Source organism: Pseudochrobactrum asaccharolyticum, from assembly GCF_003314995.1.
GTDB classification, from domain to species: Bacteria; Pseudomonadota; Alphaproteobacteria; order Rhizobiales; family Rhizobiaceae; genus Pseudochrobactrum; species Pseudochrobactrum asaccharolyticum.
In genome coordinates, this window is record NZ_QNRH01000005.1 from 183,975 (window position 1) to 241,645 (window position 57,671).

The following is a 57,671-nucleotide window of genomic DNA, read 5'->3' on the forward strand; positions in this document are numbered from 1 at the left end:
TTGGACTGACACTGCACGGAGCGGAAAGTCGTGAAGTCATGCAGGCCGACCAGCAATTGCGCGGCCTCCTGCATTGCATCTGTATCCAGCTTCTTCGCCACCCACCATGCGCGGTTGGCTTCCAGCGCCAGAGGTGTACGACGATTGATGATCCGATAGATATAATGCCGTCCCAACGCGCTGAAACGCGCATCAAAATGATCCGGCACTTTTTCAACATTCAGCAGAAAGACACCGTCTTTAGCCAGTGCCAGATAGGCATTCACCGCATCACGGACTTTGGAAGCCGCCCAGTCTTTTGTCAGATCAACATGCGCGGTCTGCTGAAAAGCATGAACACCGGCATCGGTGCGCCCCGCCGCGCCGAGAGAATTGCTGTCACCGCAAAACTTGAAAATAGCAGACTCAATCGCGCCTTGCACACTCGGCGCATTATCCTGCCGCTGCCATCCGGCATAGGATGAACCATCATATTCAACTGTCAGACGATAACGCGGCACTCAACTCTCTCCGAATGCAGAAGCATAAATCAATTTGCCCTGTATGGTCGTACAAGGCTTGCGCTCTGTGAGATATTTCAATTGCAGATATTGTGCAGGATAAGGACTTTCAAGCTGTGCAGCATCCGCAACAGCATAGCCAAAGCGGCCATAATAGGCGGGCTCGCCCAAAACAATGCTCAGGCTCTCGCCCTGCTGCACCAGCAAACGATGTGCCTCTTCCATCATCGCATGGCCAATCCCTGCCCGCTGGTGCGCAGGTAAAACTGCCAGCGGCGCCAATGCCACAGCGGCAAGACGATCGTAATCCTGCTCAATCCGTAAACGGGAAAACAGAATATGCCCGATGATTGTGCCTTCCACTTCCGCAACCACTTCCAGCACAATATCCTTGTCTGAAACCAGCTTGCGCACCAAGGCAACCTCATCATTCCCGTTGAAAGCGGCAGCAATCACACCATCAATCTGAGAGCGGTCTTGCTCACGGACAGGACGGATATCAAACCGCTTTACGGGAGAGTGGCTCATGGCAGAATTGCACCAAGGGTCAGCTTAACGCCATTGCAGAATTCTGCAGCACTCACCGGCTTACCACCGGCTTTCTGCACCAGTGTCAGTGCAACCGCACCGTCACCGCAGGCAATCACCAGCTGGCCGTCCAGCACTTCACCGGCCTGTGTTTCTCTGGCTGCACCTGCACCATCAGCGATCACCGAGCGCAGTACTTTTACGCGCTCGAGCTGACCATTGATTTCCATCTCGCACCAGGCACCCGGAAACGGGCTCAGACCACGGATACGGTTATGTACGGCCTGCGCCGGTTGCGACCAGTCGATACGCGCTTCAGACTTCTCAATCTTGGAGGCATAAGTCACGCCATCTTCCGATTGCGGATTGAGCTTCAGACTGTCACGCTCCAGTGCAGCCATGGCACGCACCATCAGATCAGCACCGGTAATGCTCAAACGGTCGTGCAACTCGCCGCAAGTCATATTCGGAGTAATAGTGATTTTCTCGACCATGGCGACAGGGCCGGTATCCAGCCCCTCATCCATTTTCATAATCATCATGCCGCTCTCGGCATCACCAGCCATAATCGCGCGCTGAATTGGTGCCGCACCACGCCAGCGTGGCAGCAGGGACGCATGCCCATTATAGCAGCCCAAAGCAGGCGCATCGAGAATGGCCTTTGGCAGCAACATGCCATAGGCAACAACAACCGCGACATCCGCATTGAGATCACGGAAAATCTGCTGCTCTTCTTCACCTTTCAGGCTTTTCGGCGTGAAAACAGGAATACCGAATTCTTCGGCCTTTTCATGAACCGGAGATTTGGTCAACTCTAAGCCACGGCGTCCGGCAGGACGCGGCGGCTGGGTGTAGACAGCAACAATCTCATAGCCCTGTCCGATCAGCGCTGTCATCACCGGCACAGAAAATTCCGGTGTGCCCATAAACACAATACGTAATGACATAGACTATCCTAACGAAAATACTGGCCTAACTAGAATACGGCCTAAATAACTTCTCTGATCTGACCGGAATTCAATCCGTGCTTCAGAGTTTCGGAGCCGATGCAGGCACATGGGTTTTGGCCAGCTTTTTGAACTTCTTGATCACCATATCCCGCTTCAGCTTGGAAATATGATCAATGAACAGCACGCCGTCCAGATGATCAATCTCATGCTGCAGACACGTGGCCATCAGACCTTCCGCTTTGATTTCCTGCGGTTTGCCTTCAATATCCTGATAGGTCACACGAACAGTCGCAGGGCGTTCCACTTCCGCATAATAATCAGGGATCGACAAACAACCCTCTTCATAAGAGCTCGGCTCATCAGAACGCTCAACAATCACCGGATTGATAAAGACATGCGGTGCAGGCACTTCGCCTTCTTTTGCCAGATCAATCACAACCATGCGGATTGGCTCTGCCACCTGAATTGCAGCCAGACCAATACCCGGCGCATCATACATTGTGGCAAACATATCATCGGAAAATTTGCGCAGATCCGCATCAAAGCGTTCAACCGGTTTTGAAACCTGACGTAAAACCGGATCAGGAAGAAAAATAATCGGCTTAATGGTCATAAGATTTATCCGCTGTTGCAATTGCCGGTGTCGCAATTCATTGAAAATATCGAACACCCGCAAGGCAGGCCTGATCTGAATGATGTCCGATCTAATCTCTCAGCACTCCGCCGTCAATAAATTACATGATCACATCAAAATTCTGTTCACGTTTTATTCTTATATTTACCGCGAATCATGTAATCTTTGTCCATGGAAACATTTTCTGCCTCTGAAACACCGCCATCGCTAATGGATGCGCTCAATGCAATTCCCGCACAGACGCTTCTGATTGCAGGCGGTTTTGTGCTGCTTGTGCTCGTTCTGCTGATCTGGCTTTCCGGCCGCAACAGCAGGGCGATGATCCATGCACAATTCCAGTCGGAAGAGCGTGCGCGGGAGGCCGAAATGCAGATGCATTCAATCCTGAAAAGTCAGGCGGAAATGCAGGGGCGCATGCAGACAATGGCTGAACTCTTCGGCTCGCGGCAGGCAGAACTCAACAAATCCATCCGTGACCGGCTGGACGGGATGACCAGTCATCTTGGCCGCAGTATCAATGAGCAAACCCGCTCGACCCATGAAAACCTGAGCAAGCTGCAAGAGCGGCTGGCGGTGATTGATACCGCGCAGAATAATATTCAGTCGCTTGCCGGTCAGGTCGTGCAATTACAGGCTATTCTCGCCAATAAACAGACGCGCGGGGCTTTCGGTCAGTCGCGAATGGAAGCGATTATTGCTGACGGTTTGCCAATGGGCGCCTATGAGTTTCAAGCCACGCTTTCTAACGGCATGCGGCCTGATTGTCTTGTGCGGATGCCCAATGGCACAGCCTCACTGGTGATCGATGCCAAATTCCCGCTGGAAAGCTGGAATGCGCTAAAAGCCTCAGAAACGCCGGAGGCCAAACGTCATTATGAACAGTTGTTTCGCCGCGATATGGAAGTGCATATCCGTGATATTGCCGCTAAATATTTTATCAGCGGTGAAACACAGGACACAGCTTTTCTGTTTGTGCCATCAGAATCGATCTTTGCGGAAATTCATGAGAATTTTGAGGTTATCATCCAGCGGGCGCACCGCTCACGGGTGGTTATTGTCTCACCTTCCCTGCTGATGCTTTCCATTCAGGTGATCCAGTCGGTACTCAAAGATGCACGAATGCGGGAACAGGCCCATCTTATTCAGGGGGAAGTCGTGCGCCTGATGGATGATGTTGCGCGCCTTGATGAACGGGTACGCAAGTTACAAACCCACTTCTCCCAAGCCAACCGCGATATTGACGATATCCTGATCTCATCCTCTAAAGTCACACGCCGTGGCGCAAAGATCGAAGCGCTGGAACTGGGGGATAATCCGGATAATCACGAGCAGAAGAAGGCTGCCGAACAACAGACACTGCAGCAAAATGGCAGCACACCTGCGCCACGTTTTCTATAATCAGCGGCATTTTAAACCTTTGTAATTCTCCGTTTAAAGCGGGACGCAACACTCAAAAAACTTATTTTACTCAATAAAATTAACCAATTAGCCTATATTCGCCACGGCAATTAAATACGAAACAGGGCAAGTGCAACCGGCTATGTCTTTATCATGCAGTATCCAGCTCAGATATAATTGCAGAATCTCCGTGTTAAATGATGCCCGCAACACCTTGCCCGACAAATAAAAAAGCCGGATACACTCTGCATCCGGCTTTAAATTTACAATAAAAATCAGCACCTTATGTCTTTATATATGACATAAAGGCCAGAGCCTGATCAGCCCTTCATTGCCTCGCGAATACGCGCAACCAGCGCATCGGTTTCCGGAAAGCCGTTTTCGGCTTTACGATCCCAAACAATCTGATCATTCAGACGGATGATATAATTACCGTCACCACCCGGAATAAGTGCGATCTCACCGACTTCATCACCGAATGCCTGCAACAGTTCCTGTGCTGCCCAGGCAGCGCGAAGCATCCAGTTACACTGGATGCAATATTCAATGGTAATACGTGGTTTAGTGGTCATATTGCAAATCCTGTATTCAGGTAGAATGATCCCCGTTAATACTGAATGTTGGAACCATTCTACCTTCTATTTGACCGCATTATCCTACGCATCGAAGCGGGTAAGAAATCAGTCCGGTGAACTGATTTCCCGCGCAGGCGGTTCCCACTTTTGCTGGAAATGCTCTACAACAAACCCGCCAAAAGGCGGGTCTGTAAAAACTGTCATTTTAAAGTGATTATTCATCACCCATTTTAAGCGCCTGAATGAAAGCTTCCTGAGGAATTTCCACCTTACCGAACTGACGCATGCGCTTTTTACCTTCCTTCTGTTTATCCAGAAGTTTGCGCTTACGCGAAATATCGCCGCCGTAACATTTTGCGGTCACGTCTTTACGCAGAGCAGAAATGGTCTCACGCGCTACGATACGTCCGCCGATTGCCGCCTGAATCGGAATTTTAAACATATGCTGCGGGATCAGGTCTTTCAACTTTTCACACATCACACGGCCGCGCTTTTCAGCGGCAGAGCGGTGCACCAGCATCGAAAGCGCATCAACCGGCTCGTCATTGACGAGGATCGACATTTTCACCAGATCGCCTTCTTTATATTCCGACAAATTATAGTCGAAAGAAGCATAACCTTTAGAAATCGACTTCAGACGATCGTAGAAATCGAACACCACTTCATTGAGCGGCAGTTCATAAGTCACCATCGCACGCGGGCCGACATAGGACAGATCTACCTGAATACCACGGCGCTCCTGACAAAGTTTCAGGATCGAGCCCAGATATTCATCCGGCGTCAGAATGGTCGCTTTAATCCATGGCTCTTCAATCGAAGTGATTTTCACCACATCCGGCATATCCGCCGGATTGTGTAGTTCTTTCACTGAACCATCGAGCATGTTCATGCGATAGACAACCGATGGTGCGGTTGCAATCAGATCAAGATTGAATTCGCGCTCAAGGCGTTCCTGAATGATTTCAAGATGCAGCAGCCCCAGGAAGCCACAACGGAAACCAAAGCCCAGCGCTGCCGATGTTTCCATCTCAAAGGAGAAGCTGGCATCATTGAGACGCAGCTTGCCCATAGCAGCACGCAGATCTTCAAAATCAGCCGCATCAACAGGGAACAGACCACAGAACACAACCGGTTGCGCCGGTTTAAAGCCTGTCAGCATATTCGCTGTCGGACGTTTATCCTCAGTGATCGTATCACCAACGCGGGTATCCGCGACTTCTTTAATCGAAGCGGTGATAAAACCAAGTTCGCCCGGACCCAGATCTTCAACAGCCACCATTTTCGGTGTGAAAACGCCGACGCGCTCTACCGGATATTTGGCACCGGTACCCATCATGCGGATGGTCTGGCCTTTTTTCAGCACACCATCAATGATGCGCACCAGAACGATCACGCCGAGATAGGTATCATACCAGCTGTCCACCAGCATGGCTTTGAGCGGCGCATTACGGTCACCCTCTTTCGGTGCCGGCAGACGCGTAACAATCGCTTCCAGCACATCAGGAATGCCCAGACCGCTTTTCGCGGAAATTTCCACAGCGTCTGATGCATCGATACCGATCACATCTTCAACCTGTTCTTTCACGCGCTCAGGATCCGCCGCAGGAAGGTCAATCTTGTTCAGCACAACAACCAGTTCGTGATTGTTGTCGATTGCCTGATAAACATTGGCCAGTGTCTGTGCTTCCACGCCCTGTGAGGCATCCACAACCAGCAGCGAGCCTTCACAGGCCGCCAGCGAGCGGGAGACTTCATAGGCAAAGTCAACGTGCCCCGGTGTGTCGATCAGGTTGAGAACATAGTCCTCACCATTTTTCGCACGGTAATTCAGACGCACGGTCTGCGCCTTGATCGTGATGCCGCGCTCGCGCTCGATTTCCATCGAGTCGAGCACCTGCTCTTTCATCTCACGATTATCAAGGCCACCGGTCTGCTGAATCAGACGGTCGGCAAGGGTCGACTTCCCATGATCAATATGGGCGACGATGGAAAAATTCCGGATATGGTCAAGTGGTGTGCTCATGCGCGCGATTTAGCAGCAGATTTGCGCAAAGGCAAAGGGGTTTCATGCAAATCGGGGCAAATCAGTGCTGAAAGTTCAATCTTTCGGGGTATGGAGCATTATGTCCCCTTTGCGAAACGGCAAAAAACCATTAAAGCGATGCCAAAAGCTGGTAATGCGCCTCTGCGCGCCATAGCAGCATTGAGTAATTTACAGCTCTCAAAGCACAAGCTGATGAGCCGTATTATGCCGCAATAGGACCGGCGCAGGAGACAGGTCATGGAAACGCTTAATCACCGCACAACACCAAAGCTGGTTACAGTCTTCGGCGGATCGGGTTTTGTCGGGCGTCATGTGGTTGATGCGCTGGCGCGTCGCGGCTATCGCGTCCGTGTTGCCGTGCGCAAACCGGAAGTTGCCTATTACATGCAGCCGCTTGGCAATATCGGTCAGATCCAGCTGGTACAGGCCAACATCCGCCATCGCTGGTCGATTGAACGCGCTGTCAAAGGTGCGGACTATGTGGTCAATCTGGTTGGTATTCTGTCAGAAAGCGGCAAACAGCGCTTCAACACCGTGCATGCGATTGGCGCGAAACACGTCGCTGAAGTTGTAGCCGCTGCCGGTCTGCCATTGCTGCATATGTCTGCACTCGGCGCTGATCTAAAAAGTGCATCGGAATATGCCCGTACCAAAGCCGAAGCTGAACGTCAGGTTCTGAGCATTAAACCGGATGCGGTTATCCTGCGTCCAAGCGTTATTTTCGGCCCTGAAGATCAGTTCTTCAATAAATTCTCCAGCATGTCCCGCTTCTCACCGTTTATGCCATTAATCGGCGGCGGCAAAACACAGTTCCAGCCGGTCTATGTCGGCGATGTGGCTGAAGTGGTTGCCCGCGCTGTTGAAGGCAAATTGCAGGCAGGTAAAGCCTATGAACTCGGTGGTGCAGAAGTGCTAACACTGCGTCGTTGCATGGAGCTGTCGCTGGAAGTGATCAACCGCAAACGCATCTTTATCAATCTGCCTTGGTGGGTTGCGAGCTTGCAGGGTAAAATTCTCGGCCTGCTGCCAAATCCGCCACTGACCAGCGATCATGTTAAACTGCTGAAAAGCAATAATGTGGTTTCACAGGAAGCAGCTGATGCTGATCTGACACTGGAAGGTCTGGGCATCAAACCTCAGGCTGTGGATGCAATCCTGCCGTCTTACCTCTGGCGCTTCCGTGTGCTGGGTCAATATGACAAGGCAAGTCTGGCACGCTAATCAGTGCCAACATCTTTAAAAGTTCAAGGGGCCTCACGGCCCCTTTTCTGTTTATGCTTTTACCACGGTTCCAGACCGAGCAGTTTTTCGCCCAAAGGGGTCAGTTGCGCTGTTTTCGCATGATGTTTTTCCCATTCACGCGGATCACCGGGAAATGCATCACGTTTGGGATGATCACGCTCGCGCCACAAGCGGATTCTTTCCTCGCGCTCATCAGAATTATCAAATTCCGTCGGATGCATTGAAATATATTGCGCCATGCGTACACGATCATCCGAATGGTTAGGGCGCACACCATGTGCGAGCAGGGAATTGAAAATCAGCATATCCCCCGCTTCCATTTCAATATTCACCACACGCTGTCCGGTCATATCCGGATGCATCGGATCACGGTCAGCGGGCTGGGTTTTCTCCCATTGCTCAAAATCGCGAAACAAATCCGGCACGCACTGAAAACCGCCGACATCGCCATCCTGCTTTTTCAGGCTCAGCACACCCTGCACACCTACCGGCAGCGGTCGAACGGATGTATCAACATCCCAATGGATAAAGCCGTGCGCATTGCCTTTGACTTTTTTCGGCGGGTTGAGATTGGCACGGTCAATTGTGACCCAGAGATCCTCCCGGTCCCAAATATCGACAAATGCATTATAAACGCGCGGCTCCATGCGGTTGTCCCACAGCGCCTGATGATTATAAATCTCGAGCATACCGGTATTGTTCAGTTCTTTCATGATATGGTCACGGCGCTGCGGTGCATACCATGTCGATGCATCCGCCGGATCTTTCTCATCAAAGCGCCACAAAACATCCACCAACTGCTCGACATTGTCATGCGGGACAGCCTGACGCACAATTACATAACCATTAGTGATCCAATGCTGCCAGTCGTCCGCAGACAAGACACGCAAAGGCAGGGTTTTCTGAATATCTTTAAGCGGCACAGCCGCAGCCACAGTCGGATGTGCATCTCTTTTGAGTACTGGTTGCATGATCTGTCTCCTCCCGAATTGATCAATCATGCATCCAGCCTAACAAGCACTATTATAGCATGTTGTCGGCATGTGGCCTTTTCTGATACTATTTTGGCGTATTATTCAAACCGAGCGCCATATGAAGCCTTATTTAGAAAGACGAGTGCCGGAGCCCGCCTCATCACTCAGCCTGCTGGATCGGCGGCTGGATGATGCTATTCCGTTTCAATGGCATCACCATCCCGAATATGAGCTGACACTCACCCTCAACTCGCGCGGGCAGCGCTTTATCGGCGATCATATCGGCGATTATGCTGATGGCGATCTGGTGCTGATCGGCCCGAACCTGCCGCATAGCTGGTCATCGCGCAGTAAATATAATTCGGATCAGCCACACAGGGCTTTGGTGATCTGGTTCACGCCGGAGCAGATACAAGCGCTGTCAAAAACTTTTGTCGAATTTCACGCTATAGAATCCATGCTCACCCGCGCTGCGCATGGCCTGCAATTTTCTTCCGCCTGCGCTATTGCATTGCGCCCCGTAATCAAAACACTGTTCACCCTGCCGCCGACCGCACGTTTATTATCACTGCTCGGCATATTGAACAGATTGGCAGAAGATGATGACAAGCAGATTCTGAGCAGCAAGCCGGCTCAAGGCCACGATCAGCCGGAAGGCCGCGAACGCATGGGCTGGGAGCGGATTGATCGTGTGCTATCACATAACCATCAGCATTATATGCATCGGCTGACATTGGATGATCTTGCAGGCATTGCGGCACTCAGCATATCCGGCCTGCACCGTTTGTTCCGCAAACAAACCGGTACAACCATTTCCGCTTATATCATCCGGTTGCGTATTGGCGATGCCAGCGCGAGACTGGTCGCGACACAACAACCTGTCGCCTATATCGCAGCGGCAACAGGTTATGAATCACTGGCCAATTTCAACCGCCAGTTCAGGCGGTCAAGAGGCATGCCGCCGCGCGCCTATCGCGACCTGTTTCAGGCACATTGATTCTTAAGTAATTATCAGCCCCAGACCAGCAATGCTGCCATACCGGCAGAGCCGACGATCAGGCGCCACCATGCAAAAAGTGCAAAACCATGGCGGGATACATAATCCAGCAGATAACGAACAACGATTACACCCGAGATAAAGGCCGCAACAAAACCAATACCGATCTGCGCCATATCATTGCTGGAGAGCAGTGCATGGTTTTTATAAAGATCATAGGCAAAAGCACCGGCCATTGTCGGCATGGCCAGAAAGAACGAGAATTCCGCAGCAGAACGCTTATCCGACCCCATCAGCAAAGCGCCGACAATTGTCGAGCCGGAGCGCGATACGCCCGGAATCATCGCCAGACACTGAACGGCACCAATGGCAAAGCACATTTTCAGCGGATATTGCGTTACATCATTATAACGCGGACGCAGTGGCAGACGATCCACCCACAGCAGAATGAACCCACCAACTATCAGCATGGAGCAAACCAGCATCGGCGTCTCAAACAAAACTTCCTTGATATAGCTATGGGCAAAGGCACCGATCACCGCTGCCGGCAAAAACGCCAGCAGAATACCGGCGGCAAAACGTCTGGCACCGGCATCCCTTGGCAAATCCGTAAGCAATTTCCATAAACGTCCGAAATAAACGCTCAAGATTGCCAGAATAGCACCCAATTGAATCAGCACTTCAAAAGTACGTCCGGTAGATTCGAAACCTAAAAAATGCCCTGCCAGCAAAAGGTGGCCTGTAGACGAGACCGGCAGGAACTCTGTCAGACCTTCCAGAAGACCGAGAATCGCAGCCTCGAATATTGCCCATGCGTCCATAATGCCGAATACCTTTGTCTGCCGTCTGCGTTCGTTTCATATTTATTGTCAAAACTGACAAGTCCTAAATATCTGATTTATACAGACAACCTGTCAGCAAGCTGAAAATGAGCAGAAAAACAATCTCACTGCCTTAAATTCAGCCTGTTGAAATGTTTTTACTCACAATGCAATGCATAATTATGTAACGCAGCCGTCCTAACCAATTATTTATAAGAAGCACGTATAATTGCCGAAAATGCTTTGCAGCCGTATTTTTATTGCGCCTGCGACCAAAGCCTACTATCGCCTGCTGCTCAGATTTAAGCCTCTGCGAATTGAGCCCCGTTCACTTTGCTCTTTCACAGATCAGCTGCAAACTGGCAGATCATTCAGTCTGCTTACTCCCGACTATGGCCGGGCGGGTAACAGCCACATCTGAAAGTACTATCGAACCACATGCTCACGCTGTTTCACCACCCGATGTCCACAACCTCCCGCTATGTCCGCCTTATTCTCAATGAATATGACGTGGAAGCGGAAATGATTGAGGAACGTCCGTGGTCACGCAGAAAAGAGTTTCTGGCGCTGAATCCGGCTGGCACTTTGCCGGTTCTGCTGGCTGAAAATGACTGGCCGGTTGTCGGTGCAACCGTAATTGCCGAATATATGGACGAAACACGCGGCGCATTGAAACGCAACCGTCGTCTGCTGCCGGAAACCCCGATGGAGCGCGCCGAAGTGCGCCGCCTTGTCGACTGGTTTCTGATCAAATTTGAAAATGAAGTTACCCGTCACCTTGCCCGTGAGCGCGTATTCAAATTGCAAATGTCACAGGAAATGGGCTCATCAGCACCGGATTCCACCGCAATCCGTGCCGCACGCGCCAATATCCGCCAGCATCTGCGCTATACAGACTGGCTGGCAGCAACCCGCAACTGGCTGGCCGGTGATACACCAAGCTATGCCGATATGGCGGCGGCTGCCGGTATTTCCATTCTCGATTATCTAGGTGAAATTGAATGGGCTGAACATCGTGCTACCCGCGAGTGGTATGCACGTATGAAATCCCGTCCTTCTTTCCGTCCGCTTCTCGCTGATCGTGTACGCGGCATATTCCCGGCATCTCATTATGGCGACCTCGATTTCTGATCGTACACCAAAGAAACCACTGCCGAAAAGCGATGAGCCGCCTGCTGTCCGTCTGAAACGCTTCCTAACAGAAGAAGCGGCTGCGGTCGGTTTTGATGTGGTAGCCATTACCACACCGGATGCTATTCCCGAGGCACCGCAGCGGCTGCGCTATTTTCTGGATCACGGCCGCCATGGCTCAATGGAATGGCTGGAGGAGACGGCTGACCGTCGCTCCAATCCTTCCGAATTGTGGCATGAAGTGCGCTCTATCGTCATGCTGGCGATGAATTACGGCCCCGACCATGACCCGCGCACGCTGCAAGATAAAAAAGACTGCGGCGCGATCTCGGTTTATGCACAGAACCGCGACTATCACGACATTATCAAAGGCAAACTCAAACATATGGCCAGCCGCTTTGCAGCGCGTACCGGCCATGAGGTAAAAGTCTTTGTCGATACGGCGCCGGTGATGGAAAAGCCGCTGGCGGTCTCTGCCGGTATGGGATGGCAGGGTAAGCACACCAATATGGTCAGCCGTGAATATGGCTCATGGCTGTTTCTCGGCTCCATCTTTACCACCGCTGATCTGGAACCGGATCATGCCGGTAAAGACAGTTGCGGCAGATGCCGTGCATGCCTCGATGCCTGCCCGACCAATGCTTTCCCTGCTCCCTATCAGATTGATGCACGACGTTGCATTTCTTATCTCACTATTGAGAATAAAGGGCCGATCCCGCACGAGTTCCGCAGCATGATGGGCAACCGTATCTATGGTTGTGACGATTGCCTGTCTGCCTGTCCGTGGAATAAATTCGCTCAGGTGTCCCGCGAAGCTAAATTACAGGCACGTGAAGAGCTGAAAGAACCATCGCTGGAACAGCTCTTGCAGCTGGATGATCCGGCTTTCAGGACACTCTTCAGCGGTTCGCCGGTCAAACGCATTGGTCGCGACCGCTTCATCCGTAATGTACTGATTGCCGCCGGCAATTCGGATAATCCTGCTTATATTCCGATCATTGAGCAATTACTAGACGATCCGGTGCCGGTCACGCGCGGTGCGGCCGTCTGGGCATTATCGCGTCTTGCATCGGAAGCGGAGTTTTTACGCCATAAAAATCAGCATCTTCCCCTTGAACAAGAGGCGGAAGTGATTGAAGAATGGCTGCATGCTGCAACGCAGAGCGAGAAAGACCAATAATGCATATTTTTCTGTTTGGTACCGGCTATTCCGCGCACTATTTTGTGGAAGCACTGCGACAAAATCCGGCTGCAAATATCCGCTCAGTCACAGGCACAATCCGCCGTCCGGAACAGGCGGAAGCTTTACGCAATATCGGTATCAATCCGGTGTTTTTTGATGCCGAACAGGGCTTGAATGCACAATTGCTCGACGAGCTAAGTCAGGCAACGCACATCGTCTCCTCGGTTGCACCATTGACAGGCAGCGCTGAGGACACAGATCCGATTTTGCGCCTTATGCCGGAAGGCTTACTGCATTACGCGCCGCAAGCGCGCTTTATCAGCTATCTTTCAACCATCGGTGTTTATGGCGACTATCGGGGCGCATGGGTCGATGAAAGTTCAGAACTGAAACCGCTTTCCGCACGTTCTGCTGCCCGTGTGACGGCTGAAAAAGAATGGCTGGCACAGGTTGAGAATACAGACATCGCCTGTGCTATCTTGCGGATTTCCGGTATTTACGGCCCGTCATTTCAGGGACAGGCACGCAACGCACTGGCCAGTATCAAACAAGGACGCGCGCATCGCCTGATTAAGAAAGATCATGTTTTCAACCGCATCCATGTTGAAGATATCGGTGGTGCATTGGCACATCTCAGCGTGAATAATCTCGGCGGCATCTATAATCTAGCCGATGACGAGCCGGCAGCGGCACATGAAATCATTGCCTATGCCGCAGGCTTGCTGGGGGTTACGCCACCGCCAGCGATTGATTATGAAACCGCAGAATTGTCCCCGATGGCACGCTCCTTTTATCAGGAGTGTAAACGCGCTTCCAATGCAGCACTGAAAGCAACCGGCTATCAATTGCGCTATCCGAACTATCGCGCAGGACTGCAAAAACTGCATCAAAGCGGCGAAGGCGTCTGAACGCAGACCACCTGTGATATTTTTACGCTTGCCAGCCAGAGCAACGCAGTTGATGCTATGCTTATATAAGTTGAATAACCGGAAACCTGTTCTCATGTCATTCCGTCCCCGCTCCTTCTCAGCGATGCTGTTGAGACTAACACTGGCAGCAGCCCTTTCAGCCAGTGCATTATTTTCGGCACAAGCTGATCAGCCTGCCAAACAGGCTTTCGGCTCAGTGAAACTACCCTCTGTTACCGCACCTGAATCCTATGGCTTCTATTCCAAAGGCTGCATCAGCGGTGCTGTCGCACTCCCTGTTGATGGCCCGAACTGGCAGGTGATGCGCCTTTCGCGCAACCGCAACTGGGGTCATCCGAACCTGATTGCTCTGCTGGATAAATTGTCCCGTGATGCCGCCAAGACTGGCTGGAACGGCCTGCTGGTTGGCGATATTTCGCAGCCACGCGGCGGTCCGATGCTCACCGGCCATGCTTCGCATCAGGTTGGTCTTGATGCCGATATCTGGCTGTCACCAATGCCAAACCGCCGCTACACCAATCAGGAGCGTGAGGATGTGAGCGCGATTACGATGCTCAAACCGAATTCGCTGCTTGTTGATGATAATAAATGGACACCGTCACGCACCGCGCTGCTCAAACATGCTGCGAGCTATCCGGAAGTGGAACGGCTTTTTGTTCATCCGGGCATTAAAAAGAAATTATGTGAAACCGTCACCGGTGATCGTCGCTGGCTGGCAAAAGTGCGCCCTTACTGGGGACATCATTATCACTTCCACGTCCGTCTGCGTTGTCAGGCCGGATCGCCGGATTGCAAACCACAGGAACCGACCGGCAAAGATGATGGTTGCGGCAAGCCGCTGGACTGGTGGTTTACCGATGAGCCGTGGAAACCGGCAAAACCTGCAAAGCCTGGTGAAAAACCAAAGCCACCGAAAGTCATGATGGTTTCACAACTGCCGCAGGCTTGTGCATCTTTGCTCAATGCACCTGTTCCGGCCTCTGTAAAAGAAGTGACCTATGGTCTGGCGAATGGCAGAACAGCATCTGCCGTCCAGCCCGACATTGCACCGGCTTTTGTACCACCGACACCACCTGCATCTATCCCGCTGCCTGCGGAAAAACCATAGTGTTTTGATTGGCGGAACTATGCGCTTTTCTTCCGCCAATCCATCCGATATACAATTAAAACGATTTAGTGTGGTTTCACACGGAACTGCATCAGAAAATAACCAGAGTGAGAAGCAGTATTAACAATGCCAAATATCGATCCGAACTTTGTTTTTCCTGTCCTTATCGGTGACATCGGCGGTACCAATGCCCGTTTTGCCATTCTGGTAGATTCATACGCAGAGCCAAAAGAATTTCCAATTCTCCTCACACAAGATTTTGAAACTCTGGAAGATGCCATTCAGTCAGTTGTGCTGGATCATACTTCCATTCAGCCACGTTCGGCCGTTATCGCAATTGCCGGTCCGGTAGAGGGTGATGAAATTCCTCTGACCAATTGTCATTGGGTGGTCAAACCCCGTCAGATGATGGAACGCTTCAACCTGCAAGACATCACTGTCCTCAATGATTTTGAAGCGCAGGCTCTCGCTGTTGTATCGCTTGATGAGAAGCATCTGGAAAATATCGGCGGTGAAACCAGTCACCCGAATGGCAAGCGTGTTGTGCTGGGGCCTGGCACCGGCCTTGGTGTTGCAGGTCTGATCCGCTCGCGCCAGACATGGGTGCCGGTTCCGGGTGAAGGCGGCCATGTCGATTTCGGCCCGCGCTCGGAGCGTGATCTGCAAATCTTCCCGTTTATTGAAAAGATTGACGGCCGTGTTTCTGCCGAACAACTTCTGTGCGGACGCGGCTTGCAACATATTTATCAGGCGATCTGTCAGGCAGACGCAATTAGCCCTTCCCTTGTCACACCGGCAGAAATCACCGATGCGGCTCTGGATAAAAGCAATGCACAGGCCATTGAGACATTAGAGCTTTTCGCGATTTATCTCGGCCGTCTTGCGGGTGATCTCGCTCTGATTTTCATGGCGCAGGGCGGTGTTTATCTGTCCGGCGGCATACCGCAGCGTATTCTTTCTGCCCTGCGTACCGGCAGTTTCCGCGCAGCATTTGAAGATAAAGCGCCGCATCAGTCTATTCTCAAATCCATCCCTATTTATGTCATCACCCATCCGCGGGCAGCTATTGCAGGCCTTGCAGCCTATGCCCGCACACCATCGCGCTTTGATATTCATACCGATGGCCGTCGCTGGCGTTGACTTTTTAAGGATATAGCGGAAAATCCTGAACGGAATTGACCATGCCTTCACTGAGGGCATGGTCAAATGCTTTCTACGGCTTTATAGAAAACCATGACCGGCAGGTGCAACACGTCCTGATAGTCAATTCCGATAACCAGCAGCAGGATTTTCCCTGACCGTGAGTTTATTTAAAAAGAAGAAGAAAATCGATCCCGCTGAAACCACACAGATGATCCGTCGTGTGCTTTCTGAAAATTTTTCCGCTCATAAATTTTCTTATCTTAAAGCCATTGCCGGCTCCCTGATGATTTCCGGTGCTACGGTTTTTGTCGGCTATATTATGCGCGATGTCATCAATGACATTTTCTACAAGCAACGCGCAGACCTGATTATCTATATTGCCGGTTCTATCCTGCTTGCCTTTATTTTACGCGGGTTAGGCAGTTTTATTCAGGCGGTACAGCTTGCAAAAATCGGTAACAACCTGGCAGCTATTTATCAGAAACGCGTTTTCGCCCACTTGATGAAGCTGGGACTGAATTTCTATAATGACCATCGCTCCGGTCATCTCGCCGCACAAATCAACCAGAATATCGGTGGTATGCGTGACCTGATGAACATGACGATCACATCCGTTGCCCGCGATGCGGTAATGCTGATCGGCTTGCTTGGTATTATGATTTATCAAGAGCCTTATCTGTCACTCTTTTCATTGCTGATTGCCCCTCCGCTGATTCTGACTGTGACCTATGTGTCGCGCCGTATCCGCACTGTAACCCGCGAAGTCGTGCATCTGAATTCGCATTTACTTGGCGCGATGCAGGAAACCACACAAGGTATTGCTATTGTCAAAGCCTTCACAATGGAAGATCAGCTGCGTGGTAAAATCAACAAACTGATTGAACAGGCTGAAGCCCGCTCGAATAAGATCGCCAGTGTTTCAGAACGTGTTACGCCGATTTCAGAAATTCTCGCCGGTATCGCGATTGCCTCTGTGATTGCCTATGCTGGTTATCGCGCCATTGCTGAACAGCAACCGCCGGGAACCATGTTCGCTTTCATCACCTCGATGATGCTGGCCTATGATCCTGCACGCCGTCTTGCCCGCCTGCAGGTCAGCCTGGAACGTGCATTGGTCAATGCACGGATGATTTATGAAATTCTGGATCTCAAACCAGCACAGTCCGATCGTGCTGATGCCACAGACTTGCAGGTTAAAGAAGGCACTGTACAATTTGATGATGTGCATTTTGCCTATCATCCGAAAGACAGTCCTGAATATCAGCAGGTTCTCAATGGCATCAGCTTTATCGCTAAAGCCGGTGAAACCACTGCGATTGTCGGAGCATCGGGTGCTGGCAAATCCACTCTGATTACCCTGCTCCAGCGTTTCTATGATGTTGATAGCGGACGAATCTTTATTGATGATCAGGATATTGCCGGTGTGACGGTCAATTCACTGCGCCGCTCCGTAGCTTATGTATCACAGCAGCCTTATCTGTTTGAAGGTACGATTGCGGATAATATCCGCTATGGCCGTCCAGATGCGACACAGGACGAAATTGTTGAAGCCGCGAAACTGGCCAATGCGCATGAATTTATCATTCGTCAGCCGCTCGGTTACAACAGCCCCGTCGGCGAAAACGGTGTCACCCTCTCCGGTGGTCAGCGCCAGCGTTTGTCTATTGCGCGCGCTATTGTGCGTAAAGCACCGATTTTGCTGTTAGATGAGGCGACATCCGCGCTCGACAATGATTCTGAAAAGCGTGTGCAACAGGCGCTGGAAACTATCATGAAAGATCACACAACCATTGTGATCGCTCACCGTCTTTCCACTGTGGTCAACGCCGATAAAATCATTGTCATGGAAGCCGGTAATATTGTGGAAGAAGGCCGCCATGCGGATCTCATCACAATCGAAAACGGCGTTTATGCCCGTTTTTACAAGCTGCAATCCGCCCCGCAAAGTGAAACTCTGATCGGATAAGTAATGGCTGCATCTGTCTCAAGCCCTCAGAACTCCCCTGCTCCGATGCGTCTTGTTGTTACCGGCGCCTCAGGCCGTATGGGAAAAGCACTTATTCGCGGAATTGCCGATAATCCGGCAACTGTACTGTCCGGCGCCATTGTTCGTGAAGGTTCTCCGCTGATCGGGCAAGATGCCGGTGAGATGGCAGGTACGGGTAAAAACGGCGTACTGCTTTCTGCCGATCCGCTACCGGTTTTTGCAGAAGCCGAAGGTGTGCTGGATTTCACTACGCCGGCCACGACACTGATCTATGCAGCCTTGGCCGCACAAGCACGTATCGTTCATGTCATCGGCACCACCGGATGCTCCGAAGAAGATGAAGAAAAAATCCGTGCCGCTGCCCGCCATGCAACCATTATCAAGTCCGGCAATATGAGCCTGGGTGTTAATCTGCTTTCGGCTTTGGTGGAACAGGCGGCCCGAGCTTTGCCGCCTTCTGCTTTCGACATTGAAATCCTTGAAATGCACCATAAGCATAAGGTGGACGCACCTTCCGGCACAGCACTGCTGCTTGGTGAAGCAGCCGCTGAGGGGCGCAATATCAATCTCAGCGATCACAGTGTTCGTGTCCGCGACGGCCATACCGGCGCACGCGAAGACGGCACAATCGGTTTTGCAACTTTGCGCGGCGGCTCTGTCATCGGCGAACATTCAGTGATGTTTGCAGGCGTATCCGAAAGGATCACCCTCACCCATCAGGCACAGGATCGTTCCGTATTCGCAGAAGGTGCTGTTGCAGCCGGTCTCTGGGCGCGCGGTAAAAAGCCTGGTCTTTATTCCATGCGCGATGTACTCGGCCTCTGATCCCTCTTATAGCATTTCCGGCAAAAGTGGGAACCGGTTTTGCATCGGATAATGCGTAAAAACAAATAGTTACAACGGTTTCAACGATTCAGCCTTAACTGGAACCGCTGTAAAATTTGTTTCCTGTACTGAACCACGATCTTATTCATAACCATTTCATAGTCCTTTCAGGATGTGTCTAACCGGAGATAATCTCATGTCCCGTACCCTTGTTCTTGTCCGTCACGGTCAAAGCGAATGGAATCTCAAAAACCTGTTTACCGGCTGGCGTGATCCATCGCTTACCGAACAGGGCCATGCAGAAGCCAAAGCGGCCGGTCAGCGCCTGAAAGACGCCGGCCTGCAGTTTGATATTGCCTATACATCAGACCTCTCACGCGCGCAGATTACCTGCCAGCATATTCTTGATCAGCTTGGTCAGTCTGATCTGCAGACCATCCGCAATGTAGCCTTGAATGAGCGTGACTATGGCGATCTCTCAGGGCTCAACAAAGATGATGCCCGTGCCAAATGGGGCGAAGAGCAGGTTCACATCTGGCGCCGTTCCTACGACGTGCCACCTCCGGGCGGTGAAAGCCTGCGCGATACCGGCGCACGCGTGTGGCCATACTATCTGCACACCATTCAGCCACATGTATTGCGTGGTGAAAAAGTTCTGGTTGCCGCTCACGGCAACTCGCTGCGCGCGCTGATCATGGCTCTCGAAGGTCTGACCAGCGACGAAATCATCGCTCAGGAACTGAATACCGGTGTGCCGATTGTCTATGAACTCAATGCCGACAGCACAATTGCATCGAAAAAAGTTCTGACTGCATAATATTAAGCGTTCAGCTGCACTCATTCCAAGCCGGATACATCTCTGTGTCCGGCTTTTTTCTTTGCTTCATGTGGAAAACAACACACGCGTAAGCTGTTGAAATGATTTTATTTTCCATCCTGAGACGAAAAAACAAAAAAACTTCAAAAAAATACAAATTTTCTGCAATTTTCGATGAAATGCCGTTGACATGAATCACTCTGCCCTTTAAACGGTCACTCAACGCCCAGATGGCGGAATTGGTAGACGCACCAGCTTCAGGTGCTGGCGCTCGCAAGGGCGTGGAGGTTCGAGTCCTCTTCTGGGCACCATATAAAGACTGACTACCAAGGTCTTTAACAAAAACACCCGCGCAAGCGGGTTTTTTTGTATCTTCAGTTTAACACATCATTATATCTCCCTTTTCCCCGTTTTCAGGATATGCGTATGGATACCGTCGCTATTGATAATCGCAGTGAATTTGCACTCTGGGCTATTCAGCGCGCACAGGAAATCGTCACCCAACAGGGGGCGGCACTTGCGATGGCTGCACGTGATATGAACGAAGCAGAACTGGCAAAAACCGCCTCCGAACTCGGCTCTGCTATTTCAGATGCTCTGCTCGATGTGTTTGACGGCCTGATGCTGACTGAAGAATAAGCGTATATACAAGCCATCATATTCAAGAATATGTCACTGCAACCCTGATTATTGGATTTTCTTTTAAGAAAGAGCAGTCTAATATTAGAGAATAATCTGAAAACAATCATGGAAAACGTTCTGTGCAGGAACCTGTTCCTGCGTTTTTAGGCATGCCACCTTTCTCTTTCAGCAGAAATCTGGAACATATCTTGAATATTCAGAAAACACCTCATCCGTTTGAAGTTCCTGCCAATGAAGCTGAGCGCCTCGTCTCCGTTCGCAGCCTCCTGCCATCAGATCTGACTATTTCGGATGAGCTGAATATACTGACAACACTGGTTCAGGATGTTTTTCATGCAGCCTCCTGCTCCGTCACCATTATCGATGAAGACTGGCAGCGCATTGCCGCCACTTCCGGCATCAAGGCCGCAGACTGTCCGCGTGAAAAATCCGGCTGTACCCATGTCGTCTTTTCCGGTCAGCCATTAATTGTGCCGGATATGCGGCTCCATCCGGCTTTCCGCCAGCAGGACTATGTAACGGGTGAACCGGGCTTCCGCTTCTATGCCGGTTTCCCGCTGGCGATTGATGAAGGGCTGACATTAGGTGCGCTCTGCGTCATCGACACCAAGCCACGCGATTTCGACTCTCATCAATGTGCCGAAATGCGCAGCTTTGCCCAACTGGCCAGCGCGCTGCTCAGCCTGCAGCGCAAAAATACCATGCTGCAAAGCGATAAAGTTACGCTGCGAAAAAACGCGCTCACCGATCCCTTGACGCAGCTTTATAACCGTCGCGCCCTGAAAGAGCATGTCGCGCCGTTTTTACGTCAGCATACCGAGAGCAAACAATCAGCCGGTATTCTGCTGCTCGATATGGATAATTTCAAAACCATCAACGACACTTACGGTCACCCCGCCGGTGACCGCCTGCTGAAACAAGCCGCAGACAGAATACGTTCTGTCCTTGGAGCGGATGATATTCCTGTGCGCATCGGCGGTGATGAGTTTTGTGTCATTCTCCCCGCTGTCCAGAATGATACGGATTTGCAAATCATCGCTGACCGTATGGTTGAGGCTTTCCGGATGCCTTTTAAAATCAGCGGACACGATGTTTATTCCGCTGCCAGCATCGGAACATTACTGACACCGGAAGACGGTACAACCAGCGAACAACTATCGCGTCATGCCGATAAAGCGCTGTATATGGCTAAGGCACGCGGCCGCAATTGTGCTGTCCGTTTTGACAAGTCGATGCTCTGAAAACCACGAATATCGGCCTTGATGTTGCTCCGCAGCCATCGAAACCCTATATATACGGTTACGGCCGGTATTTTTAATAACCGGCCAGGTTTCAGACCTGCATAAAGACCGCCGCAATAAGGAAACGACGCTTGCGTAAAACATTGCATGACAGGAAACTTCCCCAGACTGTTCTGAAAGCGATACGCAACCGGCGCGGCTACCGCCCTCTGGCAGATAATAATCCCAGCGGCGATACAGTCATTGCCTCCTATAATGTGCATAAATGTATCGGCATCGATAAGAAATTTGATCCCGAACGCACTGCTCAGGTCATTTCCGAGCTCAATGCGGATATCATCGCCATTCAGGAAGCTGACAAACGCTTTGGCGAGCGCAAAGGTCTGCTCAACCTGCAAAATCTTGAGCGTGACAGCGGTCTGGTACCTGTACCGATCCAAACCATGTCTCCGGATGGTCATGGCTGGCACGGTAACCTCCTGCTGTTCCGGCAGGGGCTGGTGCGCGACATTCACCAGCTGAAATTGCCCGGTGTTGAACCACGCGGCGCAGTCGTTGCCGATATCGATCTGGAAGACGGCCCATTACGCATTATCGCCGCGCATTTCGGCCTGCTGAAACATTCCCGTTCACGGCAGGCAGAAACCCTGCTCTCGATGATCCGTGAGGATAATGAGCGCCCGACGATTCTGATTGGCGACCTCAATGAATGGCGCGTTGGCAAAGGCTCTTCTCTGGCCAATTTGCAACCGGTGTTCAATCTGACAGCAGGTGCTGTACCGAGTTTTCCGTCCCGCTTCCCTGTTCTGGCACTCGACCGCATTCTCAGCCGTCCGCAGCAGCTTGTGACCTCCGTAGAGGTTCACAACACGCCGCTGGCACGCCTCGCCTCAGATCACCTGCCGATCAAAGCACATCTTGATCTCAAGGCGTTGGAAAGCCGTGAAGCCGAACAAGACGAGCCGCTCTCCGCCTACAGATAAGGAGATCCCAGCCAGACAATTCGCTCCAGTAGGCGGCGAGAAAACGGCCGCTTTTTCAACTCGGCCAGTTTGACGCTCGTGCCGGTTGCCACATATTGATCAATGCGCTTTGAAAGTGCCGCAGCCGTTTTAGCGTCATAGACTTCCAGATCAATCTCGAAATTCAGTCGCAAGGAACGCGGATCGAGATTACTGGATCCGACATAAGCCCAGACATCATCCACACTCATCAGTTTTGAATGATTGAAAGCACCTTTTGCCCGCCAGATACGACAACCGTCTTTGAGCAACTGATCAAACTGCGCCGTCATTGCCATATCAACCAGCACCAGATTATTCTGCGCTGGCACCACAATATCAACGGTCACACCACGCCGTGCTGCTGTCACCAGCGCACTGACCAGCTCGCGATCCGGCAGCAGATAAGGTGTCATAATGCGGATATGCTTTTCCGCCACGGAAAAAGCGCCCATCATGATTTTATGATTGGTTTCAAGGCTCTTATCCGGCCCTGAAGGCACAGCACGTACCAACAGCCCTTCACCCGGATGGAAGGCAGGCGGCGTTACCGCCCATGCAATACCACTCAGATGCTCATCCGTCGTGAAGCGCCAGTCTTCGGATGCAGTGTTAAAAATATCGGTGACAACCGGCCCTGTCAGGCGAAAATGCGTATCCTGCGCTGCATGGTCCTGAGCGAATTCTTTTGTAAATCCCGCACGGATATTCATGCCGCCTGTAAAGGCAATTTCACCGTCAATAATCAGGATTTTACGGTGGGTACGCAAATTTGCATAAGGCAGTCGCAAGCCCATAATCAGCTGGCCGTTAAAAACTTCCGCACGCACGGTTTTGGAACGCAGCAACCCGACAATGCTCGGCGTTGAGTAACGCGCACCAACCGCGTCGACCAGTACCCGCACTTCCACACCACGGATTACCGCCTTGCCAAGCGCATCGGCAAATTTCTTACCGATCTCGTCATTATCAAAAATATAGGTTTCCAGCAAAATACTGCGTTTGGCCTGACCAATCGCTTCCAGCATTGCGGCATAGGCAATATCGCCACTTTGCAGAACCTCGATACTGTTACCCGAGGTCAGATTACAACGACTGACGACATCACCCAGCCGTTTCATGGCGATAAAATTATTACCGCTGACATCACGCACCTGATCCGGTGAAGCATCATAATGTGACAGATGATAAAGCTCGATATCGGTCATACCATCACGCTGAACGGTCAGCGAAGACCGCCGCATGCGGTTCACACCGGCAATGGCATAGACCAGCGCCCCGATAAACGGGGAAAGCATGATAACGCCGACCCAGCCCAGTGCTGAACGCACCTCTTCTTTGGTCATGGTGGCGTGAATAGCTGCAACCGCGCCGATAATCAGCGACGATCCGAGCACGATATGCGGCCAGTAGACCGGCCAGTATGAAATCAGCGTGTCAAACATGCGCGCAAATTATCAGCAATCATGAGGCTTTGGCAAAAGAATTTCATCATGATCATGCACTCTGTGAAGAACACAATAAACACGCTCTGCACACATCGGCAACGGCCATCATTCCCGCAACACAAGCAGATTTAAAACAGCATTATTTGAATATAGAAAGCCAATATCACATTATAATCATTTGAATTTTGCAATAAATTTAATATGATCATCTTTTAATAGAAGCATATTACTTCACCAACAGGATAACAAACATGTCTTTATCATCAGGTATTAAAACCCCTGCACAAGCCATCAGCTCCCTGACCAACAAATGGGGCTGGTTCATTGTTCTGGGTATTCTCATGCTGATGCTCGGCGGCATTGCTTTCGGTAATCTGCTTTTTGCAACCGTTGCATCAGTTTATTATGTCGGCATTACCATCCTGATTGCCGGTATTGTTCAGATCATCCACGCATTCAGTGTACAGACATGGAAAAGCTTCTTCTTCTGGATGATCAGCGGTGCGCTTTACGCTGCTGCCGGTGTTCTGACCTTTCTTAACCCGTTCCTTGCTTCCAGCATTATCACAATCTTCATCGCCGCCGCCCTGCTCGGCTCCGGTGTTTTCCGCATGTGGGTCGCTTTCCAGAGCCGCAGCGTTAAAGGCTGGGGCTGGATGTTCGTTGGTGGCCTGATCACGGCTCTGGCCGGTATTGTTATTGCCATCGGCTGGCCGGTAAACAGCCTGTGGATCCTCGGCATGTTCCTTGCCATTGATCTCGTGTTCCAGGGCTGGGCAATGATTGCACTGGGCTTTGGTCTCAAGACCATGCGCGGCTGATAAAATCTTTTCTGAAAAGGGCGTTTTCTGCTTTAAACGGCAGAAAACACCCTTTTGCATTTCAGGTCGACGAAACAGCCTGAGGCTGCTAAAGCATGTCGCACCTATTCAATCAATATTATCCGAGCTCTTTATGCCTGAACAAACGACCCCCGCCTCGCATCGTCGCACATTCGCGATCATTGCGCATCCGGACGCCGGTAAAACCACGCTGACTGAAAAGCTGCTGCTTTTCGGTGGTGCTATTCAGCTTGCCGGTGAAGTTAAGGCCAAAAAAGACCGCATCCAGACCCGTTCCGACTGGATGAATATCGAGCGTGATCGCGGTATTTCCGTTGTCACCTCGGTGATGACCTTTGAATATAAAGACTGCATCTTCAACCTGCTGGATACACCGGGTCACGAAGACTTTGCCGATGACACCTATCGCACGCTGACAGCCGTTGACAGTGCCGTCATGGTTATTGATGCCGCCAAAGGTATTGAGCCACGGACGTTGAAACTGTTTGAAGTCTGCCGTATGCGTGACATTCCGATTGTCACTTTCATCAATAAGATGGACCGTGAAGCCCGCGACCCGTTTGAAATTCTCGACGAGATCGAAGAAAAGCTGGCGCTGGATACAGCACCGATTACATGGCCGATCGGCTCCGGCAAGAGCTTTGCCGGCACTTATGATCTGCACAACAACACCATCCGCCGTCAGGATGCGGAAGAGCAGCCGACACCGGTCAGCGGCCCTGATGATGCGCTGGCTGCCGGTCTGTTGCCGGAAAATGAACGTGAAAACTTCATTGAAAGCGTGGAAATGGCGCGCGGCGTCTGCCGTGAGTTTGACCTGCAATCTTTCCGTGAAGGTCATCTGACACCGGTCTATTTCGGCTCTGCGCTGAAGAAATTCGGTGTGCGCGACCTGATTGAAGCATTCTGTGATTTCGGCCCGAGCCCGCGTGCACAGGAAGCCGATACCCGCCGCGTCGAAGCTGATGAAGAAAAAATGACCGGCTTCGTGTTCAAAATTCAGGCGAATATGGACCCGAACCATCGTGACCGTATTGCCTTCCTGCGTGTTTGCTCCGGTAAATTGTCCCGCGGCATGAAAGCCAAGCTGGTACGTACCGGCAAACCAATGAGCCTTTCTGCCCCGCAATTCTTCTTTGCCCGCTCCCGTCAAATTGCTGATGAGGCATATGCTGGTGACGTGGTTGGTATTCCGAACCACGGTACTTTGCGCATCGGCGACACACTGACAGAGGGTGAAGACCTGCTGTTCCGCGGTGTACCGAACTTCGCGCCGGAAATCCTGCGCCGTGTTCGTCTTGACGATGCGATGAAGGCCAAGAAACTGCGCGAAGCACTGCAGCAAATGGCTGAAGAAGGCGTGGTACAGCTGTTCCTGCCGGATGACGGCTCTCCGGCGATTGTCGGCGTGGTTGGTGCGCTGCAGATCGACGTTCTGACCGAGCGCCTCAAGATCGAATATTCGCTGCCGGTTGGCTTTGAAATGTCGCGCTTCAGCCTGTGCCGCTGGATTTCTTCCGATGATCCGGCAGAACTGAACCGCTTCATCACGACCCATCGTGCTGATATTGCGCATGATCTGGATAATGACCCGGTTTATCTGACACCGAATGCATTCTCGCTGAACTATGAAGCAGAACGCTGGAAGGCCATTAAGTTTGCCGCGATCAAAGATTATCAGGTTCGCGACATCAAGAAATAAATGAGTTCCGCGCAACCGGGTTCTGTTGTCATCTTCTGCGGATGATCTGACAGAACCGGTTACGCGGCAGCCCCTCGGCGGCTGAACTTTTATCTCAGGAATGCACGGTCTCGCCGTGCAGATTAATATCAAGGCCTTCAATTTCTGTGGCCTTGGATACACGCAGCCCCATAAAGATCCGGATGGCCGTCACAATCAGTGCTGTCATCAGGGCTGTGTAAAGCATGGTTACCACTACGCCATAAAGCTGCTTGAGAACTGTCGCGCCTTCTGAGAGCGGATTGATCGCAGCATCAGCAAACAGGCCGGTCAGCAATGCCCCGATAATACCGCCGACGCCATGCACACCAAACGCATCCAGACTATCGTCATAGCCAAGCCAGTGCTTGAGTTTCACAGCTGCAAAATAGCAACCCGCACCGGATGCCACACCGATCATCAATGCACCTGACGGATTAACAAAGCCCGCTGCAGGCGTAACACCCACCAGCCCTGCCACGGCACCGGAGATAATCCCCAGCACACTCGGACGCTTGTTGATCAACCATTCCACCACCATCCAGCTCAGCGCTGCGGCTGCGGCAGCAACCTGCGTATTCACCATAGCCACGGCAGCGATACTATTGGCACCACCGGCAGAACCCGCATTGAATCCGAACCAGCCAACCCAGAGCAGTGATGCACCAATCAGCGAATAAACCAGATTATGCGGCGCCATATTGACCTGTCCGTAGCCGTCACGCTTACCCAGCATCAGCGCCACCACCAGACCGGCAATACCGGAATTGATATGCACCACCGTACCACCGGCAAAATCCAGCACGCCGTCACCGCCAAGAAAACCACCGCCCCACACCCAATGCGCCACCGGTACATAGACAATGAACAACCATAAAATAGTGAAAACCAGCAGGGCTGAGAATTTCATGCGCTCGGCAAAAGCACCCACTATCAGCGCAGGCGTGATGATCGCAAAAGTCATCTGAAACGTAATAAACACATATTCAGGGATTGTGCCGGTAAGCGAGGCAGGCGTTACACCGGCAAAAAACGCTTTCGATAATCCGCCGATAAAAGCATTGGCAGAACCGCCATCGCTAAATGCCAGCGAATAGCCTGCAACCATCCAGAGTACCGATGCAAGACAGGCAATCGCAAAACTCTGCATCGTTGTCGCCAGCACATTTTTGCCGCGCACCATACCGCCATAGAACAGCGCCACCCCCGGTATAGTCATCAGCAAAACCAGCAATGTGGATGTCAGCATCCACGCGGTGTCACCGGTATCAGCAACCGCATCCGGTGCCTGAGCATGAGCCTGTGCCGCCATAGCAACAGACCAAAGCACCAAGGCACAGCCTGTCATTTTTATCTTGTTACATATTGATAATCTGGGTTCTCCGAAAATAAGCATCAAAATCTCCCTGTCTGCCGGAGGTTTCGCAAAAGGCGTAACTCCTTTGGCTCAAGGAAAACAAAGCAATTTTCATGCCAAAAACTGAAAAATCAGACCGCATCTATAGTCTGCAAATTACAAGACACTGATTTTGTGAGAAAATAATTTCAGATTATAAAATATTTTTTGAGCGCTCAGGTTGCACCCAAATAGCGAACATATGCCTTGATAGAGGGTGCAAAAAACAAAACGCCTAAAAATAAAGCAGCACACTATAGTGCGCCTTATTTTTAGGCAGCTGAAGTTTCGTGAAATTTTATCAACTTAAAGCGTCTGCGATCTTCTCAGCCAAACGCTGTGCAACTTCATCTTTATTCAGCAGCGGCCATTCATCCACGCCGTCACGGCTGACTACCAGCACCTGATTATGGTCGCCGCCCATCACACTGGAACCATCCTCGGCAAAGCTCACATTGTTAGCGACAATCCAGTCCGCGGCTTTTTTATCCAGCTTTTTACGGGCATTATCGACCACATTCTGCGTCTCGGCCGCAAAACCAACCACGAAATGCGGGCGTTGTGCATGATGACCAATCGTTGCGAGAATGTCAGGGTTTTCCACCATTTGCAAAGACGGCGCCGCTTCACCTGCTTGTTTTTTGATCTTCTGATCCGCCGCATTGGCTGTGCGCCAGTCGGCAACGGCCGCAACCATCACAGCGGCATCTGCAGGTAATTGCGCCTCGACGGCATCACGCATCTGCCGCGCCGTCTCCACATGAATGGTTGTAACGCCCTGCGGATCGGGAATCGTCACAGGGCCCGCCACCAGCCGCACATCCGCACCAAGTCGCGCCAGAGCCGCAGCAATCGCATGTCCCTGCTTGCCGGACGAGCGATTAGCAATATAACGCACCGGATCAATCGGCTCATGGGTCGGGCCCGATGTGATGATGATCTTCTTTCCAGCCAGCGGCAGATACTGAAGCGGCAAAAGCAATTGTTCAATCTTAGCGACGATCTGCAAAGGCTCACTCATGCGCCCTGTGCCTGCCTCACCTTTCTCAGCCATTTCTCCGCGCTCAGGGCCGATAAAATGCACACCATCCTGATGCAGAAGCTTCACATTGCGTTGTGTTGCCGGATTATTCCACATGGCCGGATTCATCGCTGGCGCTATCAATACCGGAATTTTCCGTGCCAGCAAAATCGCCGCCGCCAGATCACCGCCAAGCCCTGCCACCATCTGCGCCATACGATCAGCGGTCGCAGGCGCAACCACAATCAGGTCAACATCGCGCGCCAGCCTGATATGACCGACATCCTGCTCATCCTCACGCGAGAATAAATCCGTGTAGACATGGTCGGCAGCCAATGCTCCAACCGATAAAGGTGTAATAAAAGCCTGCGCGGCCTCTGTCATCACCGGTCGCACCTGAGCACCACGCTCTTTCAAACGGCGGATCAGATCGAGCACTTTATAGGCAGCAATGCCGCCACCGATAATCAGCAGAATACGCTTGCCTTTAAGGCTTTGTGCAACGGGAACAGATGCAGGCGGCAAAGGCACAGGCGCTTGTGTTTCGCCCGACAGCAAAACCCGCACCTCCTCTTCCATCGAGCGGCCATTGGCTGCTGCCTGACGGCGTAGTGCTTCTTTTACATCTTCATCAAGGTTGCGGATCGTGATGCTGGCCATAGGAAGCCTCCAACAAAAAAAGCGATATTCCTTTCAGAATATCGCTTTTAAACTCAAAATTGCAATCATTTATGCAATCAATGCAATCAAAAGAGCAATTTTGCCGTCAGGATCACCATACAGGCAGCGATCACAATCAGTGCCACGCGACCTGTACGCGTATGACGCGCCTCTGCCTTGCCGATTGCAGCAGCAGTAGCCTCATCGAAACGCAGACCATTGGCAGCCATATTATCCAGCTCTCCGGACAGCCGCTCCAGACGCTTGGTCAGCTCCGGTGTCTGACGCATGAAATGCAGCAACGCCATGCCGCTTTCTTTAACATCCCCGACAATACCGACAGGACCCAGATTTTTACGAATCCAGCCACCAACGACCGGCTCAGCCGATTTCCACATATTGAAATTCGGGTCGAGTGTGCGCGACACACCTTCCACGACAACCATGGTTTTTTGCAGCATGATCAGTTCAGCGCGAGTTTCCATGTCGAACAGTTCGGTTACTTCAAACAGCAAGGTCAGCAGCTTTGCCATGGAAATGGTTTCAGCGGGCTGACCATGGATCGGCTCGCCAATCGCACGGATTGCCTGCGCAAAGCTCGCCACATCATGATGATGCGGTACATAGCCTGCCTCAAAATGCACCTCGGCGACACGGCGATAATCGCGCGTGATAAAACCGTAAAGAATTTCTGCCAGAAAACGGCGCTGTTGCTTGTTCAGGCGGCCGGTAATACCGAAATCCACGGCAACAATTGTGCCCTTAGGGTCAACAAACAGATTGCCCGGATGCATATCCGCATGGAAAAAACCATCGCGCAGCGTATGACGCAGGAAGGACTGGATCAGTGTGCGCGCCAGTTTTTGCAGATCAAAACCGGCAGCGCGTAAGCCCTCAACATCCGACATTTTAATGCCGTCGATCCATTCCATGGTTAGCACATCGCGACCGGTGCGCTCCCAATCCACGGCAGGTACACGAAAACCCTCGTCTTCCTTGATATTCTCGGCAATTTCAGACAGAGCCGCCGCTTCCAGACGCAAATCCATCTCAATACGTGTCGTTTGCGCCAGCGTTTCTGCAACCATCACAGGACGCAAACGGCGCGTAACCGGCACAAAACGCTCCTGCAATTTTGCCACCATGAAGAAGCCTTCAAGATCCTGCGCAAAACGCAGGCGGACACCCGGACGAATAACTTTTACTGCAACCTTGCGCTTGCCGTCCACAATAGCGGGATGCACCTGCGCCATCGAGGCCGCCGCAATCGGCGGATCAAATTGCGTGAAGAGATTATCGACAGTGCGACCAAGCGAGCCTTCAACCGTGCGCCGTGCAGCCTCTTCCGGAAAGAAGTCCATACGATCCTGCAACAGTTGCAGGTCATCGGCGACTTCCTTGCCGACAAAATCAGGACGGGTGGCCAGAAACTGCCCAAGCTTGACATAAGACGGCCCCAGCCGGTTCATCGCCCGTGACATACGCTCTGAACGGGCGGTATCGCGAGAACGCTTGCGGGACAGTGCACCTGCAACGCGGTGGGCAAAAGCAGGCAAACCACTCAGGCCTTCTGCCGGCAATGCGCTGATCACACCTTCGCGGGTCATGACCCAACCGGCATGGATCAGTCGGAAACTAGCAGCAATGCGGCCCATAACTCACTCACTTTACAGAGCGCATTCCGGAAATTATGTATCAGCTTCCGGAATTAAAATGCGCGGGAAATAATAATCAGATTTTCCAGCCGGCCAGTTAAATCTTCCAACCAGAATGCAGGCTGGCAATACCGCCGGTAAAGTTGCGCCATGTCACACGCGAGAAACCAGCCGCAGTGATCATATTGGCAAAATCCTGCTGTTTCGGGAATTTACGGATCGATTCAACCAGATATTTATAAGAATCCGCATCACCGGTGATCATCTTGCCGATAGCCGGAATGGCATGGAACGACCACTGATCATAAATTTTATCCAGCAGCGGCATTTCCACTTCGGAAAATTCGAGACAGAGGAAACGACCACCCGGTTTCAGAACGCGGAAAGCCTCTTCCAGCGCCCAGTCAATATGCGGCACATTACGGATACCGAAAGCAATCGTATAGGCGTCAAAGGAATTATCGTCGAAAGGCAGCTTCTCAGCATTTGCCTCAACAAAATCCACATTATTCAGCAGGCCTTTTTTGGCCGCACGTTCCTGCCCGACAGCCAGCATGGAGCCGTTAATATCAAGCACGGTTGTATGCGCCTGACGATCCGAAGCCTCAACAATACGGAAAGCAATATCACCGGTACCACCAGCCACATCAAGCGAGCGCCAGTTCTGGATATGTGACGGGATTTTCGGCGGCGCCAGCCAGGCAACCATTGCATCTTTCCACGCGCGGTGCAGACCGGCGGACATCAGATCATTCATCACATCGTAGCGCTTGGCCACACTGTGAAAAACCTCATTCACCAACCCCTGCTTGGACTCTTCATCGACCTTCTGAAAGCCGAAAGAATTTTCCATGCCGCCATGGGCACCGACACGGCTCTGGTCTGCGCCCTGATCTGCCGGAGAGTTTTCGTGTTGCTGGCTCATAATTTATCCTGTCCTGCCTGCCCAACTTACCCGTTGGAACCAAAGCATTGCATAGAGACCCGAAACTGCAAATTTCAAGCTATGCCTGATGAAACATCTGCCTAGTAGCATATAAAGGCTGAGCACGATGTTACAAGCAAATACGGCAAAGTTTGATATGACTTAACAAAATTTGCGTCGCAAAGCGCCAGCAATAATGATTCTTTTAGCGTATAAAACCCGTCACAGTTTCGTGTAGCTCTGCACATTCACCGCCAAAGCCGGACTTTCAGGCCAGAGAATTGTATAAAACGGGGCAAAAAGACACCTCTCTGCTTTTCCCTACCGGTATTTTGGCTTATTGCGGTCTGGAAAATTCATCGGCTTCGGCTAATAATGTGAAAAATAAATTTTTGAAAGCAGCGGTATATTATGAGCATCACGGTCGTTGATCATCCGCTTGTCCAGCACAAGCTCACCATCATGCGCATGAAAGAAACTTCAACCGCCAGCTTCCGGCGGTTGCTGAAAGAGATTTCCCTTCTGCTCTGCTATGAAGTGACCCGCGATCTCGATCTGACAACCACCATGATCGAGACCCCGATGCAGCCAATGGAATCGCCGATCCTTGACGGCAAGAAACTGGTTTTTGCATCCATCCTGCGTGCAGGTAACGGTCTTCTGGAAGGTATGCTGGATCTGGTACCGGCAGCACGCGTTGCCCATATCGGTCTCTACCGCGACCACAAAACCATGCAGCCGGTAGAATATTATTTCAAAGCACCGGAAGATATCGTCAATCGTCTGATTATCGTTGTTGATCCGATGCTGGCGACCGGCAACTCCGCTGTTGAAGCAATCACCATGCTGAAAAAGCGCGGTGCGAGCAATATCCGCTTCCTCTGCCTGCTGGCAGCACCGGAAGGCATCAAACATTTTGCTGAAGCACATCCGGATGTACCGATGTACACAGCAGCAATTGATGAGAAGCTGAATGAAGACGGTTATATTGTTCCGGGTCTCGGTGATGCCGGTGACCGTATGTACGGCACCAAATAATCAATAAAGCGACCGTATGTACGGTTGCAAATAATTGAGGCGATTTCATCGTCACTCCTTAAAATCAAGGCCCCGGAAATAGCTTTCCGGGGCCTTGATTTTTAAAGTGACCGGCAGTTTTATGCGCCGAAACCACCGTCAATCGTATGCATCGCGCCGGTTATGCCACGGGCTTCCTTGCTTGCCAGATAGGCAGCAAGACCGGCAACTTCATCGGCTGTGCCATGCTGTTTCAATGCCATCACGCTATGCATCAGTTCTGTCATCGGGCCATCGGCTGGGTTCATATCCGTATCTGTCGGGCCTGGCTGAATAATATTCACTGTGATTGAACGATGCCCGAAGTCACGTGCCAAACCGCGCGCCATACCCTGCAAGGCTGATTTGGTCATGCCATAGGCAGCGAGCCCCGTAAAAGGAACGCGATCTGCATTCACAGAACCAATGACCAGAATACGACCGCCGTCAGGCATGGTGCGTGCAGCTTCCACCGCAGCAAAATAAGGTGCCTTGATATTCAGGTCGATCATCCGTTCAACCTCGGCTGCATCCAGCTCAAGGGGATCACCAAACATAACAACACCGGCATTAACCACCAGTACATCAACAGGCCCCGCATCACGCACAGTTTGCACCAGAGCCTGCAAGTCCGTAGCGTCCGAATGAATAGCCTCAGCACCGGTTTTATCTGCCAGCGTCTTAGCGGCATCAACTGAGGCCGCATAGGTGAATTTCACGGCAGCACCTTCACTTGCAAAGCGCTTGACAATTGCTGCGCCAATGCCACGGCTACCGCCAATCACCAGTATATTTTTGTTTTTAAAATCAGACATCTCAGCCTCATGATTAATAACGAGACCTGATAGATAAATCTGAAAATCTGCTTTTCAATAAAATTATATAGTGATCACTATAATTTTATAAATCACAAAGTGACCGTCTCATAGATCACCGGATAAGCCTGCGGCTTGGCCTCACAGATCCCCATTGCCTGTTGCACCATTTGCACGGCCGTATCAGCTTTATCCTGCGTCTGCGCATGAATGACTGCCAGTACGTCACCGGCCTTCACTCCGCTGCCAAGCGGCAGAATATCAGTCACACCAACAGCCGGATCAATCTGATCCTGCGGGCGCATACGCCCCCCGCCCAAGGCCACCACACTCATGCCGATTGCACGGGTATCAATAGTACTGATGTATCCGTCAACGGCAGCACGCACCGGAATTTGTACATTAGATACGGGTAAGTAGTGCGCTGCCTTCTCAACAAAATCCGCAGGCCCGCCAAGTCCAGCCACCATAAGGCCGAATTTTTCTGCGGCACGGCCATTCTTTAACACCGCTCCGGTTTGTGCCAGACCATCGTCAATATTTTTAGCCAGTCCTGCCGTCACCAGCATGTGGGCGGCAAGATTAAGCACCACTTCGGCCAAGCGTGGCTGTTGTATTGCCCCTGTCAAAAAATCAACGGCATTTTGCACTTCCACGGCATTACCAGCGCAATCAGCAAGCGGTTCGTTCATATCGGTAATCAGTGCACTGGTCGGCAGACCAGCGCCATTGGCAACCTGCACCAGACTTTGTGCCAGTGCTTTGGCATCATCGTAGGTCGGCATGAACGCACCGCTGCCGGTCTTCACATCCAGCACCAGACCACCAATACCGGAAGCCAGTTTTTTCGAGAGAATAGATGCCGTAATCAGCGGAATAGATTCCACTGTCGCTGTCACATCACGCACCGCATAGAAGCGCTTATCCGCCGGAGCGAGATCACCTGTCGGGCCAATAATGGCGCAGCCGCAATCGCGCACCACTTTGTCAAACAAAGCCTTATCCGGATAACTCTGATAGCCGGGGATCGCATCCATCTTGTCCAGCGTACCACCGGTATGGCCAAGCCCACGACCGGAAATCATCGGCACATAGGCACCACAAGCAGCAACAATCGGTGCCAGCATCAACGAAACATTATCGCCCACACCACCCGTAGAATGTTTATCCACCACAGGCCCGTCGAGGTCACGCCATTCCAGCACATCACCGGAATATTGCATCGCTGTTGTCAGCGCTACCGCCTCATCGCGGTTCATCCCGTTAAAATAAACCGCCATACCAAAGGCAGCAATCTGCCCTTCGCTCACGCTGCCATCGGTTATACCGCGCACAAATGCCGTGATCGCTTCAGCGCTTAAAACCTGACGGTCACGTTTTGTCCGAATAATCTCCTGCGGCAGCATGGCATCCCTCCCAGAATACTCTGTCTGTTTATTTTAGACGTATTTAGCCGATGTCGCCGACCAGTATTTTGATGATTTTTTGCAGCTTCTGCCCGCCCAGCGGCGCCATGGTTTTGGTCTCATCATGGGATAATTCATCACCGCTCATACCCGCACCATAATTGGTAATAACCGAGCAGGCAGCAACACGCAGCCCCAGAAAACGCGACAGGATCACTTCCGGCACCGTAGACATGCCCACAGCATCGGCACCGAGAATACGTGCCATGCGAATTTCCGCCGGTGTCTCAAAAGACGGGCCGGAGAACCACATATAGACGCCCTCATGCAGGGTCTCACCAGCCTTTTGTGCCGCATCGCGGAAGGCCTGTTTCAGCTCTCCGTCATAGGCTGCGGTCATACCGGTAAACCGCGCTTCCGTATGTTCACCGATCAGCGGGTTCATGCCGGAATAATTGATATGATCATCAATCAGCATCACGCTGCCCGGTGCCATATGCTGCACGACAGAACCGGCAGCATTGGTCAGGATCAGCATTTCAAGACCGAGCGCTTTCAGTGTTTGCAGCACTGGACGCATGGCACTTGCATTGCCCTGCTCGTAATAATGCGCACGACCTGCCAGCACCATCACCAGTTTGCCGGAAAGGCGACCGACAACCACCTCGCCAGCATGGCCGCTGACACCGCTTTTAGGAAAATCCGGCAGATCTGAATAGCGGATATGCACCGGATCATCGAGTTCACCAACCAGCCCGCCAAGACCAGACCCCAGCACAATTGCTGTTTTCAGTGTTTCACCGGCAAAAGCCTCATTCAGACGGGCACGTAAAATCAGAGCAGCTTCAGTCATGGCTTTAACCGATCACATCAGTCTGGAAGCTGAAAGGCAGCAATTCGCGCATGGTCACAGTTTGCACAACACCGGAACTGTCACACAAATGCAGCGGCACATCGGCACCGGCAAATTCTGCCAGACGCTGGCGGCAACCGCCACATGGCGAACACTTTTCCAGTTTTTCAGCCATTACCAAAATTTCGGCGATCTCACCGCCGCCATCCATCACATAATGCGACAGCATGGTGGTCTCCGCACACCAGCCTTCCGGGAAGGAAATGACCTCAATATTACAGCCGGAATAAATCCGCCCGTCTTTGGTGCGCAAGGCAGCACCAACCGGAAATTTCGAGTAAGGGGCATGACATTTCTGCATTGCAGCGAAAGCTGCATCAAATAAATCCTGAGCCATATCAGCCCCTCCTCAATTTTCACATTTGGTTTCAATGCCTGAATTAAAAAGCAGCAGGCCGTGACGAAAATGGTGATTTCCGAGTACCGGAGCGCAGCGTACTTAGTGGTACGTGAGCACCGGAACACAGGAAATTGCTATTTGCAGGCCGGTCTGGTGTCTTTTGAAACAGGCATTTAGCGTTCTTTCACGTAAGGAATCCCACCGGCTTTTGGCGGGGTCGCCTTACCGATAAATCCGGCCAGCAGAATGACTGTCAGAATATATGGCAGTGCCTGCATGAACTGCACTGGCACATCGCCGATCAGCGGCAGAGACTGCCCTTGCAGACGGATTGCCGAGGCATCAAGAAAGCCGAACAGCAGACAAGCAAACATTGCCTGTACCGGACGCCATTTCGCGAAAATCAATGCAGCCAGCGCGATATAACCTTTACCGGCGGTCATATCTTTGACGAAACCAGCGCCCTGCGCTGTTGCCAGATAGGCACCGGCCAGTCCGCAAAGCAGACCGCAGATCATCACCGCGCGGTAACGCAGCCATGGCACCGAAATACCGGCAGTATCAACTGCAGCCGGATTTTCACCCACGGCACGCAAACGCAGGCCAAAGCGTGTCCGATACAGCACCCACCATGTCAGCGGCACCATTAAAAAGGCCAGATAAACCAAGATGGAATGACCGGAGATCAGTTCGGCATAAAGATAGCCGATAACCGGCACATCCTTAACCGCTTCTGCTCCCGGAAAATCAATCGCGGTGAAGCGTGCGCTGTTTGGCAAAGACGGCGTGCGGCCGCCCTGTCCGAACCATGCTTGGCCGAGAATAATTGTTGTACCGGCAGCAATGAAGTTGATCGCCAGACCGGAAACAATCTGATTGCCCCGATGGGTAATCGAAGCAAAACCATGCACCAGTGACAACAGCATGGCTACCAGCAAAGCAGCACCAAGACCGGCAATGGCAGAACCGCTAATGGCTGCAACTGTACCGGCAGCAAAGGCACCAGCCAGCATTTTACCCTCAAGACCGATATCAACGATCCCTGCGCGCTCGGAATAAAGCCCTGCAAGACAAGCAAACAGCAAAGGCGCAGACAGACGCAGTGTTGAATCGAGCAGCTGAATAAGCGTTACATAGATTTCCATAAGGCTCACTCCCCTGCTTTCACGGCTGTTGCGGTATTACGGGAAGCCAGACGCATAAACAGACGCTGGAACGCCGGACGGAACATATGCTCCAGCGCACCGGCAAACAGGATCACCAGACCCTGGATAATCACGATCATATCACGGGAAATATTCGGCATATCAAAAGCGATTTCCGCCCCGCCCTGATAGAGCATACCGAACAGAATAGCCGCCGGAATAATCCCGACCGGATGCGAACGCCCCATCAGTGCCACAGCAATACCGACAAAACCAGCACCGGCAACCAGATCAAGCTGCAAACGATATTGTGCGCCCATCACCGGATTCAGTGCCATCATGCCGGCCAAAGCGCCGGAGATCAGCATGGTAATGATAATTGTGCGCGACGGATTAATCCCCGCATATTCAGCGGCACGCGGGCTGTGCCCCATCGTGCGGATTTCATAACCGATTTTCGTACGCCAGATCAGCAGCCACACCAGATAACAGGCCAGCAGAGCCAGCAAAAAGCTGATATTCAACGGCGCTGAGCGGATTTCCATACCAAACAGGCTCATCAGCCAATCAAGCTTCGGCAACTGACCGCCTTCCGCAAATCCGCGGCTTTCAGGTGCCATCACACCAAGCGGCTTGATGAAATTGATAATCAGATAGACCATCAGACTGGCAGCAATGAAATTGAACATAATCGTGGTGATCACGATATGCGAACCACGTTTTGCCAGCAGCCATGCCGGTATCAGCGCCCAGAGCGCACCAAACAGTGCACCACCGAGTAAAGCCGCAAACATGGTAATCCACCACGGCATCGAGGCGTCAAGCCACAGACAGACCAGCGCCACGCCAAGGCCGCCGATATAGGCTTGCCCCTCACCGCCAATGTTAAACAGCCCGCAATGAAACGCCACCGCAACGGCAAGACCGGCGAAGATAAAGTTCGTGGCATAGAACAGAGTATAGCCGATCCCTTCACCGGAACCGAAAGCCCCCTTGACCATCAGCAATGCGGCATCCAGCGGGTTTTCACCAACCAGCAACACCACAAGACCGGCCATCAGAAAGGCGACGACCAGATTAAGCGTCGGGATCAGACCATAATCTACCCAGCGCGGTAATTTGGCAAAAGGCTGACTCATGGCAGCATTCCGATCACAGTTTCGGTAGTTTGGATTTGTGCATATTCGCCCTGCAGCACAGCGAGTGTCAGCGCATGCACATCGTCAGCGCTCCATACCCGTCCGTTCAGGTCTGTGCGCTCTGTGCTGGCCACAGCGTCTTGCGGAATAATCACTTCAAAACCAAGATTAGCCGCCATGCGAACGGTTGCATCAACGGAATTTTCCAGCAACACACCACCGATCACCAGCGAGCGGATCTGCAATTCATCAAGCACATCCATCAGATCGGTACCGATAAAAGCACTGTTGGTGCGTTTATCAACCACTGGTTCGCCGATCTGCGGCTCTACCTCGGCTTTGAAGTCATTGCCTTCCGTGCCTGCGCGATAAGGCGACTGCGGATCGGTTGAATCATGGCGGATATGTACAACAGGCAAACGGCGTTCGCGCCATGCTTCCAGCAAACGCTGCAGATTGGCTTCTGTTTGCGGCTGTCCGCGACGCCCCCATTTGGGATCATCAATAGCCTTTTGCATATCTATGATGAGCAATGCCGGTGTTGAGCTGATCATGAATGCAGGCCCTTTTCGCTTGTCTTTTTATGTGTCTGTTCGTCGTCCTGAATACCGGCCATCAGCAGACCGATCTCCCCTTCACCGGCTTCTGGCCCGCGCTCACCAACCACACGTCCGGCGAACATCACCAGAATACGGTCGGACAGCGAGCGGATTTCATCCAGCTCAACAGAAATCAGCAAGACTGCCTTACCGGCATCACGCATTTCAATGATACGTTTATGAATAAATTCGATCGCTCCGACATCCACGCCGCGTGTTGGCTGAGCAACAATCAGCACATCGGGATTACGTTCCATCTCACGCGCCAGCACGATTTTCTGCTGGTTACCGCCGGAGAAATTGGCGGTTTTCAAACGCGGATCGGCAGGACGGATATCATATTGCGCGATCTTACCCTTAGCGTCCTGCATAATCGCTTCGATATTCAGGAACGGGCCTTTGAGATAGCGCGGATCATCATGATAGCCGAGAATAGAGTTTTCATATTCTTCATAGGCCAGCACCAGCCCCATATGATGACGATCTTCCGGCACATGGGCGAGACCACGGCGGCGCAATTCTGCCGGATGGGCACTACCGGTCACATTGACCGGCAAATTATTGAGCATCACCACGCCGCTTTCCGCCTTGCGGATACCGGCAATCACTTCGATCAGTTCTGACTGACCATTACCGGCAACACCGGCAATACCAACAATCTCACCGGCACGGACATCAAACGAGACCGTGTCCACCACAGTGGTTTTCTGCGCATTGCGCACCACCAGATTTTTAACCTGCAAGAGAGGTTCACCCGGTTTCGCCGTTTCTTTATTCACACGCAGCAAAACACGACGGCCAACCATCAACTCGGCCAGTTCTTCAACACTTGCATCAGCCGTTTTACGGGTGGCAACCATTGTACCCTGACGCATAACCGAAACATTATCTGTCACAGCCATAATCTCGCGCAGCTTATGCGTGATCAGCACAACAGTTTTGCCCTGATCTTTGAGCTGACGCAAAATGCGAAACAAATGATCCGCTTCAGACGGTGTCAGCACACCGGTCGGTTCATCAAGGATCAGAATTTCAGCGCCGCGATAAAGCGCTTTCAGAATTTCCACACGCTGCTGCAGACCAACAGCCAGATCGCCGACAACAGCATCCGGGTCAACATCGAGCGCATATTCTTTTTCAAGCGCTTTCAGCTGTTCACGGGCTTTGGCAATACCGGCCGACAACAGAGGCGCACCTTCTGCGCCGAGCATGACATTTTCCAGAACCGTAAAATTGTCCACCAGCATAAAATGCTGATGCACCATACCAATGCCCGCAGCGATGGCTGCATCCGGATTGCTGATCTGCACAACACGGTCATTGACCTTAATTGTACCTTTATCGGGCTGATAAAATCCGTAAATGATCGACATCAGCGTCGATTTTCCGGCGCCGTTTTCACCGATAATTCCGTGGATGGTTCCTTTTTCGATCCGCAGATCAATTGCACGATTGGCGTGCACAGCGCCGAAACGCTTATCAATTCCGGTCAATTCAAGTGCAGGCTGCGCCATCATCCCATCCGTTAATCAGCTACGGCGCGTTGCCGGAGCGTTTATATCAAATGCATCATTACAAAATATCAAACGGAAACATTTGACTTAAAAATTTCTTTAACTGATTCCGCTGTCCAGTTATCAATATATGCTATTGCACAAAGCTGTGTGTAAACCACCATTAAGCCACATTTCACCCCTCATAATAGCGTGAAATATCATTATCCTACATTATATGAGAGCGCTGGGCGCGCATTTGAACGCCCAAAAGACACTCCACCACTTTTAAAGCAGAACATAATTTTATCTTGAACTGACTTTAATTTCAGGAATTATGCTCTGCTATCCACATCTCTCTGAACAGCAGGATCCCACCCATGTCAGAAAATCTGTCTGAGCGGCTCACCGAATTAGAAATTCGTCATGCTGAACAGGAAAAAACCATTGAAGAGCTGTCCGGCGAAATAGCCGAGCAATGGAAGCTGATTACCGCATTGAATAAAAAACTCAGTGCCCTCACCGATCGCTTTCTGGAACTGGAAGAACAAACAGCGCCTGAAATTACCGTGACCAAGCCACCGCACTGGTGAAATCGTTTTAGTTTCAAATATGAAAAAGGGCAGTGTCACCACTGCCCTTTTTCATTATTCAGCCTTTACAATTAGTAAGGGCATTTATTGTCTGTGGTATAATCATGAACCTTGATTTTACCGGAAATGATATCAGCCTTGGCGGCTTCAACTGCAGTCTTCATTTCAGGTGTAATCAGCTTGGCGTTGTTTTCGTCCATCGCATAGCTCACGCCGTCGTCTTTCAGACCCATCTGGACAATACCGGCTGTGAATTTGTCAGCAGCAACATCCTCGAAGGCTTTGTAAACAGCGGTATCTACGCCCTTCACCATCGAAGTCAGAACATGACCCGGATGCAGGCCGTTCTGATTGGAGTCAACACCGATGCCGAGCTTGCCTGCATCAGCTGCGGCCTGAAGCACACCAATACCGGTACCGCCGGCAGCATGATAGATCACGTCAGAACCCTGATCCATCTGGGCTTTGGCAATTTCACTGCCTTTAGCCGGATCGTTCCACGCAGCCGGTGTATCACCGGTCCAGTTATTCAGAACTTTCGTGCCTTTTTTGCCTTCAATCGCACCAATTGCATAACCGCAATAGAAGCGACGGATCAGCGGTACATCCATACCACCGACAAAGCTGACGGTGCCGGTTTTGGACGCCATAGCAGCCAGAAGACCAACGAGATAACCGCCTTCTTCTTCTTTAAAGACAACGGAACGAACATTCGGACCTTCAACAACAGCGTCGATGATCACGAATTTTGTATCCGGAAATTCTTTGGATACTTTTTCAATCGCGGACACTGCCGAGAAACCGGCGATTACAACAGGTGAGTTACCATCCTGCGCAAATTTACGCAGAGCCTGTTCGCGCTGAGCATCATTCTGAATTTCAAATTCACGATAATTGGTGCCGTGATCAGCCTTATATTTGGCAGCGCCGTTATAGGCGGCTTCATTGAAAGACTTATCGAATTTGCCACCGAAGTCATAGACAACAGCAGGTTTCAGCTCTGCTGCATAAGCAGCTGAAACACTCAGAGTTGCGGCCAACAGGCCCATAACGATACGCTTCATTACCACTCACCCTCCGAAAGCGCAGTAAATCTGCGCGTAACAATACCCGCCGGCTATGCGAAATTTTCCGCTTTGACCGCCCGTTCAATTTTCAATTCGGCTCAATCTTGCATGAGCCGGATTTTTTTTCATCTTAAATTTATATGCTTACACAAATTTCGACACGAAATTGTAATCTGCCGGTTCTCAAATCACGCAGGAAACGCCTGTGCCGCGTAAGCCGCAATAACCCTGCGGGTTCTTGGCCAGATATTGCTGATGATAGCCTTCTGCATAAAAGAGTTCTCCGGCAGGCAAAATTTCAGTCGTGATATTGCCAAGACCACGCGCTGACAAAGCCTCCTGATAAGCTTGCTTGCTGGCCTCAGCAGTTTTCATATCCTCATCAGAATAGACATAGATTCCCGAGCGATATGTTGTGCCGATATCATTGCCCTGACGCATGCCCTGTGTCGGATCATGCTCTTCCCAGAACATCTGCAACAACCGCTCAAAAGACACTTCCGCGGGATCATAAACCACCAGCACAACTTCATTATGGCCCGTGAGACCCGTGCAGGTTTCTTCATAGGTCGGGTTTGGCGTCAAACCACCACTATAACCAGCAGCGGTGACATAAACACCCGGCACCTGCCAGAACAGGCGCTCAACGCCCCAGAAGCACCCCATGCCGAACAGAACTTTCTGCAAATTTTGCGGCCAAGGACCATGCAATGAATGACCGGAAACAAAATGCGCCTCGGAAGTCGCAATCGCTTGCTCACGGCCAGTCAGCGCTTCATCACTTGTTGGCAGTCGTAACTTATGCTCGGGATATTGTCTGAACATCATCATTCCAATCCGGTAATTCTATGGATACCGGTCGTCTGCAAATTTACTTAGTGTGAGATTTGCGACCGATATTACCCATTATAAAAAATAATATGCTTAAAACCAAAAACAATAACCATCCGGGCATATTCAACACCGGAATAAACCAGTGATCCCAAACAGAAACATTTAAATTCCGTTTTATGAAAGCCGAAAATGCCGCCAGATACTCAGGCAGGTAGTCCTGTAAATTTTGCAGGAAAGGCATAAAGACCAGCCGGCTTTGGGCAACAGAGCGGGCAATATCGAAAACGCCAAATAATAAACCGATACCCAGTGACCAGATGGCCAGAAAATTCAAAAACACACGCATGGTCACTTATGTTCCGTTTATTGAAAACGCCACATCCGAATATGCCGCTTTTAAAAGAATATACTCATAATGCGATCAAATCCATGGCAGCATCGCTCTTTTTGCCCCTCCTATGCGGGAAAATCCCAGTGCGAAATCAGAAACTTGCACCATGCTATTTCACTCAAGATTCGCAGAAAATCTTTATAAGCATACAAAACCGCGTGCCATAACACCCTTAAGTGGGGGTTCACAGGCGTATTGCCGGCAAATATCTTCACTCATCCACAAAATAATAAAATCATTTAAATTCAGATAGATAGATTTAAATTCATACTGTTTTTCATATCGAATAACGTGATAAAAGCCCCAGAAAATCAACTGATTTTACAGAAATGAGAAATAACTATTGATCATGCGCTTATAATAGCTATATTCCGCGCCGAAACAGACGTTTAACAGCTAACCACTGTTTGCAGATACGATGTTTTGATTGATATCATTTACAAATATCAGTCTTGAGTGGAGAGGTGGCCGAGTGGTTGAAGGCGCACGCCTGGAAAGTGTGTATACGGGGAACCGTATCGCGGGTTCGAATCCCGCTCTCTCCGCCATTTTACTAATATAAGCCATTGAAATCATTGATTTTCCACTTATTCCATTATAAAATGGTACAAAAGGTGGTACAAAAGGTGGTACAAAATCGTTGAAGCGCTTCTCTCCTGACCTTCCCCATTTATACGTCCGAGGAAAGAACTTTGTCTTTCGTCTCGTCATCCCCGCACATCTGCGAGGTCTAGCCGGAAAAGCAGAATTTAAAGTCTCTTTAAAAACAAAAGATCATTTAACCGCCTTACGAAAATATGGTGAAGTCGAGCCTTATTATCAAAATCTCATGGAAAAGCTTCGTGCCGGTGAAACGCTAACCAGCGCCACTGACCTGAGCTATGAAGAAATCGTTAAAATTGCAGAGATGCAGGGTCGGACATACACCCCTCTTGACCAACTCCTCCAAAACCCAACTGAGTTTATACAAACTCATACTAACTGGACAAAAGCAGGCAAACCAAAAGGCCGCGAACTTCAGAGTTATTTTGGTACAGCTACACCCACCATCAAACTATCCGACCTTGTCACGTTTTATGAAACGGATCAAATACACCTATTGAGTCCATTGAGTGATAGAGAACGCTCTAAAAAGATAAATCCCCTTCAAAATGCGGTGAAACAGTTAACCGCATTTTTAGGCAAGGATATTGAGCTGGAATCTTTAACGCGCCAACAAACTCGTGATTTTCATAAAAGTTTAAAAGCTAAGATCGCATCGCAGGAAATTAAGGCGAACACTGCAAGTAAATATATCACGCATATGCGCGTCTTAATCAAAACCTATAAGCTCGCTCACGATGACGAGAGTGAAACAGTTTTTGATGGTTTGAATTTTATAGCTGAAGATAATGCACGCCCACCATTCTCTATAGATTTCTTGAATGAACGCTGGTTCAAAGAAGATGTATTCGCAACACTGAACCCATGCGCTAAAGCCCTATTGTTTGCAGTGATTGATACAGGCTGCTCATTTAAAGAACTATGCGGCCTTAATCCTGATCATGAGATCAAATTAAGCGCTACGGTTCCCCATATCATCATTCAAGAAAATCAGAACCGACAACTAAAGACTGCACACCGCAAGCGTATAATCCCACTCGTCGGTTATTCTTTGAGGTCTTTCCAAGACTTCCCACATGGCTTCACCAAATATGCTACTGGTAATGGCCCATCCAATGCGTCTGGACTGATAAATAAATTCATGAAGAACAATGGACTTTTGGAAACTGACGAACATGCCATCTACAGTCTGCGGCATACGTTTAAAGATCGCATGCGAAGACATCGCATACCGGAAGAATTACAGCATTATCTCATGGGGCACAAAGATCATGGTATGGGGTCTCGTTATGGACATGGTTATCCCCTTGAAGAAATCGTGACATATATGCAACATGTCAGCAAAGATTGGAAATATTTGTCCTTGAACGACAAGTAAGATGCGCACGCAAGATAAATACTTTTGTTAGCAACTCACTGCAGGTCAATCACCCTCATCACGTATTTATCGTGATGAAGACCTGAGTCAGTAGTGCATAACAGAAGGGACTTAGATGCATTGATCAATGCATGATAAATACAAGCACATCGACCTCGAGAGTTTGAAAGCAAAACTGCAGGAAGTCGGGGACGTACTTCGAGCCAATAATGACCATAAAGGCTTTAGTCTAATCACTGCAGAATGGAACGCAGTGAAAGCCTATGAAAACTCTATGGCAGCACCGTGGGATTAACACGCCTCCCGTAATTCAAGCGTATTCTTTGCCTTTGCATACAATTCAAAGGCAACGCATTAAACTGCGAAAATCGATAAATAAAGATGCAAAGGCCTCTTACCTCTGCATTCATTCTCAATCACAGAATGATAAATAAGAGTAGATGGCTCGGTAATGAACAATAATGTAAGTGACCTACACAACTGTAGCGCTTAACAGTTCCTTATCCACCACAAATCAACATCCAGCAACTTAAATAGGCTCTCTTAGCTCTGCTTCGAGGCCAATGAATAGTATTGCCAAAAGCACAAGAAAAGGAATTTAAAACGTGCATAACAACAATGAAAATGTGCGTAACGCTGAAGTTACACACGTTCTAAACTTAATAAATGCTTATCAAGGTTATCAGTACAGTGCTACTTCGATAGACACCACATGCATATATGAGTTTACAGGCCATTTACAGCCAACGAGTTGGAACTCAACAAACATACAGTTTTCTATTGGTAAGAAAAATAATCATCTACATCATCAAATATGCCGATCACTGGTTGGCAATAATTACAAAAAGTTATTCAAACATCGCGTGCAACCAATGATGATATGTTTTTATGATCAAGAAGGCAGTCGATATGGGGTTAGTTCTAAGCAATGTGAATTCCCTCACATCCACGGGTTATTGATTATACACCCCTCTACAAAAGAGAATTTTATGAAAATAGTAGAGGTAGACAACAACAATCGATTACGCCTGAAAACAAAAAATTCAAACTTCAGACAAGTAACTTTCGGTCCTGTTTACGGCGATATAGAAGGAATAAAAAAATTCATAGATTACTGTTATAAAAGCAACAGGATTAAAGCCAGAAGGGGTGAAAACATCTTTACAGATGGAGTTTATCCTGAAAACGCCTCATGGGATAAATACTTCGATAATATACCTAATGCTGAATTATACAAATATCATTAATTCCGCCATCAGAGAGAGATGAGATGTAAAAAAGACATCCCATTTTAAGGCACCACATAAGTTTTGTTTGCCGCGCATCTTCATTAGTTACACTTTAAGACACCTCTATTTTCCTTTATTCAAAAATCAGAAGTGCTGACATTTTCATTCATTGTGAATCTCGAATGTCAAACGACTAACAAATCGTTTGACATTTTCCATATATCCATTATTCTAGATATATGGAAAATGAAACAGCAATCACGGCACTAGCAGCCTTAGCACAGACCACACGACTGGAAACCTTCCGGCTACTGGTCAAACACGAACCGAACGGTTTACCGGCAGGTGAACTGGCAAGTGCATTGGATGTACCTCAAAACACGATGTCAGCCCACCTGTCCACGCTGTCCCGTGCAGGATTGATCAAAGGGGAACGTCAGAGCCGGTCGATCATCTACCGCGCTGATCTTGATGCATTTCGGGAACTGACGCTTTTCATGATCAAGGATTGTTGTGGCGGCAGTGAAGAACTCTGCACTCCCCTTATCCAGAGTCTTACGCCCTGCTGTACGTCAAAGGAGCAGCCGGATCATCCAGTCTGAATCCTCCTGCATAACAATCTGAAATTCTCTGATTATCACATTTAATTAAGGCTGGTTTCGTTCCATGGCATGAAACCGGCCAAGGAAAAGTCATGTCTGTGTTTGAACGATATCTAACACTCTGGGTTGCCCTATGTATCATCATAGGGATTGCCTTGGGGCATTTGTTTCCCGCAGCCTTCCATATGGTCGGGGCAGCCGAGATCGCTAAAGTCAATATACCCGTTGCCATCCTCATCTGGCTGATGATCATTCCCATGCTGCTTAAAATCGACTTCTCAGCGATGCGTCAAGTCGGCCAGCATTGGCGTGGCATCAGCGTGACACTCTTCGTCAACTGGGCGGTTAAACCCTTCTCTATGGCCTTGCTGGGCTGGCTATTCATCGGCTGGCTGTTCCGGCCATATCTCCCGCAAGACCAAATTGACTCTTACATAGCGGGTCTGATTATTCTTGCTGCAGCACCATGCACAGCAATGGTCTTTGTCTGGTCAAACCTGATTAAGGGTGAACCACATTTCACATTGTCTCAGGTGGCGCTGAATGACGCAATCATGGTCATTGCCTTTGCGCCGATTGTCGGGCTGCTCTTAGGTTTGTCTGCAATCACCGTACCGTGGAATACACTGATTTTCTCAGTGGTTTTGTACATCATCTTTCCCGTCATCATCGCACAACTGATACGACATAGCCTGCTCTCTAAGAATGATGGCCAGTCCTTAAACAAACTGCTGAAAGCATTACAGCCACTATCGCTGGTCGCACTTCTTGCTACGCTTGTTTTGCTCTTTGGTTTTCAGGGAGAACAGATCATCGCCCAGCCTCTGATCATCGCCATGCTTGCTGTACCGATCCTGATCCAAGTCTATTTCAACTCCGGTCTGGCCTATATCCTGAACCGGATGTCCGGCGAACAACATTGTATTGCTGGCCCGTCTGCAATGATCGGCGCTTCAAATTTCTTCGAATTAGCCGTTGCCGCCGCGATCAGCCTTTTCGGTTTCAGCTCCGGTGCCGCCCTTGCAACTGTTGTCGGCGTATTGGTGGAAGTCCCAGTTATGCTCTCCGTTGTCTGGATCGTGAACCGGTCTAAAGGCTGGTACGAACAAGGCAATAATCAAACCAAAACAGGTGATATCTGATGTCCGTTACAATCTATCACAACCCTAAATGCGGAACTTCACGCAACACACTCGCTATGATCCGCGCCAGCGGTGAAGAGCCTGTCATCATTGAATATCTGCAAACACCGCTATCCAAAGAACAGTTGTCAGAACTTGTTGCTGCCATGAAAATTTCCGTGCGGGATTTGCTGCGGGAAAAAGGCACGCCTTTTGCCGAACTGGATTTAGCCAATACGAAATGGTCAGACGATCAGTTGCTGGATTTCATTGTGCAACATCCGATTCTGATGAACAGACCGGTTGTGGCCACACCTCGTGGCACAGCCCTTTGTCGCCCGTCAGAACGTGTTCTTGATCTTCTGGAAAATCCCGCTGTCAACTTTACCAAAGAAGACGGGGAGCAGATCACCTATGAGCAAAAGGACAGATAATCGTGACACTGCCCAATCTTGACCTGCAGGCGTATCGTGCGCCCGATTACGATAAGCTCCAAGCACCTTTACTGACACATAAGCCTCGTATCCTGCTTCTATACGGGTCGCTTAGAGAACGTTCTTACAGCCGCTTTTTAACACTGGAAGCACAGCGCCTGCTGGAATTTATGGGGGCAGAAACACGAATATATCATGCTGACGGCCTGCCATTGCCAGATGACAGCACTGCTGATCACAGTAAGGTTCAGGAGTTGCGGGAAGCAATGGTATGGTCAGAAGGGCAAGTCTGGACCAGCCCTGAACGCCACGGCGCTATGAGTGCGGTCATGAAATCACAAATTGATTGGATACCTTTAGCGGGCGGCTCTGTACGCCCGACGCAAGGCCGCACACTGGCGCTGATGCAGGTTTCCGGCGGCTCGCAGTCTTTCAATGCTTTGAACCAAATGCGTGTACTCGGTCGATGGATGCGCATGATTACAATCCCCAACCAATCATCAGTCGCCAAAGCATGGCAGGAGTTTGATGAAGCCGGACGCATGAAACCCTCTTCATTTTATGAAAGGGTTGTCGATGTTATGGAAGAACTCATCAAATTCACTATCCTGACACGGGGCATTTCTGACCACTTGACCGACCGTTACAGTGAACGGAAGGAAGCCACAGAGAAACTGGAAACCCATGTTTCGTTGAAATCCATATGACCGATCATCGCCTTCCTGCTTATGCAATCCTGAGCCTTGGCCTCACACAAATCATTGGCTACGGCACACTCTACTATTCATTCAGTGTGCTGGCTCCGTCTATTGCGGATGGCTATCAGGCAACTACGGAATGGGTTTATGGGATATTGTCCATAGCCCTGCTAGCAGGTGGTGTGCTGGCACCTTGGCTGGGCAAACTCATTGATCGCTTAGGTGCCGCACAAATTATGACAGTCGGCTCTGCGTTTGCAGCCCTTGCTCTCATACTTTGCGCAACATCCCCCAATTCGCTGGCGTTCATTGTAACGCTTACAGTCGTGGAGATTGCAGCCAATCTTGTACAATACGGAGCCGCCTTTGCACTGCTTGTGCAGATCAAACCAGTGGTTGCCCAGCGCAGCATTGTCTATCTGACACTGATAGCCGGTTTTGCATCCACCATCTTCTGGCCACTCACATCATTACTACTGCAATGGCTGACATGGCAGCAAATCTATCTGGTCTTTGCCGGTCTCCATCTGGTGATATGCCTGCCGCTGCATTATTCCCTGACACGCACTAGTAAAACAATTCATGACCAACGTAAGAATGACGGCAAAGAAATATCTTCTGTAGCTGGCACACTGCCTTTGGCATCAAGACGTAAAGGCTTCGTGGTACTGCTAACAGCATTTTCCCTGCAGGCACTGATATCCTCTGCAATCCTTGTCCATATGATCCCGCTACTGGCCATATTGGGCTTGGCAAAATCAGCAGCCTTTATTGGCGCAGTGTTCGGGCCATCGCAAGTCGCCAGCCGCCTGATCAATATGATGGCAGGGAAAGCCCTATCCCCCGTGAACTTAGCCGTCATCGCAGCCTCGTTCATTACCTTATCCGTTATGATATTGATGATCGGCGCGCCTTATATCCCTGCGGCGATATTATTCGCCTGCTTGTTTGGTTTCGGCAATGGTTTGTTCAGCATTATAAGCGGTTCCCTCCCGTTATATTTATTTGGAAGCGCCGGATATGGTGCGATGCAGGGAAAACTGATGTCTGCGAGATTGGTGCTATCTGCCATAGCGCCATTTGCCATGGCTTTCGCATTAAAGAATACGAGTGTTTACATCACTCTGGCGATAATCATCGTCGTATCGATAGCGGGAGGCGGTCTGTACTTCATAATAAAGCAAGGCTTACAGACCAGAGCTTTGAATTGAGCCTACTACGCGCTTAGTTTGTAAGCTAAGCCACATAACATAGCACATTTCCAATTATTTATATTTTCGCCCCGCCTTCATTGGCTGTGGTGGCAAAGCATCCTTGTCGGGAACATCAAAAAGCTCACTGACTGTCACTTGCAGTGCATCAGCTAATGCTTCCAGCGTCGAAATCGTGACATTCTCCGTGCCCCGCTCAACTCTTCCAACATATGACCTGTCAACATTTGACTCCAAGGCTAGCCGCTCCTGAGAGAAGCCCTTAGCCACACGAAGTTTCCGTAAATTCCAACCAATAATCTGTCTTGCGTTCATAGAACGATTAACAGTATAGACGGCTTGACAATCGACGGACTGATGGGCACATATTAAATTTGAACACACGTTAATGAATTCAGTAGGTTCAAATAACGATGTCGGGGGCAAATGAAGTGCAGAACGAAGCGATCACAAGTATCGGGTCAGTCAGCCAATCAGCTGCAACCCGTCAGAAACATACACAACACGGCTAAGGTCAGAAAACAGAGGTCGCTTCGATGGCATACCCCATTCAAATGATAGAACCAGTTACCCACAAAACAGCAGTCGGTTTTAAAGGAGTATCTTGGACCTGCCTATTCTTTGGTCCATTCCCCGCATTGTTTCGCGGTCATTTCGTTGGCTTCTTAGTCGTCCTACTTGCCGTTCTATGCACTTTCGGCTTAGCCAGCATTGTGTTCATGTTTGTTTACAACAACTGGCATTACAATTGGCTTGTATCAAAAGGTTTTAACCCAGCGGGCGCCGCAATGGGCATGGGAATGATGGCCAATCAGAACATGATCAATGTTCATGTCGTCGAAAAACAATAATAAGTCGCTATAAACTAATAATTTCACAATAATTAAATTAGATAAATTTAATTTATTCAAAATTACATGTGCCATTTAAACAACACAACTAAAATTATAAATACAAATGCAAAAATTAACTATTAATTAACCGTAAAATAACTAAATCACATAAACTACGAACAATATGACTTACAGGGATAAACATGAAAATCTTAGTCATCGCGGCAACCGCACTTTCAATTTCCACCACTTTGGCTGTAGCTGCGGACGCTATCGTAGCGCCAGTTATTGAACCAGCGGCTATTACCACAGATTCACCTCGTTGGTTTATTGATGCAGGTGTCGGCGGCGCATGGTCTAATGCAAGTGCACTCCACTTCATCAATCCAATTGGTACAGCTTTTACTGAAAATGCAGTATCAGGCGACCGCATCCACCTCAACGATACCGATAAAAAAGATAGCTCCGTCGCAGCAGTATTTAGCGTAGGCTATATGCTTGCCCCTAACTACTACGTTAAAGGTTCGTATCGTTATTTCGGTCAACACGACTATAGCGGAAATGCGACCTTCGGTGGCGATGACTACGATCAAGACCTTCGCGTTCGCGCACATGGCGTATTCGTAGGCGCAGGTTATATCCATGACCTCACAGACCGTTTTTACCTAGATGCATTCGGTGAAATCGGCGCGTCTTTCATGAAAGCCTCTGCCAAACAGGGCGAAAACCTTTATCCTGACGATTTCGCTTCATTCCCATCTAAAAGCCAGACAAACTTTGCTGGCGGCCTCGGTCTTGGCGTTGGTTATAAAGTTACAGAAAACGTAGACTTCACCGTTACAGGCACTTACCACTGGCTCGGCAAAGCTGAAACAAACAAGACACTTAACGTTCAATATATGAATGACGGTGAAATGCTGAAAGCCAAAAACATTGGCGTAGCAGGTGTTACTGCTGGTATTCGCGTAAAATTCTAATCACTTAAATGGGCAGTTATACTGCCCATTTTCACATCATGCTTTGACATGAAAACCTATTCGCAAAATCACAAGAGAACATCATGCATAAACTGCTATTGATAAGTGCAGCAACATTAATTGTCTCAAGCAATGCATTCGCGGCAGACATGGGGGTTGCCTTTGAATGGGGCCCAACAAAAAAATGTTTTGATTCAAAGTCTCCGCCAATCAAACTATCGAATGTTCCACAAGGCACAGCAAAACTTTTGATCAAAATGATTGATCAAAATGCATCGAGCTTTGATCATGGCGGGGGCAGCGTAGCCTTCAAAGGGCAGGCACAACTTCCTTATGGCGCCTTTAAATACAAAGGTCCATGCCCGCCATCAGGAACACACTTCTATAAAATTACCGTCAAGGCTGTAGATGCATCAGGAAAAACCCTAAGCAGCGGTTCCGCAACACAGCCATTCTCTAAAAAATAATCGCTTTTTGCTCTCCCCGCATAAAGCGGGGTTTGCTACACTTCACAAACCAATCATCAGTGATCACTTGGCTCAGGTGACGTAAATATGAAGGCTTTTAAGTTTTCTTCTTCGCCTTGCTAATTACTTTCCGGATACGAATTCGTAGAGGTTTTCCCTCAACCTGTTCAATATCGAATGCATTTGTCTTTCGCACCAAATCACTAAGTTTGCGAAAACCATAATTCCGTGGATCAAAGTCAGACGCTAGATTGGCAAGCTGAGTGCCAACAGCCCCTAGCTGCACCCAACCATCTTCAGATTCCATCTGTCCAATAACTTTCTTGATTATTGGAATGGCGGCACTTGGCGGCTGAAGTGCGTTTGGCGTGCTACCTGTTTCGTTACCATTAGATATGGTCGGCGTAAGCAAGTTTTCTGTATAGATAAACCTACGGCACGCTTGGCGAAAACTCTCCGGTGTTTTTTGCTCCCCAAAACCGAAAACGTCCACCCCTTGTTCTCTGATACGTGCAGCAAGCCGTGTGAAATCACTATCAGACGACACTAAACAGAAACCATCAAAGCGCCCACTATGCAGCAAATCCATTGCATCAATAACCAAAGTAATATCTGAGGCGTTCTTACCCGTTGTATATGCAAACTGTTGCTGCGGAATGATCGCGTGCCTTGCAAGAACTTCAATCCATGACTTAGAACGTGCGCTTACGAAGTCACCGTATATACGTCTAACACTGGCTTCCCCGATCTTTGCAATCTCTTCGAAGAGACCATCGACAATTTTTGCCGATGCATTGTCAGCATCAATAAGAACTGCAAGACGTGGGGAGCGACCTTCAACTGTCATAATACATCCGTTTCATAATTCGACGCAGTTTTTTGAGCTTGCAAACGTTTAAAGTGATGCCTGCGCCCCATTCTTCAGCCGCGAAAGGGTTGATCTGGAACATCCGGTGGCCTGAATGATGCTATTCCAACTTTGGCCGCTTTCAAGCATTTTCAATATAGCCTCATTACGGGATTTATTCTCCGGACGCCCTTTATAAAGCCCCTGCTCTTTAGCCTTAGCTATTCCTTGTTTTTGCCGTCTGCGACGATCCTCATAATCTTTACGGGCAATGGCCGCAATCATGTCCAGCATCATGTTATTGATGGCTTCTGACATACGCGAAGTAAATTCATCCGTACTCGAAGATGCCATTCCCCATGATGTCGGCAAATCAAGAGCAACAACTTTAACCTGTCTGTCACGGATTTCAGATTTCAAACGCTCCCAGTCCTTCGCATTCAAACGACTTAAACGATCCACCTGCTCTATCAGCAAAATATCACCTGCCTGACAATCAGATAGCAGACGGAACAGTTCCGGACGGTTAAGCGATGCACCACTTTCATTTTCAATATATGTGGCTGCAATCTTCAGGCCTTTATCACTAGCGAACTGAAACAAATCATCTTTCGCCCTGCTGGCATCTTGTTCTTTCGTCGATGCACGAAGGTAAGCTCTCACAAACATACGAACCACCATAAAGTTCCATTTACATGGTTCCATTATAAATGGTTCGTTTTAAGTTATCAAATGATATTTATGGAACCAAGAACAGCATAGTTCGCTTAAGGCATACTTCCACAACCCAAGCTCATCATCATTTTCTAATGACGTAAACAATGGAGGAATGCTTAAGGATTATGCGATATATGGCGATACATGCTACTCATTCAATCACTGAATTATTCATCTTGATTTCGAAGATTGGAAGGTCTGCCCATTCAGCTCTTTGGTAGAAGCTGAAGGCCAGACTGCCATTCTTAGAATCATCCTCTTCAAATGAAGCCTCTATAAAGTGTTTACTCTCGTCTACCTCCGCATACGTGACGCATCGCAATGCTTCCGATGAGAATAACCACGCTACTCCAGCCTCAAAATTTGCACAAAACACGTCAACGCCTTCAACATTTGCGATAAAGTGTCCCTCAGCGCTAGTTTTCTGCTGTCGTTCAATTCGAAGCTCTGAACGTCCTTTTGCATCACTGTACATAAAACGTTGAAAAGACTTCGCTTCAGCGGCAATTGAAACAATTAGAACAGGGTTCGGCCCAACTTCGGCTATATAAGGTACAGCTTTTTGCCAAAACGCTTTATCTTCAAGGTTCTCAGAAATTTCGATCGAAATGCGAGGCCTCATTGTGAATAACCTCCATATGCGATTAGCTGCAATTGAAGAAACGTTAGAGCTTAGTACATTTCCGAAGTTAATGCTCTCTTGCTCCATTGCAGGGGTAACGAATTGCCCTTTTTTAACATTATCTAAACGGGCAGTAAAAATGTTATCTGGATTTAGCAATGTCTCTGTATCAATTGTAAATTTTGAAAAAAATTGAATATTTGCCGGTAATTGCAATAATTTACTCTCAACATTATCACGCAAAATATTAATTTTACTTTGATCTACGGCGATAGATTTAAGCCGCTGAGCACGAGCTTCACTTATCAACTGTTCAATCTTTTTCAACTCCTCGGCGAGGTGTATAACAGCGCTTGCTGGAGACTGTTTAGTTGTTAAGTTTGCAACGAAATTGATAAAGTTATCATTTGGGCTTTCTAACAATGTCCGTAAATTTTTAATTTCATGCAATATACTACGTAAAGAACCGTCCTCATCAGGTAGGAGGGCCACTTTGGAAGCAAGAGCATTAATACTTTCGCCTAACACTGCATCAGGTTCTTGTGGAAGCCAAGCTACCAACATAGCAACAATCGCAGGCCTTAGTTCTTCACGCCCATGAATTGTTGAAGGGGTAAAAACTCTCCCGCTAACGACAGTACGCTCTGTCATACTATCAAGCCTTGATACTAGCTTATCTAATTCTGCTCCATAAGTGCCATCCTGAAAGCGATATCCGGCCATCTCAATTCGTAACACATCTAACAAAAGATGACGGAAATTTACTTCTCGATACGACGGACGCATGGCTTCGCCATCAAGCACTTTACGCTCTAAAAGGAGTTGAGCTGTTTGAGTTGCGAGGTCTGACTTTACTTTTTTATTGATCGACCAAAATAAAAATGTTGCCGCAGTTAGATTTAATACATCATCATATGATTGATGCACTACATTAGAAAACACTGTAGCAGGGCTTGGCTCTGGATCATATTCATAACCCAGTGCGGCGGCTTTCTTGCTTGCATCGACCCAATTTAATGTCATGACATCCGGCAAAAGTAGACGATGCCAACGCAATTCAGATCGACTATCCAAGTTGTAACTTAGTTCCTGTCTCCATTTCACCAAAGCATCACGGAAATAGTCAGCACCCAACCGGTCATCATTCCACACGGCAACAGCAAGACAATAAGCTGTATTTTGGAGGTGTCTCCATAATACAGGCCAGCTCTCCTTATAGCGAACCCATGTATCACTCTTCTCACCTGCGGGATCACCCTCCCAGTCAAACAACCAAACGATGCTATGCAGCCAACTTTCACTGGAACCAACCAGTACGGGCAAAACGCTTTCGTAGCTCTTAGCAGTTGAGCCTGAAAGACCTCTGCCCACAGATGACGAGAGGCTACTGATAGTTTGTAGCGAATGCTTAGTGACCCATGCTTCAAGTCGATGAACAAATGCTGGAAACATGTCCGCAATGCTTATAAGTGTGTTTTGAGAAAATTTTTGTCCGTCGCGACGAGGAAGAATTCTAGATGGAGCATATGAAAGCGATCTTATGTAGTAATCGTTATCTTCCAGTTTATTAGCGGCTCTTTCAAACAACCTTATGTATTGCTTATTCCATTCTTGATGAGGAGGAGACCAAGCATCACCAGCAATTTCTGCTAAGTTAAACGGTGACCCATCCGTTGTTTTTGAGGCACCGAGATGCAATAGAAAGCGATGATATCGCGTCATCTCTCTTAGGGCGCTATCAAAGGCCACTGGTGCGTCCCTATCAATTTGCACACCGACCTTATCAGCCAATTCTTCAATAATT

57 protein-coding genes and 2 tRNA genes (2 of these 59 cut by a window edge) are annotated in these 57,671 nt (G+C 49.7%); 31 read left to right on the forward strand and 28 right to left on the reverse strand.

Annotation, left to right across the window (positions count from 1 at the left end):
• The 4 genes from truA to def form a co-directional block, all read right to left on the reverse strand.
• Nucleotides 1-500, reverse strand: partial view of a tRNA pseudouridine(38-40) synthase TruA gene (gene truA / locus DFR47_RS14615; RefSeq protein ID WP_113945145.1) — the 5' portion only. The gene continues 256 nt to the left of window position 1, outside the view; only the first 500 of its 756 coding nucleotides appear in the window; its start codon is at nucleotides 498-500; the stop codon falls past the left edge of the window.
• Nucleotides 501-1,028, reverse strand: a complete 528-nt coding sequence (locus DFR47_RS14620) for a GNAT family N-acetyltransferase (protein WP_113945146.1) — start codon at nucleotides 1,026-1,028, stop codon at nucleotides 501-503. It lies immediately after the preceding gene.
• On the reverse strand, nucleotides 1,025-1,975 hold the full coding sequence (gene fmt / locus DFR47_RS14625) for a methionyl-tRNA formyltransferase (protein WP_113945147.1): 951 nt from the start codon (nucleotides 1,973-1,975) through the stop codon (nucleotides 1,025-1,027). The genes DFR47_RS14620 and fmt overlap by 4 nt, the downstream gene beginning before the upstream one ends.
• An 82-nt stretch (nucleotides 1,976-2,057) precedes the next feature.
• On the reverse strand, nucleotides 2,058-2,591 hold the full coding sequence (gene def / locus DFR47_RS14630; RefSeq protein ID WP_113945148.1) for a peptide deformylase: 534 nt from the start codon (nucleotides 2,589-2,591) through the stop codon (nucleotides 2,058-2,060).
• 231 nt (nucleotides 2,592-2,822) lie between these two features.
• Between def and DFR47_RS14635 the strand changes: the two genes are divergently transcribed.
• Nucleotides 2,823-4,010, forward strand: coding sequence for a DNA recombination protein RmuC (locus tag DFR47_RS14635; protein WP_113945225.1), 1,188 nt, complete (start codon nucleotides 2,823-2,825; stop codon nucleotides 4,008-4,010).
• Nucleotides 4,011-4,330: 320 nt separating this feature from the next.
• Here DFR47_RS14635 and DFR47_RS14640 read toward each other — a convergent pair whose 3' ends face one another.
• Both DFR47_RS14640 and lepA read right to left on the reverse strand, forming a co-directional pair.
• Nucleotides 4,331-4,582 carry an Rdx family protein gene (locus DFR47_RS14640; protein ID WP_113945149.1) on the reverse strand — a complete coding sequence of 84 codons (252 nt, stop codon included), beginning with the start codon at nucleotides 4,580-4,582 and terminating at the stop codon, nucleotides 4,331-4,333.
• 217 nt (nucleotides 4,583-4,799) lie between these two features.
• Nucleotides 4,800-6,608, reverse strand: coding sequence for a translation elongation factor 4 (gene lepA / locus DFR47_RS14645; protein ID WP_113945150.1), 1,809 nt, complete (start codon nucleotides 6,606-6,608; stop codon nucleotides 4,800-4,802).
• On the opposite strand from lepA, the gene DFR47_RS14650 reads away from it, so the two are divergent.
• Entirely contained in the window at nucleotides 6,588-6,845 is a 258-nt protein-coding gene (locus tag DFR47_RS14650; protein WP_113945151.1) for a hypothetical protein, read from the forward strand. The two genes, lepA and DFR47_RS14650, sit on opposite strands and share 21 nt — an antisense overlap.
• 21 nt (nucleotides 6,846-6,866) lie before the next feature.
• Nucleotides 6,867-7,850: a complex I NDUFA9 subunit family protein gene (locus DFR47_RS14655; RefSeq protein ID WP_113945152.1), complete on the forward strand. Its 984-nt coding sequence runs from the start codon at nucleotides 6,867-6,869 to the stop codon at nucleotides 7,848-7,850.
• Nucleotides 7,851-7,909: 59 nt separating this feature from the next.
• On the opposite strand, the gene DFR47_RS14660 is transcribed toward DFR47_RS14655, so the two are convergent.
• Nucleotides 7,910-8,842, reverse strand: a complete 933-nt coding sequence (locus DFR47_RS14660; RefSeq protein WP_113945153.1) for a phytanoyl-CoA dioxygenase family protein — start codon at nucleotides 8,840-8,842, stop codon at nucleotides 7,910-7,912.
• 121 nt (nucleotides 8,843-8,963) lie between these two features.
• Here DFR47_RS14660 and DFR47_RS14665 point away from each other — a divergent pair, with 121 nt between their 5' ends.
• Nucleotides 8,964-9,842 (forward strand): helix-turn-helix domain-containing protein, encoded by an 879-nt coding sequence (locus DFR47_RS14665; RefSeq protein ID WP_113945226.1) that lies wholly within the window; start codon nucleotides 8,964-8,966, stop codon nucleotides 9,840-9,842.
• Nucleotides 9,843-9,856: 14 nt separating this feature from the next.
• Here DFR47_RS14665 and DFR47_RS14670 read toward each other — a convergent pair whose 3' ends face one another.
• Complete coding sequence (locus DFR47_RS14670) at nucleotides 9,857-10,663, reverse strand: undecaprenyl-diphosphate phosphatase (RefSeq protein WP_113945154.1); 807 nt, start codon at nucleotides 10,661-10,663, stop codon at nucleotides 9,857-9,859.
• Between the two features lie 438 nt (nucleotides 10,664-11,101).
• Here DFR47_RS14670 and DFR47_RS14675 point away from each other — a divergent pair, with 438 nt between their 5' ends.
• The 12 genes from DFR47_RS14675 (at nucleotide 11,102) to DFR47_RS14730 (ending at nucleotide 22,652) form a co-directional block, all read left to right on the forward strand.
• On the forward strand, nucleotides 11,102-11,794 hold the full coding sequence (locus DFR47_RS14675) for a glutathione S-transferase family protein (RefSeq protein ID WP_113945155.1): 693 nt from the start codon (nucleotides 11,102-11,104) through the stop codon (nucleotides 11,792-11,794).
• Complete coding sequence (gene queG, locus DFR47_RS14680; protein ID WP_113945156.1) at nucleotides 11,775-12,974, forward strand: tRNA epoxyqueuosine(34) reductase QueG; 1,200 nt, start codon at nucleotides 11,775-11,777, stop codon at nucleotides 12,972-12,974. The genes DFR47_RS14675 and queG overlap by 20 nt, the downstream gene beginning before the upstream one ends.
• The gene (locus DFR47_RS14685) at nucleotides 12,974-13,885 is read left to right on the forward strand and encodes an NAD-dependent epimerase/dehydratase family protein (protein WP_170137511.1); all 912 of its coding nucleotides are present in this window, start codon (nucleotides 12,974-12,976) and stop codon (nucleotides 13,883-13,885) included. The genes queG and DFR47_RS14685 overlap by 1 nt, the downstream gene beginning before the upstream one ends.
• Before the next feature lie 124 nt (nucleotides 13,886-14,009).
• Nucleotides 14,010-15,014 carry a penicillin-insensitive murein endopeptidase gene (gene mepA, locus DFR47_RS14690; protein ID WP_374788401.1) on the forward strand — a complete coding sequence of 335 codons (1,005 nt, stop codon included), beginning with the start codon at nucleotides 14,010-14,012 and terminating at the stop codon, nucleotides 15,012-15,014.
• A 126-nt stretch (nucleotides 15,015-15,140) separates the two neighbouring features.
• Nucleotides 15,141-16,154, forward strand: a complete 1,014-nt coding sequence (locus DFR47_RS14695; RefSeq protein WP_113945159.1) for a glucokinase — start codon at nucleotides 15,141-15,143, stop codon at nucleotides 16,152-16,154.
• Between the two features lie 160 nt (nucleotides 16,155-16,314).
• Nucleotides 16,315-18,123: an ABC transporter ATP-binding protein gene (locus DFR47_RS14700; protein WP_170137512.1), complete on the forward strand. Its 1,809-nt coding sequence runs from the start codon at nucleotides 16,315-16,317 to the stop codon at nucleotides 18,121-18,123.
• Nucleotides 18,124-18,126: 3 nt separating this feature from the next.
• Nucleotides 18,127-18,969 (forward strand): 4-hydroxy-tetrahydrodipicolinate reductase, encoded by an 843-nt coding sequence (dapB, locus tag DFR47_RS14705; RefSeq protein WP_245416574.1) that lies wholly within the window; start codon nucleotides 18,127-18,129, stop codon nucleotides 18,967-18,969.
• Nucleotides 18,970-19,165: 196 nt separating this feature from the next.
• Nucleotides 19,166-19,786: a 2,3-bisphosphoglycerate-dependent phosphoglycerate mutase gene (locus tag DFR47_RS14710; RefSeq protein WP_113945161.1), complete on the forward strand. Its 621-nt coding sequence runs from the start codon at nucleotides 19,166-19,168 to the stop codon at nucleotides 19,784-19,786.
• Between the two features lie 224 nt (nucleotides 19,787-20,010).
• Nucleotides 20,011-20,097 (forward strand) — tRNA-Leu (locus tag DFR47_RS14715).
• A 115-nt stretch (nucleotides 20,098-20,212) separates the two neighbouring features.
• Nucleotides 20,213-20,425, forward strand: coding sequence for a hypothetical protein (locus tag DFR47_RS14720; protein ID WP_113945162.1), 213 nt, complete (start codon nucleotides 20,213-20,215; stop codon nucleotides 20,423-20,425).
• A gap of 191 nt (nucleotides 20,426-20,616) precedes the next feature.
• Complete coding sequence (locus DFR47_RS14725) at nucleotides 20,617-21,669, forward strand: sensor domain-containing diguanylate cyclase (protein WP_245416575.1); 1,053 nt, start codon at nucleotides 20,617-20,619, stop codon at nucleotides 21,667-21,669.
• A 131-nt stretch (nucleotides 21,670-21,800) separates the two neighbouring features.
• Nucleotides 21,801-22,652 carry an endonuclease/exonuclease/phosphatase family protein gene (locus DFR47_RS14730; RefSeq protein ID WP_374788398.1) on the forward strand — a complete coding sequence of 284 codons (852 nt, stop codon included), beginning with the start codon at nucleotides 21,801-21,803 and terminating at the stop codon, nucleotides 22,650-22,652.
• Here DFR47_RS14730 and cls read toward each other — a convergent pair.
• Complete coding sequence (gene cls / locus DFR47_RS14735) at nucleotides 22,643-24,115, reverse strand: cardiolipin synthase (protein ID WP_113945164.1); 1,473 nt, start codon at nucleotides 24,113-24,115, stop codon at nucleotides 22,643-22,645. The genes DFR47_RS14730 and cls overlap by 10 nt on opposite strands.
• Before the next feature lie 254 nt (nucleotides 24,116-24,369).
• Between cls and DFR47_RS14745 the strand changes: the two genes are divergently transcribed.
• Both DFR47_RS14745 and DFR47_RS14750 read left to right on the forward strand, forming a co-directional pair.
• Nucleotides 24,370-24,939 (forward strand): HdeD family acid-resistance protein, encoded by a 570-nt coding sequence (locus DFR47_RS14745; RefSeq protein ID WP_113945166.1) that lies wholly within the window; start codon nucleotides 24,370-24,372, stop codon nucleotides 24,937-24,939.
• A 133-nt stretch (nucleotides 24,940-25,072) separates the two neighbouring features.
• A complete protein-coding gene (locus DFR47_RS14750; RefSeq protein ID WP_113945167.1) occupies nucleotides 25,073-26,662 on the forward strand; it encodes a peptide chain release factor 3 in 1,590 nt (529 codons plus the stop codon).
• Nucleotides 26,663-26,756: 94 nt separating this feature from the next.
• On the opposite strand, the gene DFR47_RS14755 is transcribed toward DFR47_RS14750, so the two are convergent.
• The 4 genes from DFR47_RS14755 to ubiE all read right to left on the reverse strand — a co-directional run bounded on the left by DFR47_RS14755 (nucleotide 26,757) and on the right by ubiE (nucleotide 32,337).
• Nucleotides 26,757-27,992, reverse strand: coding sequence for an ammonium transporter (locus tag DFR47_RS14755; RefSeq protein ID WP_245416583.1), 1,236 nt, complete (start codon nucleotides 27,990-27,992; stop codon nucleotides 26,757-26,759).
• A gap of 385 nt (nucleotides 27,993-28,377) precedes the next feature.
• The gene (coaBC, locus tag DFR47_RS14760) at nucleotides 28,378-29,757 is read right to left on the reverse strand and encodes a bifunctional phosphopantothenoylcysteine decarboxylase/phosphopantothenate--cysteine ligase CoaBC (RefSeq protein ID WP_113945169.1); all 1,380 of its coding nucleotides are present in this window, start codon (nucleotides 29,755-29,757) and stop codon (nucleotides 28,378-28,380) included.
• Nucleotides 29,758-29,843: 86 nt separating this feature from the next.
• The gene (ubiB, locus tag DFR47_RS14765) at nucleotides 29,844-31,412 is read right to left on the reverse strand and encodes a 2-polyprenylphenol 6-hydroxylase (protein WP_113945170.1); all 1,569 of its coding nucleotides are present in this window, start codon (nucleotides 31,410-31,412) and stop codon (nucleotides 29,844-29,846) included.
• Between the two features lie 97 nt (nucleotides 31,413-31,509).
• Entirely contained in the window at nucleotides 31,510-32,337 is an 828-nt protein-coding gene (ubiE, locus tag DFR47_RS14770) for a bifunctional demethylmenaquinone methyltransferase/2-methoxy-6-polyprenyl-1,4-benzoquinol methylase UbiE (protein WP_113945171.1), read from the reverse strand.
• 411 nt (nucleotides 32,338-32,748) lie between these two features.
• Between ubiE and upp the strand changes: the two genes are divergently transcribed.
• The gene (gene upp / locus DFR47_RS14775) at nucleotides 32,749-33,375 is read left to right on the forward strand and encodes a uracil phosphoribosyltransferase (protein WP_210207316.1); all 627 of its coding nucleotides are present in this window, start codon (nucleotides 32,749-32,751) and stop codon (nucleotides 33,373-33,375) included.
• A gap of 119 nt (nucleotides 33,376-33,494) precedes the next feature.
• Here the strand turns inward: upp and bdcA are convergent, their stop codons facing one another.
• The 8 genes from bdcA to DFR47_RS14820 all read right to left on the reverse strand — a co-directional run bounded on the left by bdcA (nucleotide 33,495) and on the right by DFR47_RS14820 (nucleotide 41,264).
• Complete coding sequence (gene bdcA / locus DFR47_RS14780; protein WP_113945173.1) at nucleotides 33,495-34,208, reverse strand: SDR family oxidoreductase; 714 nt, start codon at nucleotides 34,206-34,208, stop codon at nucleotides 33,495-33,497.
• Between the two features lie 92 nt (nucleotides 34,209-34,300).
• The gene (deoA, locus tag DFR47_RS14785; protein ID WP_113945174.1) at nucleotides 34,301-35,614 is read right to left on the reverse strand and encodes a thymidine phosphorylase; all 1,314 of its coding nucleotides are present in this window, start codon (nucleotides 35,612-35,614) and stop codon (nucleotides 34,301-34,303) included.
• A gap of 43 nt (nucleotides 35,615-35,657) precedes the next feature.
• Nucleotides 35,658-36,467, reverse strand: coding sequence for a purine-nucleoside phosphorylase (locus DFR47_RS14790; RefSeq protein ID WP_113945175.1), 810 nt, complete (start codon nucleotides 36,465-36,467; stop codon nucleotides 35,658-35,660).
• 4 nt (nucleotides 36,468-36,471) lie between these two features.
• Nucleotides 36,472-36,864, reverse strand: a complete 393-nt coding sequence (locus DFR47_RS14795; RefSeq protein WP_113945176.1) for a cytidine deaminase — start codon at nucleotides 36,862-36,864, stop codon at nucleotides 36,472-36,474.
• Nucleotides 36,865-37,040: 176 nt separating this feature from the next.
• Nucleotides 37,041-38,012: an ABC transporter permease gene (locus tag DFR47_RS14805; protein ID WP_113945177.1), complete on the reverse strand. Its 972-nt coding sequence runs from the start codon at nucleotides 38,010-38,012 to the stop codon at nucleotides 37,041-37,043.
• A 5-nt stretch (nucleotides 38,013-38,017) separates the two neighbouring features.
• Nucleotides 38,018-39,151, reverse strand: coding sequence for an ABC transporter permease (locus DFR47_RS14810; protein ID WP_113945178.1), 1,134 nt, complete (start codon nucleotides 39,149-39,151; stop codon nucleotides 38,018-38,020).
• Nucleotides 39,148-39,705, reverse strand: coding sequence for a cysteine hydrolase family protein (locus DFR47_RS14815; RefSeq protein WP_113945179.1), 558 nt, complete (start codon nucleotides 39,703-39,705; stop codon nucleotides 39,148-39,150). The genes DFR47_RS14810 and DFR47_RS14815 overlap by 4 nt, the downstream gene beginning before the upstream one ends.
• The gene (locus tag DFR47_RS14820; RefSeq protein ID WP_113945180.1) at nucleotides 39,702-41,264 is read right to left on the reverse strand and encodes an ABC transporter ATP-binding protein; all 1,563 of its coding nucleotides are present in this window, start codon (nucleotides 41,262-41,264) and stop codon (nucleotides 39,702-39,704) included. Before DFR47_RS14820 ends, DFR47_RS14815 begins: the two co-directional genes overlap by 4 nt.
• A gap of 359 nt (nucleotides 41,265-41,623) precedes the next feature.
• Between DFR47_RS14820 and DFR47_RS14825 the strand changes: the two genes are divergently transcribed.
• Complete coding sequence (locus DFR47_RS14825; protein WP_113945181.1) at nucleotides 41,624-41,836, forward strand: SlyX family protein; 213 nt, start codon at nucleotides 41,624-41,626, stop codon at nucleotides 41,834-41,836.
• Between the two features lie 71 nt (nucleotides 41,837-41,907).
• Here DFR47_RS14825 and DFR47_RS14830 read toward each other — a convergent pair whose 3' ends face one another.
• From DFR47_RS14830 to DFR47_RS14840, 3 genes are all read right to left on the reverse strand, one after another.
• Entirely contained in the window at nucleotides 41,908-42,900 is a 993-nt protein-coding gene (locus DFR47_RS14830; protein WP_113945182.1) for a BMP family lipoprotein, read from the reverse strand.
• Between the two features lie 186 nt (nucleotides 42,901-43,086).
• A complete protein-coding gene (gene msrA, locus DFR47_RS14835) occupies nucleotides 43,087-43,731 on the reverse strand; it encodes a peptide-methionine (S)-S-oxide reductase MsrA (protein ID WP_113945229.1) in 645 nt (214 codons plus the stop codon).
• Nucleotides 43,732-43,774: 43 nt separating this feature from the next.
• The gene (locus tag DFR47_RS14840; RefSeq protein ID WP_147245575.1) at nucleotides 43,775-44,089 is read right to left on the reverse strand and encodes a hypothetical protein; all 315 of its coding nucleotides are present in this window, start codon (nucleotides 44,087-44,089) and stop codon (nucleotides 43,775-43,777) included.
• Nucleotides 44,090-44,586: 497 nt separating this feature from the next.
• Here DFR47_RS14840 and DFR47_RS14845 point away from each other — a divergent pair.
• From DFR47_RS14845 to arsK, 8 genes are all read left to right on the forward strand, one after another.
• A tRNA-Ser gene (locus DFR47_RS14845) sits at nucleotides 44,587-44,676 on the forward strand.
• Between the two features lie 92 nt (nucleotides 44,677-44,768).
• On the forward strand, nucleotides 44,769-46,109 hold the full coding sequence (locus tag DFR47_RS14850) for a DUF6538 domain-containing protein (RefSeq protein ID WP_113945184.1): 1,341 nt from the start codon (nucleotides 44,769-44,771) through the stop codon (nucleotides 46,107-46,109).
• Between the two features lie 605 nt (nucleotides 46,110-46,714).
• Entirely contained in the window at nucleotides 46,715-47,356 is a 642-nt protein-coding gene (locus tag DFR47_RS14855; protein WP_113945185.1) for a hypothetical protein, read from the forward strand.
• Nucleotides 47,357-47,577: 221 nt separating this feature from the next.
• Complete coding sequence (locus tag DFR47_RS14860; protein WP_113945186.1) at nucleotides 47,578-47,940, forward strand: ArsR/SmtB family transcription factor; 363 nt, start codon at nucleotides 47,578-47,580, stop codon at nucleotides 47,938-47,940.
• Between the two features lie 92 nt (nucleotides 47,941-48,032).
• Nucleotides 48,033-49,082 (forward strand): ACR3 family arsenite efflux transporter, encoded by a 1,050-nt coding sequence (arsB, locus tag DFR47_RS14865; protein WP_113945187.1) that lies wholly within the window; start codon nucleotides 48,033-48,035, stop codon nucleotides 49,080-49,082.
• On the forward strand, nucleotides 49,082-49,495 hold the full coding sequence (gene arsC / locus DFR47_RS14870) for an arsenate reductase (glutaredoxin) (RefSeq protein ID WP_113945188.1): 414 nt from the start codon (nucleotides 49,082-49,084) through the stop codon (nucleotides 49,493-49,495). Before arsB ends, arsC begins: the two co-directional genes overlap by 1 nt.
• The gene (gene arsH, locus DFR47_RS14875) at nucleotides 49,492-50,202 is read left to right on the forward strand and encodes an arsenical resistance protein ArsH (protein ID WP_281011647.1); all 711 of its coding nucleotides are present in this window, start codon (nucleotides 49,492-49,494) and stop codon (nucleotides 50,200-50,202) included. The genes arsC and arsH overlap by 4 nt, the downstream gene beginning before the upstream one ends.
• Nucleotides 50,199-51,404, forward strand: coding sequence for an arsenite efflux MFS transporter ArsK (gene arsK, locus DFR47_RS14880; RefSeq protein ID WP_113945190.1), 1,206 nt, complete (start codon nucleotides 50,199-50,201; stop codon nucleotides 51,402-51,404). The genes arsH and arsK overlap by 4 nt, the downstream gene beginning before the upstream one ends.
• Before the next feature lie 54 nt (nucleotides 51,405-51,458).
• Here the strand turns inward: arsK and DFR47_RS14885 are convergent, their stop codons facing one another.
• Entirely contained in the window at nucleotides 51,459-51,719 is a 261-nt protein-coding gene (locus DFR47_RS14885; RefSeq protein ID WP_113945191.1) for a helix-turn-helix domain-containing protein, read from the reverse strand.
• A gap of 221 nt (nucleotides 51,720-51,940) precedes the next feature.
• Between DFR47_RS14885 and DFR47_RS14890 the strand changes: the two genes are divergently transcribed.
• The 3 genes from DFR47_RS14890 (at nucleotide 51,941) to DFR47_RS14900 (ending at nucleotide 53,681) form a co-directional block, all read left to right on the forward strand.
• Nucleotides 51,941-52,255 (forward strand): hypothetical protein, encoded by a 315-nt coding sequence (locus tag DFR47_RS14890; protein ID WP_210207317.1) that lies wholly within the window; start codon nucleotides 51,941-51,943, stop codon nucleotides 52,253-52,255.
• Nucleotides 52,256-52,440: 185 nt separating this feature from the next.
• Nucleotides 52,441-53,214 (forward strand): outer membrane protein, encoded by a 774-nt coding sequence (locus DFR47_RS14895; protein ID WP_113945192.1) that lies wholly within the window; start codon nucleotides 52,441-52,443, stop codon nucleotides 53,212-53,214.
• 83 nt (nucleotides 53,215-53,297) lie between these two features.
• The gene (locus DFR47_RS14900) at nucleotides 53,298-53,681 is read left to right on the forward strand and encodes a YbhB/YbcL family Raf kinase inhibitor-like protein (RefSeq protein ID WP_113945193.1); all 384 of its coding nucleotides are present in this window, start codon (nucleotides 53,298-53,300) and stop codon (nucleotides 53,679-53,681) included.
• 97 nt (nucleotides 53,682-53,778) lie between these two features.
• Here DFR47_RS14900 and DFR47_RS14905 read toward each other — a convergent pair whose 3' ends face one another.
• From DFR47_RS14905 to DFR47_RS14915, 3 genes are all read right to left on the reverse strand, one after another.
• Nucleotides 53,779-54,528: an NYN domain-containing protein gene (locus tag DFR47_RS14905; RefSeq protein WP_113945194.1), complete on the reverse strand. Its 750-nt coding sequence runs from the start codon at nucleotides 54,526-54,528 to the stop codon at nucleotides 53,779-53,781.
• A gap of 48 nt (nucleotides 54,529-54,576) precedes the next feature.
• Nucleotides 54,577-55,197 carry a recombinase family protein gene (locus tag DFR47_RS14910; protein ID WP_113945230.1) on the reverse strand — a complete coding sequence of 207 codons (621 nt, stop codon included), beginning with the start codon at nucleotides 55,195-55,197 and terminating at the stop codon, nucleotides 54,577-54,579.
• 199 nt (nucleotides 55,198-55,396) lie between these two features.
• Nucleotides 55,397-57,671: the 3' portion of a hypothetical protein gene (locus DFR47_RS14915; RefSeq protein ID WP_113945195.1), read on the reverse strand. Its footprint extends 26 nt past the window's final position; 2,275 of the gene's 2,301 nt are visible here — the last part of the coding sequence; the start codon falls outside the window, past its right edge — the gene reads right to left on this strand; its stop codon occupies nucleotides 55,397-55,399.

Coding starts and splice junctions, on each gene's coding strand:
- arsC (WP_113945188.1), top strand. CDS start 49,082: ATGTCCGTTACAATCTATCACAACCCTAAATGCGGAACTTCACGCAAC.
- DFR47_RS14660 (WP_113945153.1), bottom strand. CDS start 8,842: ATGCAACCAGTACTCAAAAGAGATGCACATCCGACTGTGGCTGCGGCT.
- DFR47_RS14620 (WP_113945146.1), bottom strand. CDS start 1,028: ATGAGCCACTCTCCCGTAAAGCGGTTTGATATCCGTCCTGTCCGTGAG.
- DFR47_RS14820 (WP_113945180.1), bottom strand. CDS start 41,264: ATGGCGCAGCCTGCACTTGAATTGACCGGAATTGATAAGCGTTTCGGC.
- bdcA (WP_113945173.1), bottom strand. CDS start 34,208: ATGTCTGATTTTAAAAACAAAAATATACTGGTGATTGGCGGTAGCCGT.
- DFR47_RS14830 (WP_113945182.1), bottom strand. CDS start 42,900: ATGAAGCGTATCGTTATGGGCCTGTTGGCCGCAACTCTGAGTGTTTCA.
- DFR47_RS14825 (WP_113945181.1), top strand. CDS start 41,624: ATGTCAGAAAATCTGTCTGAGCGGCTCACCGAATTAGAAATTCGTCAT.
- DFR47_RS14675 (WP_113945155.1), top strand. CDS start 11,102: ATGCTCACGCTGTTTCACCACCCGATGTCCACAACCTCCCGCTATGTC.
- DFR47_RS14720 (WP_113945162.1), top strand. CDS start 20,213: ATGGATACCGTCGCTATTGATAATCGCAGTGAATTTGCACTCTGGGCT.
- DFR47_RS14755 (WP_245416583.1), bottom strand. CDS start 27,992: ATGGCGGCACAGGCTCATGCTCAGGCACCGGATGCGGTTGCTGATACC.
- DFR47_RS14810 (WP_113945178.1), bottom strand. CDS start 39,151: ATGAGTCAGCCTTTTGCCAAATTACCGCGCTGGGTAGATTATGGTCTG.
- DFR47_RS14815 (WP_113945179.1), bottom strand. CDS start 39,705: ATGATCAGCTCAACACCGGCATTGCTCATCATAGATATGCAAAAGGCT.
- arsB (WP_113945187.1), top strand. CDS start 48,033: ATGTCTGTGTTTGAACGATATCTAACACTCTGGGTTGCCCTATGTATC.
- DFR47_RS14635 (WP_113945225.1), top strand. CDS start 2,823: ATGGATGCGCTCAATGCAATTCCCGCACAGACGCTTCTGATTGCAGGC.
- DFR47_RS14745 (WP_113945166.1), top strand. CDS start 24,370: ATGTCTTTATCATCAGGTATTAAAACCCCTGCACAAGCCATCAGCTCC.
- fmt (WP_113945147.1), bottom strand. CDS start 1,975: ATGTCATTACGTATTGTGTTTATGGGCACACCGGAATTTTCTGTGCCG.
- mepA (WP_374788401.1), top strand. CDS start 14,010: ATGCTGTTGAGACTAACACTGGCAGCAGCCCTTTCAGCCAGTGCATTA.
- lepA (WP_113945150.1), bottom strand. CDS start 6,608: ATGAGCACACCACTTGACCATATCCGGAATTTTTCCATCGTCGCCCAT.
- DFR47_RS14655 (WP_113945152.1), top strand. CDS start 6,867: ATGGAAACGCTTAATCACCGCACAACACCAAAGCTGGTTACAGTCTTC.
- def (WP_113945148.1), bottom strand. CDS start 2,591: ATGACCATTAAGCCGATTATTTTTCTTCCTGATCCGGTTTTACGTCAG.
- DFR47_RS14795 (WP_113945176.1), bottom strand. CDS start 36,864: ATGGCTCAGGATTTATTTGATGCAGCTTTCGCTGCAATGCAGAAATGT.
- DFR47_RS14805 (WP_113945177.1), bottom strand. CDS start 38,012: ATGGAAATCTATGTAACGCTTATTCAGCTGCTCGATTCAACACTGCGT.
- DFR47_RS14750 (WP_113945167.1), top strand. CDS start 25,073: ATGCCTGAACAAACGACCCCCGCCTCGCATCGTCGCACATTCGCGATC.
- ubiE (WP_113945171.1), bottom strand. CDS start 32,337: ATGAGCCAGCAACACGAAAACTCTCCGGCAGATCAGGGCGCAGACCAG.
- DFR47_RS14695 (WP_113945159.1), top strand. CDS start 15,141: ATGCCAAATATCGATCCGAACTTTGTTTTTCCTGTCCTTATCGGTGAC.
- DFR47_RS14650 (WP_113945151.1), top strand. CDS start 6,588: ATGGTCAAGTGGTGTGCTCATGCGCGCGATTTAGCAGCAGATTTGCGC.
- msrA (WP_113945229.1), bottom strand. CDS start 43,731: ATGATGTTCAGACAATATCCCGAGCATAAGTTACGACTGCCAACAAGT.
- DFR47_RS14895 (WP_113945192.1), top strand. CDS start 52,441: ATGAAAATCTTAGTCATCGCGGCAACCGCACTTTCAATTTCCACCACT.
- DFR47_RS14860 (WP_113945186.1), top strand. CDS start 47,578: ATGGAAAATGAAACAGCAATCACGGCACTAGCAGCCTTAGCACAGACC.
- DFR47_RS14890 (WP_210207317.1), top strand. CDS start 51,941: ATGGCATACCCCATTCAAATGATAGAACCAGTTACCCACAAAACAGCA.
- ubiB (WP_113945170.1), bottom strand. CDS start 31,412: ATGGGCCGCATTGCTGCTAGTTTCCGACTGATCCATGCCGGTTGGGTC.
- DFR47_RS14905 (WP_113945194.1), bottom strand. CDS start 54,528: ATGACAGTTGAAGGTCGCTCCCCACGTCTTGCAGTTCTTATTGATGCT.
- DFR47_RS14900 (WP_113945193.1), top strand. CDS start 53,298: ATGCATAAACTGCTATTGATAAGTGCAGCAACATTAATTGTCTCAAGC.
- DFR47_RS14710 (WP_113945161.1), top strand. CDS start 19,166: ATGTCCCGTACCCTTGTTCTTGTCCGTCACGGTCAAAGCGAATGGAAT.
- DFR47_RS14685 (WP_170137511.1), top strand. CDS start 12,974: ATGCATATTTTTCTGTTTGGTACCGGCTATTCCGCGCACTATTTTGTG.
- queG (WP_113945156.1), top strand. CDS start 11,775: ATGGCGACCTCGATTTCTGATCGTACACCAAAGAAACCACTGCCGAAA.
- DFR47_RS14885 (WP_113945191.1), bottom strand. CDS start 51,719: ATGAACGCAAGACAGATTATTGGTTGGAATTTACGGAAACTTCGTGTG.
- arsK (WP_113945190.1), top strand. CDS start 50,199: ATGACCGATCATCGCCTTCCTGCTTATGCAATCCTGAGCCTTGGCCTC.
- dapB (WP_245416574.1), top strand. CDS start 18,127: ATGGCTGCATCTGTCTCAAGCCCTCAGAACTCCCCTGCTCCGATGCGT.
- DFR47_RS14790 (WP_113945175.1), bottom strand. CDS start 36,467: ATGACTGAAGCTGCTCTGATTTTACGTGCCCGTCTGAATGAGGCTTTT.
- deoA (WP_113945174.1), bottom strand. CDS start 35,614: ATGCTGCCGCAGGAGATTATTCGGACAAAACGTGACCGTCAGGTTTTA.
- coaBC (WP_113945169.1), bottom strand. CDS start 29,757: ATGGCCAGCATCACGATCCGCAACCTTGATGAAGATGTAAAAGAAGCA.
- upp (WP_210207316.1), top strand. CDS start 32,749: ATGAGCATCACGGTCGTTGATCATCCGCTTGTCCAGCACAAGCTCACC.
- DFR47_RS14640 (WP_113945149.1), bottom strand. CDS start 4,582: ATGACCACTAAACCACGTATTACCATTGAATATTGCATCCAGTGTAAC.
- DFR47_RS14910 (WP_113945230.1), bottom strand. CDS start 55,197: ATGTTTGTGAGAGCTTACCTTCGTGCATCGACGAAAGAACAAGATGCC.
- DFR47_RS14665 (WP_113945226.1), top strand. CDS start 8,964: ATGAAGCCTTATTTAGAAAGACGAGTGCCGGAGCCCGCCTCATCACTC.
- DFR47_RS14670 (WP_113945154.1), bottom strand. CDS start 10,663: ATGGACGCATGGGCAATATTCGAGGCTGCGATTCTCGGTCTTCTGGAA.
- cls (WP_113945164.1), bottom strand. CDS start 24,115: ATGTTTGACACGCTGATTTCATACTGGCCGGTCTACTGGCCGCATATC.